Here is a 41798-nt window from a genome sequence, read left to right on the forward strand (position 1 = left end):
GCAATACGAGCAGAACTGGCAAAGGCAACAACCTTAGATACTCAACCCCGACGCCGGGTTAAGGGATACGTTTCTCGGGGGCAAGGTCAGTTCGACGCCCTGAACGGTTCCGAAGATGCAGCAGCACTGGCACACCGCTCACCGCTTTTCTCACAACCCCAGGAAAAAGATGTATTTATTTTCATACACAATTCGAACACCTCATCCCCCTAAATCCGAACCCCTCAGACAATACAACCGGACATATTGTCGCACCCAAAAAAATGGCTCGCGGTTGTGATGAATCGTTTCATCTGGCATAAAAGGCTGGCTTCGGGCTCGAAAATCTAGAAAACATAGATTAATGGGTCGACGATAGCTGCTCCAATGTCTGACCCCGCGCGTCAAATAATCAAGCCAGTTTTGCTCGCTGCCCGAAGCGGATGCCTGTGCTATCCAATCTGTCTTTCAACCTCATCGAGGCCATTCATACGGCGCGCCCAAACGTCGTGCAACAAAAAGGACCGGAAAATTGAGCGATCAATCAACTCCGAACACTCCACTCGTTAGATTCTGCGACAAAGTTGGTATTCCCTATCCCATGTTCTGGGGTTTTGTCGGCCTGTTGATCTTCATGATCGGCGATGGCGTAGAACTCGGATACCTCTCGCCCTTCCTCAGTGAACGCGGCATGCCCGGCGACGAAGTCGCCATGATCTTCACCCTCTATGGCGTCACGGTCGGTATTTCATCGTGGCTCGCCGGCGCGCTCTCCAATATCTGGGGCCCGAAACGGGTGATGTTCCTGGGATTGATCATCTGGAGCGTGTTCGAAGTGCTCTTCCTGGTCTACGGCCTGCAGGAATTGAGCTATTCCATGATTCTGCTGACCTATGGTTTGCGCGGTTTCGGTTATCCGCTCTTCGCCTACGGTTTCCTGGTCTGGATCGCGGCTTCCACGCCGTCCCGCAAGATGGGCATGGCCGTGGGCTGGTTCTGGGTGGCTTACGCCGCGGGGCTGCCAATGCTGGGCTCTCTGGTAGCGAGCATCGCTATTCCGCTGATTGGCGCATTGCTGACCTTCTGGCTGTCTTTCGCCCTGGTGGTCATCGGTGGTGTGATTGGTCTGGTCGGGATGCGCGAAGCTCATGGCATGCGGCGACTGGCACCGGAAGGCGAGCGTCCTCTGGTGTCGATGGCCAAGAACATCACCATCATGTGGACCCGTCCCAAAGTGTCGTTGGCCGGTATCGTCCGCGTCATCAATACCTCGTCGATGTTTGGCTTTCTGGTGGTCATGCCAGGGTTCTTCATGCAAACCGTTGGCTTCACCCTGGAAGAATGGCTGCGCCTGCTGACCATCGTTTTTGTGTTCAACATCATCGGCAACCTGGGCTCCAGCGTCATCAGCACCAAGATCGGTTATCGCAACACGATCCTGTGGTTTGGCGCAGTGGGCAGCACGATCAGCACGCCGCTGTTCTTCTTCATGCCACAGGCGTTTCCGAACGACTTCCTGATCGCCTCGATCTTCGGCGCCTTCTACGGCCTGACCCTGGCGTGCTTCGTGCCGCTGTCGGCGCTTGCCCCTGCTTTGGCACCGAACAACAAAGCGGCCGCCTTGTCGGTGTTGAGCCTGGGTGCAGGCGCGTCGACGTGGGTTGGCCCGGCTGTAGTTGCGATCTTCAATGAAAGTTACGGCATTGAAGGTGTGGTCTGGGCGTTCTCCGGGTTGTACGCACTGAGTGCCGTGCTGACCGTATTCCTGAAAGATCCGGAGCCGGTGCATGACCCGATTCTGATCAAGATCAAGCGTCGGATAAAAGTGTTCGCGCCGCGTCTGGATTATCGTTGGGCTCATGCTGAGGACCCGAAGCAAGGGCAAAGCTGATTCAGAGCCCCAAGCTTTGCAGGAAAGAGCCGCCGCAGAGTGCATATGCACTCTGCGGCGGCTTGGTTTTATTTGCGTGATTCACGCCTGGGCACTCTGTTGAAATCTTGATGTGTTTTGGACGGTGGACAGTCTACGAAGAACTTTTGAGTGCTAGCCGTATGGACCTGACATGCTGAAACGCACCTAGCTCGCACATATCTCAGCCCAGCATGCCCCTCATGCTCTGCTGCAACGAAGACTTGAGCGCCGTATCACCGGCTACAAGGCGATAAAGCTCTAGGTCCTGACGGCGGCGTATCAGCATCACTTCCTCGAAGATCTTCTCGAATGGCTACTGTCGCGATCCTGCTTGTACTGCTTCTGCCCGTGATAACGGGCGATCTGGCCGGTCCAGGGGTTCTTCAGCTCCAGCGTGGCGAAGGGCAGCCCGTTGATGAAAAGCACCAGGTCGATCTCTTCTAAGGTATTGCTCAGGGAGTAACGCACCTGGCGGGTGCTACTAAAGAGATTCGCCGCGAACTGGCGTTTGATCCGCTCCGAGCTGCTGGCCAACGGCGCGGGGTACATGAGGTTGAGGTGCACATCGTCGATGGCCAGGCCGCGCTTGAGTAGGTGCAGCACGCCGTATTTTTCGCCAGCCGGTCGAAGCGCTCCAGAATGCGCAGGTCCCAGTCCTCGTAGCGCTGCTTGAGGCGTTCCAGCTCATCGCTCTGGCTGGCCTCAAGGAACTGCCATAAACAGCGAGCATCTATGGCATAGCGGGCATTAAAGTCCTGGGCGCGGCCCAGTTGGTAAGCGTGATGGGTGCTGAAGGGCAATTCTGCCGCGCGGTCGCGGATCACATTCTGCTCTTCCAGGCAGGTGCCGGTCAGGTACTTTTCGATACTCGCTTCCAGCGCCTGCTCGTTGGTTTTGCTTACCATTCCAGCTTCCTTATCCCTTGTTCGCCTATTGGGGCCAGGCGAGCCCGGCGTGGCGCGCGAATGTCTAGAAATATCCAGCCAACGGGGTTTAGATATTCGTCGCTACTTACCTTTATTTCTACTAATTCATTGATTTATATAGGGTTAAAAGCTGGAGAAGGCTCGGTTGACGATGTGCAAAATGTCTAACACCCCGGCTAATTCGTCTAAAGCGCTCATGCAGCCAAATGAGCATTTTTTCCAAGGTCCTAATCTACAAAGTTTCAGGGTGCTGCCTGGCGGCGTTGGCCGCATCAGTCAAATGGCCGGCAAATTGAGCAGTGCAAGTGGGAGCGGCTAAAACCGCGCCTTTCCTTGGCCTGCCCGCTTGCAATGGCCGCTCCAGTCAAATGACCGTCAAATGAGTTCGGGCAATGCCTTCAAGCATCTTTTGTCATCGCCAGGCCATTTCCTGAATGTCTAAAAATGTCTAGAAATCAGCCTTTAGACATTTGCCACAGCTTACCCTTTGGCTCGATAACCCCTTGTTTTTTCAAGGATTGCAGCAGGTTCTTAATCTTGTGGGCCTTCTGTTGAATGTCTAAAACGTCCGGCAGTTTGTCTACGAGTAGCTTGTCGATGGCGGACCGTCTGGCCGATCCGGACTGTTGGATTAATTCGCAGATCAGACGCTTGTAATGCGTGTCATCGATGCCACGGTTAAGAATGTACTGAGCTAGATCGTCGCTGTGCCGCGCCACTTGAGCGGAGATATGGAAATTGGGCTTGCGCCCCTCGATCAGCCTCTGCGCCTTGAGATGGCGAACCTGTGCATCACTCAGTGATTTGTGCTTCTGCACCCTATCCAGCAGGATGATGTCGTCCAACGCCAGGTTGGGCAGCTCGGCGAGCTTGCGCGCATAGCTGATGTCCAGCACGCGCCCGGTGATGGTCACCTGCACGCGGTTTTGCTCCAGCTGATATTCCGGCAGGGGGAAGAAGCGATTCTTCTGGATCAGGAACATTTTGCGGATGCCGCTGCCGATGGTGTCGATCATGTTCAGGTTGACCATGGCATCGGTGAGGAAGCGGTTGCGATAGCGGCTTTCCGGCGCGTCGGCCTGGATCACCTGCTCGACCGATCCGGGAATAAAAGCGCCGGGGTTGCTGAAGCACAGCTGTCCGTCCTCGAACTCCACCACCGAGACCTTGCCGCCCAACTGGTAGTCCTGATGGGCGATGGCGTTGTTGAGCGCCTCACGGATGATAAAGGGGTCGTACTGATCGACCTCTTCGGGGAACAGCGAGCTATCCGACATATAGCGGTATTTCAGGTTGCGGATCTTGCGGTACACCTCGTCGGCACTAGCCAGCAGCGGGCAAGAAAAATGCTGGTAGTCACGCTCTGAGCCGTCACGATCCTTGAGAATCCAGCTAATGGTGGGCGAGGCCGGATTGAGCCAGTGCGCTGCCTCAGGCTTACCCAGCAGCAGGATGGCGGTACGCGTGATCTGCCCCTGAATGGTCAGCTTGGATTTGTTGAGAAAGGTTTCATCGCTCCAGGCCGGCAGTTCGGCAGCCATCTTGGGATGCTTGGTGGCAAATTCGCGGCGAGCCAAGGCGATGGCCTCCGTACTCAAATCAGCCAGACTTGCGCCGGGACAAATGCCCGCACTCCAATCCTGCGGACGATTCTGGCCACGGATGCGCTCGATTTCTTCAAGCGACAGCGGCCCGAGGGATTCACCGTCGCGGCCATAGTAGTGGCCTTCCCAGGTTACCGGCAGGCCTTGCGGCGCGGCAGGAATCTCGAACAGCAATACGCGACCATCAGGATGTAGAACGGTATGGATATCAATAAAGCTCAGGCGCTGGCTGACCTTATCGGCCACTTCCTTCTTCAGCGATTGCAGATCCTTGAAGGCCTCGCGGAACTGGCTGCCCACCACTTGTAGATTATCCCTCACACCAAACACCAGCCAGGCGCTGGGCACGCCTTTGAGATTGGCTTCGTTACTCAGGGCGGAGAAATATTTACCGAGCTTGCTGAAGTCATAGCCGTTTTTGGCCTCCTTAAACTCCACCACCTCGCTCTCGCCGCTACTGGCGAGTAAGCGGTGCAACTGTTGCTCGGCATCCATTGCAGATACTCCAAATCAAAGCGCTGAATAGCAGCGCTGCCAGGCCGGTTATACCGCACCCACTTGCAAGCTAAGGAGCGCATCTTAACCAATGCAGCCGCGCTTTTGGCAGAGAAGACAAGCAAAGGGGTGACCTTGCCTCTGCACAGCACACCGTCCTGGCCCCGACCATGCATTGCCACCTACAAGCGTGATGGTGCACCTATCAGGAATCGCGGCTCAGCTATCAGTAATGAGCAATGGCAGGCCTCTTGAGCCAAAGCCCCGGGAGGGCTTTACCGTCCAGCCCAATTACTTCAAAACACCTAAAACCCAACCCCCTCACCCCAACAACCCAGCAACCCCAACCATCCTCACCCCCCACTCCACTCGCTCCGGAATACCCTGAATCAACACCCCCCGATCCTCCCCCAACAGCGCTCTAAGCTGATGGGGAGCGAACACCAGATCAATGAATTGACGGGCCAGTGCGTCAGGGTCGGTGGGTTGGTCCGGGCCTGCCAATATCGCCGAACGCACTCTGGTGAAACCGCCTTCCCATCCGATCCGGTTGACCTCAGCCGCCAGCAGCGGGGTGCGGTTGGAGGTGGCGATCACCAGGCGCATCATGGCCAGGGTATCGGCTTGCAGCGCATGTTCGAGGATGCCGTGGCCCACGTGCCGCAGACGTCCTTCGAGTGGGAGTGCGGGAGTGGTTTCGGCGGGCACCAGCAAGGTGGCTACGTGGCGTCGGACCACGGCTTCGAACAGCGCTTCTTTGTTGGCGTAGCGGGCATAGAGGGTGGCTTTGCTGGCACCGGCGGCGCGGGCGATGTCTTCGCATGAGGTGCCTTCGAAACCACAGGCCAGAAAGCGCTGCAGCGCGGCGTCCAGCAATCGACGCTCGGCCTCGCCCGCTTGGTCTTGCCTGGGCCTGCCGCCTTTGGATTTGGTCTTGATCGCTGTCATGGCCGGCAACTTACAGCCCGCTTGTTTGTTCGTCAACTAAACGGTAACGTTCAGTTAAATGGAAGCAGGTAAACGCCGTTTCTACCTATTCATAACGACCAAGGAAGCGCTTTGTGAATGACGCGACTGCTTTACCCATTGTGGTTGCTGGCGCTACGGGAGATCTGGGCCAACGCGTCGTGCGCGCCTTGGCAGAGCGCAGTGCCCATGTCATAGCGCTGGTTAGACCGGGCACTGAACCGGCCAGGCTGAATGGCCTGCGCAACAGTTGCACGACGATCACGCCGGTTTCACTGGATGACGCTCAGGGCCTGCGCCGCGCTATTGCCGGTTCGGGTTGTGTGGTGTCAACACTCAACGGCCTGGAAGAGGTGATCATCGGGCAGCAGGGCAGGCTATTGGAGGCTACGGTGGCGGCTGGCATACCCAGGTTCATTCCCTCTGATTATTCGCTCGACTACACCCGTACCCGGCCTGGTGATAACCGCAACCTGGACCTTCGCCGACGCTTCCTCACCCAGCTCGATGCGGCCGACATCAACGTCACCTCGATCCTCAACGGTGGCTTTCTGGAGCTGCTCGAAGGCGACGCGCCGATCGTGCTGCCCGGACGGCGGGTGCTGCATTTCGGTGATGCACAACAGCCGCTGGACTTCACTGCCAAGGACGACGTAGCCGCCTTCACCGCCGATGCCGCGCTGGATCCCCACACGCCGCGCTTTCTGCGCATTGCCGGTAACAGCCTGTCGCCTGCGCAGATCGCCAGCCTCCTCACCGAGCTGACCGGGCAGCGCTACCGTACCCTGCGCCCCGGCAATATCGGCACGCTGTCCACCCTCATCGGCGTAGTGCGTGCGCTCACGCCTGCCAGTGACAAGCCGTTTCCGGCCTGGCAAGGCATGCAATACCTGCGCGACATGATGAGCGGGCGCGGCAAGCTGCTCAATCTGGATAACGACCGCTATGGTCAACGTGAATGGGCGTCCGTGCGTGACACGCTGGCCCGTACCCATGTGCAAGGGAGCAAACAGTGACCTACCTTATCGAACCTTTTCCCCTTCAAGTCCCCCATTCGCAACTCGACGATCTTGCCCAGCGTCTGGCGCAAACCCGCTGGCCTGACCCCGAGACCGTGTCCGACAATAGTCAGGGGCCACGGCTCGAGCGTCTGCGCGCGCTGGTCGAGCGCTGGCGTAATGGTTATGACTGGCGGGCCACCGAAGCCCAGCTCAATCAGTGGAACAGCAGCCGGGTCGAGATCGACGGCCTTGGTATTCACTTTCTGCACATCCGCTCACCTCACCCCGACGCCTTGCCCTTGCTGATGACCCACGGTTGGCCGGGCTCGATTCTTGAGTTCAGGAAGATGATCGGGCCACTCACCGACCCTGTCGCCCACGGTGGCGAGGCCAGCGATGCGTTCCATTTGGTGATCCCGGCGCTACCGGGCTTTGGTTTCAGTGATAAGCCGCGCTCTACAGGCTGGGGCGTGGGCAAAACGGCGGCGGCCTGGGCACAGTTGATGGACCGTTTGGGCTATGGCCAGCGCTGGGCCGCTCAGGGTGGGGATTGGGGCGCGGCCGTGACCACCGCCCTTGGGCACATGCGCCCGCCTGGCCTGATCGGCATTCACCTGAACATGGTGATGTACCAAGCCACCGAGGCGGAAATCGCCCAGGCCACCCCTGAAGAGCAGCGCATGTTAGCCGATGCGCAGCGCTACGACCGAGAGCTTTCCGGCTACATGAAAGTGCACAGCACCCGGCCGCAGTCAGTAGGCTTCGCCCTGTCGGATTCGCCCGTTGGCCTGGCGGCATGGGTGTATGCGCTGTTTCAGGATGCCTCCGACAGCGGCGGCGAGCCTGAGCGGGTTATCGAGCTCGATGCGCTGATCGACGACATCATGCTGTACTGGCTGCCCAATGCCGGGCCCAGCTCGATCCGTTTCTATTGGGAAGGGATGCGCGAAATGCACAAGCAAGGCCCGGCCCCCGCGATGCCTGTCCCTGCGGGCGTGAGCATGTTCCCGGGCGAGCTGCTGCGCTTGTCACGGCGCTGGGCGCAGGCGCGTTTCGACGATCTGCGGTTCTTCGCGGAAGCCGAGCACGGCGGCCACTTCGCAGCCATGGAAAACCCGGCAACGCTCACCGAGCATGTGCGTGAGACCTTCCGCCTGCTGCGTTAATACTTTTGCAGGCGTGTTGAACATCTCGGATGTTAAGCGCTCCGCTACAACATACGCTGTCGGGCGATGGAGTAAGCGCTGACATGCATCGTTACCAGCCGCCAAAAGGTTTAGCATTCAGCCCACCTTCGGATGTGAAGTTTTCTGCATGACGGCCTTCTACCTCAAGTTTCTCATCACCCCCGCGCTCATGCTGGCCATTTCATTGGCGGCCAGGCGCTGGGGTACCGGCGTGGCGGGGCTGCTTTCCGGCCTGCCGATGACCTCGGCGCTGGTCATGCTGTTTCTCAGCCTTGAGCAAGGCACCCAATTCGCCTCGATGGCGGTGCCCGGCGCATTGGCCGGGCTGGCGGCGATTCAGTCGACTTACCTGTTTTATTTCCTGATCACTCGACGCGTTTCAGCGTTGACGGGATGCGTCCTGGCGCTCGCGGTGTATGGCGCGACGGCCTTTCTGATGAACCTGTTGGGCTTACTGGCGCTGTCGATCATTTTCACGCTGCTGATGGTTGCGTTGATCATCGTTGCCACCTCGAAACAGACACCGCCGGACGTAGCTTCATACGTGGCACTGCCGCGCTGGGTCATCCCGATGCGCATGCTGACCGCCACTCTTCTGCTGCTGGCGATCACCGCAAGTGCCACCTGGCTCGGGCCGGTGGTCAGTGGACTGCTGGCGCCCATCCCGGTGATCGCCTGGCCACTTGCAGTGTTCGTCCACGTGCAAGGCGGGCGTTATGAACTGGCGGCGATAATCCGCGGCAATGCCATTGGCGCCGTCGGTGTGGTGAGTTTCTACCTGACCCTCCGGTACTCCATATTGCAATGGGGCGCGCTTCTGTCTATCGCGGCTGCCGTTTTGCTGGCTGTCGTGGTGACGGCTGGGTTGGCGCGGTTGTTGGCGAAGCGGTAGGGCTATAGTTGCTCCACTGAATTCGTGCATGCATCAGTGTGGTGTTTCAGAAGCACCACACCAGGCTCCTTACGATAAGTGGCTGCCTGCGTTAAAAACAGACTCGCGTGCGAGCCTGATCGGAATGCTCCTTTACAGCGCGTAGAGTCGAACGTGACTCCGACCCTGTTACTGAAGCCACGCTTACGGGGTGTTATAGGAAGCACATTACCGGTCAGCTAACGGGTCGCTCCTGAGTGAGCAAGGCCAGGCCCAGCACGATAAACGTGGTCCCGCTTATTCGATTAATGATTCGCTGGGACTTCGTGGACATGAGGCCTCCTGCAATTGCTCCGAGCCGATGTACTCCAAGCATCAAAGCGATGTCCCATGTGACCTGTAGAGCAACGAAGGTGGCCCCAAGAATCAGCAATTGGGCTTCCATGTGACCGAGCTCCGGATCAGCGAACTGAGGAACGAGCGAAACGTAAAACAGGATAGCCTTTGGATTCGCGGTTTCGACTATGAACCCTTGTAAAAGCGGTGTTGCTGACGTTTCTATTTTGCACGCGTGTTTGGGCTCGGGGCGGGTAAGGAATGTGCGAATCCCCAGCGCGACAAGGTATGTACACCCGATAAACTTCAGAGCAACGAATGCGGCCGGATAGGCTGCAAAGAGCTGGGCTACTCCGAACGCGAGCGCCATGGTGATGGTAAGCCCACCGAGCGCCATGCCAAGTGCGTTGCGCAAGATCACTTGTCGGGAGCTGCGCATTCCGACGGCGATTGCATAAGCAAAACTTGGCCCTGGAACGACAAGAACGATGAGGCTCGTGAGGATAAACGAAAGATACAGATGTACATTCATTGAGTAAGTTTTCGATGCGTCGACGGTTCGGCCCGCAGGATGCGGGCCGTATTTGCTTTTTTACTCAGGCATCGGCGTAGCGTTCGATGCCTTGGCGAAGCAGGTCGAGGGCGTTGTGGGTGACCGATTCCGGGTAGCCGGTGGGGATACGGATGTGCGCACCTTGGGCACCTGAATAATTGCTCGCCGTGGCCAGCACCAAGCCGTACTCGCCCAGCATTTGATCGGCGAAACCCTCGATGTCGTGTACTGGCAGGTTGACGAACACCTGGGTGCCCGCTGGCGGCAGCGATGCATACTTCGACAGGTGGCGGCCGAGGAACTCCCGGACAATGGCCCGGCTGTTGACCACTTGTTGGTGTAGTGGCGCGTTTCCCATCGAGATCAAGGACGCGGCCTTGGTTTGCGCAGGCGAGCAGACGGCGACACATTCAATCTCCAGCATCCCCGCCATTGCCTCGACATTGTCCGGCGAGGAGGTTACCCAGCCGATCCGCAAACCAGGCGAGCCATAGTTTTTCGACACTGAATTAACGGTGTAGAGTGACGAAAGATCGCTTGTGCAGGCGAATGGTGAGCGTATCTTCTGGTCGTCGAAGATGAAGGAGTCGTACACCATATCCAGCACCAGCGAGATGCCGCGCTCGGCCAGACTCGGCACCAGCTCCTCCATAAAGGCGTCTGAGTAAATCCCACCCAATGGATTATGTGGAAAGTTGAGGTACACCAGGTTGGTGTCTGCGCGGCATACAGCCAGGACCTCTTCGACGGTAGGGAAGGCAGCCCTCATCCGGTAGTAGATCAGGTCGTAGCCGGTGGCTTCCAGCAGGGCGGGGACGGCGCCGAATACCGGAGCCAGGCACACCGCTGAGCCAGCCTCGACGCTACGGCGCTTGATCTGCCGAAACACGAGTGACAAGCCGTGCATTCCGCCATTGGTGACGAGGAAATTCTCGCCTGACAAATCGAGCCCGTACAGCGCGTTATCGCGGTCGCAGAGGGTATTGATCAAGGGTGGGGCGCCATTGCAGTCAGCGTATTGAAAGATGTCGTTGCTGGCGGAAAACGGAGTCGGTGACGCTGCACCTGGCCACACCGGAACATTCTCCACGAAGTAGCAAGCCGAATCTCGCAGCTCCGAACGAGCGTATTTCAGGCGCTGCTGAAGCATACTCAGGCAACTATCGGGTCGCACGATTTGGTGGCGTTTGTTGTATGCCAAGGTCATGCCCTCCGCAGCAGATAGCCGATTTCCAGACCGGTCGAGTCAACCTGGTCAGACGTCGTCTCGCGGGTGATCAGGGACAAGCCAGCCTCGGCGAAAATATCCAGCCAATCAGCGTCCTGCACCAACAATTGATTGGTGAAGCAATGCAACAGATAGTAAGGGTTGTAATAAGCGAGCGCTAAGCCGTGGCGCATTGCGCCGGCATTGTCGAATTGGTTGTCGACTTCGATAATGATCAGGTTGATTGCGGGGAAACGGTGGACAATCTTTTTCAGGAAGTTGATCACTGCCGGTCGACCGGCCTGGCCAAGGATCTCATGCAGCACAAAACCCAGCACGATGAAATCGGGCTCGAAATTAAAATCCGAATCCAGGAATTCGACTGCCCCGCTGTGGCTGATGTGAACCCGATGCGACAGACCTTCTTTTTCGATCAGGTCTACAGCCTCCTCGAAGCCTCCGCGGTCCGGTTCGGCGCCCCAAGCCTGTATCTGCGGAAGGGCCTTGCAGAATTCGGCGAGGTATCGCCCGTTTCCGCAACCCAGGTCCAGCAGTTTTGTGCATGTACCGGGAGCTTTGGCCATCAAAGACCTGGTCAAGGGGATCGCGTCGAAGTGGCTGATACCACAGCTACCTACGCCGACCTTGGTTGCGTCGCGGGTGGCCCAGCCAGCGCCCTCCTGAAGGCGTTCGCCCATTTGTAGAAAAGTGGTGGCATAGCCGCCGACCAGCATCACATACCAGCCTTCGAAAGGTGCCAGCGCGTGCCCTTCTTTTGATAATGAGAAACCGTCTATTGTTTCCAGAAGAATCCCTTCGTTCTTCAGGTACCTGAATAAACCAAGTAGTTTCTCTTTATCCATCCCGAGCTCATGACAGGCCACATCCAGCGAGGCAACCGGGTGTTTAATCAGCAAGGAAAATAATTTTGTATCGAACAGGTGATAAATTGATATGGCCAGAACGAACTGCCGGATCGGTTCGATGCCCTTAATTAGGGTTGTCTCAAAGCCAGTGTTTTCGCGTTGGATAGCGTCAAGCAGAGTCATTGTTTGCAATGTCCATGGGGTGATTGATTAATCCGTTAATGTTTGTATCTTTGCACAAAATAAAAAAGAGTGTGAATAATTTTCTCAGAAAAATTCTGCTCTCCATCCTTGACGTTGCTGGCTTTTGTACGATAAGTATTGCTGCATGCAGCGTAGACTGCAGGCCAGCGTGGCCATGGCGGCAAAGCTTCCAGCCAGGTTTTCGTAGTGAATGCCGATGCCTTCAGGTATCTGTTCAATGATGTTTCGTTGTCGATACTTTGGCCGATCAAATAGCCGAAGCACGCCAGGTTTGCGGTTGTGCGCAATGGCGCGTAACGGTATCACAGGCGTCATTCGGTGACGGTCGAAGTAGTGACGTAAAGGCTCAGTATCATGACCCTTGTCAATCCGTAATCAGCGATCATGTTCATGTCGTCGTCCCTGTTTTTCGGGCCAAGTGGCAGCGCCTATATACCCAGGACTGCTTATTTCTCTCTCAGTTGATTTTTTTATACTGTGAAAGATTGAGCATATATCTCGGGATACAGTTATGAATTTTCTAGAGTGGCTTATGGCCGACGCAGCAGCATAAAACCCTTTTCGTAGAACGCCCTATTGGTAAGCAACCATCCACCTGAACATAATGTCTTGCCGCGAAGTCAAAAAATCACTTCAGCCATGCTTCTCAAGGTGCCTTATGAGTTTGATACCGGAACTGAACAGCGACGCAAACGTGCTGATATGCGGAGCCAGCCGAGGCATCGGTCTGGCACTGTGCGCGGCGTTGCTTGCTCGCGATGATGTGGCTCAGGTATGGGCGGTGGCGCGAAAAGCCAGCACCTCCACAGAACTGGCAACGCTTGCAGAGCGATATGGCCAACGCATCAAACGCGTCGACTGCGACGCGCGCAATGAACAATCCCTCGAAGCACTCGTGAGCGAGACGCTTGATGGATGCGATCATCTGCACCTCGTCATCAGTACGCTAGGCATCCTTCATCAGGACGGCGCAAAAGCAGAAAAGGGCCTGGCACAACTGACACTTGCGAGCCTGCAAGCGAGTTTCGCGACCAACACCTTTGCACCGATCCTGCTGCTCAAACACCTACTCCCGTTATTGCGCAAACAACCCTCTACTTTCGCTGCGCTCTCCGCGAGGGTTGGCTCTATTGGCGATAACCGCTTGGGTGGCTGGTACAGCTACAGAGCCAGCAAAGCAGCGCTCAACCAGTTGCTGCACACGGCCAGTATCGAATTGAAACGCCTCAACCCGGCCTCTACTGTCCTGGCAATACACCCAGGCACGACTGACACGGAGCTGTCTCAGCCATTCCAGGCGAACGTGCCTGAAGGCCAACTGTTCGAACCGGCTTTCTCGGCAAATCGCATCATTGAGGTGCTAGGCGCGCATGGCCCGACCGACAGCGGGACCTTTTGGGCTTGGGACGACAAGCCTATTGTCTGGTGACTTGTTTCACTGGTGAGGATGAGATTGCTGTAAGCCTGGGTCGGTTTGTCTGGCGGGCTGTTCCGGCCAGAAGTAGCCTGTCACTTTTCAAGTCCTCCTCGCCCTGCTTTCTGAACAACTGCCACAATCACAGCCATCAGCTCCTTTTTGGCGTCATCCGAAGAAATTTCTTCACGCGCTGCGGCGGCCGAAAGTGATTCAGCGCACCCTACAATTGCGTGCAGACTCGACAAACCCAGTTCCCCTGCTTTCAGGAATGGCGAGAACCACGTTCGGCACTTGATAAGGAACTTAGCCTCATATTCGCGTTTGATTTTCTCAAGCTCTGGTGTGCTGGATAGCACAGCAATAACACCCGCTATTTCATGGCCTTGAAGCAATACGCAGTCAACATAGGATGATGCTACGACGTTCGCTACGCCGTCGAGCGTGGCTTCACTGGCGGCTATCGCAATGTCCATGCGGGCTGTCTGGCGCTGATCAAAATCTTCGTACAAGGCCGCAAACAGTGCGGCTCTGGTAGGAAAATGGTCGTACACAACTGGCTTCGTAACCCCGGCTTGCTCGGCAAGTCGACCCAAGGTGAGCGCATCGGACCCCCTTTCCCCTACCAATCTCCACGCGACATCGAGCAACTGACGGAGGCGATCCTCTCTGATCATCCGCTGCCTTCTGGTGGGGTCTGCCTGATTTCGGTTAGACGTTGACATCTCTATATACCATTAGTAGATTGCGAGCATTACTTACCAAAAGTATATAGTCGGCAACCGCCCGCCTCAAGGCAACGGAAGGAATCGTAATGCACGTCCTCATCGTCACCGCTCATCCAGAGTCACAGTCGCTCACCCATTCTATCGCTGCGAGGGTGGCCAAAGGTATCGTACTAGGTGATTCTGCCTCAGTCGTAGAGGTCGCCAACCTCGCGCAAGAAGCATTCAATCCTTGCTTCACTGAGGCTGACCTGCAGGTACATCGCCACAAAGCCTCTCCCCCACTTGATGTTCAGCGAGAGCAAGCGCGTATAGAACGTGCCGATACCCTCATCCTGGTTTACCCAATTTACTGGTGGTCCATGCCTGCACTTCTCAAGGGTTGGATTGACCGAGTGTTCTCCAATGGTTGGGCCTTTGATTTCGATCCAGAGGGCTCTCTTACAAAGAAGCTCGGAAAGTTGTCAGTACATTTGATAGGCATAGGCGGCGCTGATCCGTTGACCTACGAACGCCACGGCTACGGCACTGCTATGAAAACGCAGATGGACCAAGGCATCTTTGGTTATTGTGGGGCTGAAGTGCATATTTCGAAGCTATTGCTGAATAGCGAAAACTCAGGTGCCGTTCATGCTCTGGAAATGGCCGAACAGTTGGGACGCATTATCAGCAGCGAAGCCTCACCTTCAACGGCAGATACTGAAAGTCTCTAATATCGAGAACATGCCGGTCCCAACCTCAAATAGCGCTACTTTGATGTCCGCTTCGGACCGAGAGCAATCCTTCGCCAGTGTTAGCTTTCGCCCCATTACAACCGCTCGCCGATGATTATCATTTGACCCCACACCCAGGTGGTCAGGCACATGGCTTCGAGTCTCGACGAGGCCTGACGGGGTCGGTACGCACTGGCGATACGCCAAGATCAAGACGTACGCCGAGTGTAAAAATTAAAGTCTGGGCTACCCGCAACCCGGCTACCCAATCAGATGCGTTTGAAGGCGATGGCACTGCATAGGACATAGACTCTCTCTAAAAGCTGTTGCACACGCCTTACGACGGAGGCTTCATTTATGGACAATAAACTGACATCCAGGATCGCGATCATTACAGGTGCGGCTCAAGGGATCGGCGCCGCGATTGCGCGACGGTTTTTACAGGAAGGCTGCTTTGTTTACGTCACTGATATAAACGACGTGCTCGGAAGAGAGACAGCAAGAGCATTGGGAGATCGTGCCTGTTATCTGCATCTTGATGTGCGCTGCGAAGAAGATTGGCAGCGAGTGACAGCGCATGTCGTAAAAGCGCACGGCCGCCTCGATGTACTGGTCAACAACGCGGGCATTACCGGGTTTGAGCAGGGCGCTGTCCAGCACGACCCAGAGCATGCGCGTCTGGAGGACTGGCAAGCCGTACATCACACCAATCTCGATGGTGTGTTTCTCGGGTGCAAGTACGCTATACGAGCCATGCGCCATACGGAAACGGGTTCCATTATCAATATTTCTTCACGCTCCGGGCTGGTCGGTATCCCTGGCGCTGCTGCGTACGCGTCGTCCAAGGCCGCCGTTCGCAATCACACCAAGACGGTGGCGCTTTACTGCGCCGAGCAAGGATTGAAAGTTCGATGCAACTCGATCCATCCGGCCGCCATCCTCACCCCTATATGGGAGCCCATGTTGGGTGCTGATGCAGGTCGTGAAGAGCGAATGGCTGCACTTGTTCGAGACACTCCACTCAGAAGATTTGGTATGCCTGAAGAAGTGGCGGCTGTGGCCCTGTTATTGGCCACCGATGAGGCTACGTACATTACCGGCAGCGAGTTCAACATTGATGGAGGTCTGTTGGCGGGTTCGGCAGCGACGCCAGTGGTATTGGATGACAGCGAAACCTGAAAACTGCCCGCACGAATAGCTGCAATGGGTCGAAAGCTGTCTTTGGTGACGGGCAGCTCTAGACCCAAGATAGCCCTCCGCTTGGAGCCGCTAAGGCTAAACAGCCGCCGCATAACGATGTGCATCAACCCCGCCGCTTATAACCCCTTCGTCGGATAAGGCCCACTGCTATCAACGAGACGGCATTACTGGCGTCATACCACACTCTCAGTGGATCAACAGCAGGTAAGGAGCACGGCATGACCCAGGCAGTCGACATCAAGGACGCCACCAATCCTACGGCGCTTGCGGACTTGCAAGTCGCGAGGGCCACTAGCCAGGCCAGCAGCAACCCGGTCGAACTCATCGTGCAGGGCACTCCTGGCAACGACTCCCTACGCGGTGGGCTGGCCAATGAACTGCTGATGGGCGGGGACGGTAACGACTATATAGTCAGCGGGGGTGGCAACGATGTGATGGTCCCCGGTGCCGGAGCCGACTCCTTGAGCGGCGGCGCCGGCAACGATGTATTCCGCTTCGAGCGCATCAGCGACAGCTATATCAATGGCGCAGGTGAGTCCACCGATTCCATCAGCTATTTTGACCCCGCCCACGATATTCTCGACGTGTCGGCCCTGGGCTATAGCCATTTAGGCAACGGCTATGGCGATACCCTGCACATTCGTAGCGAGCCTTTGCGCGGTATTTATTTTCTGGAAAGCTACGAGCGGGACCAGAACGGCCATCGTTTTGCCGTGCAGTTTCTGGCCAACAGCGGCGTTATTACCGATGCCAACCTGCAACCGCTGATCAACGGTACCTCGCAGAGCAACCTGCTGGTGGGCACCGACGGCAGCGAAACGCTCAAGGCCGGCGCTGGCCGCGACACCGTTGAAGCGGGTGCGGGCAATGACCGGCTATTCGGCGGCGCCGGCGGCGACACTCTGAGCGGCGGCGCGGGTGCCGACACCTTCGTGTATACCCGGCTCAGCGACAGCTACCGCAACGATGCCAGTGGCAGCTACAGCAGCCGCGACCTGATCACCGACTTCAGTGGCAACGGCCATGACATGATCGACGTGTCCGCGTTGGGCTTCACCGGGCTGGGTAACGGCTACAACGGTACGCTGAAGGCGGTTCTCAACCTCGCCGGCGATGCTACCGCGCTTAAATCATTAGAGGCCGATGCCAACGGTAACCGCTTCGAAATTCTGCTCAGTGGCAACCATGTCAATGAGCTCAACGCCAGCACTGTGCTGTTCGCCCCGCCCAGTGATGCGACGGTTGTGACCAGCCCGCAGCCGATCACCCCGGTGAATCTGGCAGGCGGTGATAAGTCCGAAAAGCTTTATGGTTACTGGGGCAACGATACCCTGGCCGGTGGCGCCGGAAACGACATCCTCGAGGGCAACGCCGGTGACGACGTGCTGACCGGTGGGTTGGGCGCGGACAAGCTCACCGGCGGCACAGGCAACGACCGTTTCGTGTTCACTAGCAGCGCCGACAGCCATGCCGGCAGCAGCGACCTGATCACTGATTTCATCTGGGGCGAGGACAAGCTCGACGTCGCTGCGCTCGGCGTGACCGGTTTTGGCAACGGCCGCGACGGCACCTTGAGCATGACCTACGATGAAAACACTGACCGTACCTACCTGCGCAGTCGCGAGCCAGGCGCCGATGGGCATGCTTTCCAGGTCACGCTAGTAGGGTTCGACTACACGCGAGAGCTCACCAACGCCGACCTGGTGGTTGCCGATACGGCAGACGTGGCGCTGGTTGGTCAAACCGCCGTCGACCTCGCGAGCTGACATCACTTGAACAGCTCGCCCCACCTTTACTTGCCTGCTTTCGTGTCAGACACGAAAGCCCACTGAAACTTGGAACAGGCGCTCCCATTTCGGCTGATGCAACAAGCCAACGTAAATGACTGACTGCAAAACACCTCAAAACGTTGCGCAGTCGGCAAAATTATAAATAAAGCTAACTAATTCTTGGCAATAAAACCCTTTTAACCCAGAATTTGCGGGCGTTCAATCGCTAGCTGATGGTCTGAAAGCTACTCGATATAAGGAAATAAAATGGCGATGGTCTTCTGTCGTGGCTGCGCAAAGGAAATACATGAAACGGCACTCAACTGCCCGCAATGTGGCGCCAGTCAGGTCTCGGCAACTCCCGCGAAACAGCTACAACAGACTGGCTCTCCGTGGATGGCTATCGTCTCTCTGGTGCTGGGCATCCTCTGCTCGCTGGCATTGTTCGACGATGGTGAATGGGATCTGGATACCGTCGTCGGGCTCGGCATGTGCTCGATAGCCGGACTGGTTCTGGGCGTCATCAGCATCAATAAAAAGTTGCCTGGCAACGGAATAGCGATAGCAGGCACTGTCTTGTCAGCGGTATCGCTGCTGATATTTTTTGGATTAATAGCTAACTGATTTAGGGAAGAATGAGATGGTATTTTGTCGTGGTTGTGCAAAGGAAATCAGTGATGACGCTGGTACGTGTCCGCACTGCGGGGCTCCGCAGCTGGTTATTTCGCCAGCCAGTGCGAGCACCGATAACCCGCCTGCGTGGAGCTGGTATACAGACGTTCTGAAAAAATATGCGGTGTTCACGGGCAGAGCACGCAGAAAAGAATACTGGATGTTTTTTCTGTTCAACATCTTGATCTCGATTGTCCTCGGCTTTATCGGCGGGCTGATAGGTGATGGCGGCATTATCGCTAACCTTTACTCCCTGGCCGTGCTGGTCCCAGGTGTCGCGGTGGGTGTTCGCAGGTTGCACGACACGGATCGCAGTGGCTGGTGGCTGCTGGTACCGATTGCCAACCTCGTGTTTCTGATTCAGGAAGGTCATCCAGGACCTAACCGTTTTGGGCCAAGTCCTAAATAAAGACGGTGTGAAGATGTGGTCGTCTGGCCACATCTTCACAGGCTTTTCGCTGCCGCGCAGCCCATAGACGGAGTCACTTTTATATGGACACCTCTGACGGAACGTTACAAGGCACATGTCATTGCGGCGCTGTACGATTTCAAGTTCGACTTACTGACGGATTCAAGACCGTCCGGCGCTGCAACTGCTCCTATTGCCGGATGCGCGGTGCGATCGCGGTTTCAGCAGCCCTGGAGGATATAGAGATCACTTCCGGCGAGGCGCTGCTCAAGCTCTATCAGTTCAACACCCTGCAAGCGAAGCATTATTTCTGCTCACAATGCGGGATATATACACATCATCAACGACGCTCCAACCCGGCTCAGTACGGAGTTAACGTGGCCTGCCTTGAAGGAATCAGTCCATTTGATTTTGAACTGGTTCCAGTCAACGAGGGGCGAATTCATCCTGCGGATAAAGCTGCTGGAAGCGGGTCGGACATCGCTGGATACCTACGCTACATCCCTACTACTACTACTTCCTGAGATGAGGTAAATCGCTCGAGCGATCTCAGTGACCGCGCTGATCGAACGCTACTGACGCGCGCCCGGAAAATCGCATTTTCTGAAAATAACCGGAAGCCCCGGGGAATCTGGCTTATCGTGTTACTACAGCGTATGGGAAGCCACTGCGCCGCTACGGAAAATAGGCTGAACTTGTAACGGGCACGATCTCTCTCAATAACTACGCACACCTGTTTATAAGGAAAATACCATGTCCAAACTCGCAGAATACCGTCAGCTGGAAAAGCATCTCGCCGAGCAACTCCAGGCACTGGAGACGATGAAAGGCGACCAGGGGCTCAAGAAGGAAATCGAGTTCGAAACCAAGCTGCGCAAGCTGCTTGAGCACTATGGCTTCAGCCTGAAGCACATCATCAATCTGCTGGACCCACAGACTTCGTCCCGTGGGCAGACCGTCGAGAAACCAGCGGGCAAACGCAAACCGCGCGAACTCAAGGTTTATAAGAATCCGAAAACCGGTGAAGTAATCGAGACCAAGGGTGGGAATCACAAGATTCTGAAGGAGTGGAAGGCGGAGCATGGTTCCGATGTTGTCGAGGGTTGGCTGAAGAAGTAAAGCCTTGCCTGTCGATTGATTCAGGGCGTCGACTCTTCACCGTTGGCGCTGTTGAACAGCCGACGCCGGGAACGATCCGCGGCGGCTGTTCGTCTGACCTGTATCGACTCACTGAAAAGGTACAGCGCAATGGACAAGACGATCACCGTGGACCAACTGGCTTCCACCGACCTTAGATCAGTCAACGAAATATGGCTCGGCGGTACTCATACCGAGCTATGTCTGTGGCGTGGCAAACAAGTCCCTACCCACGACATGCTCAGCGAGGGAACCCACGATCAGAACGCCCGGCGCCTGTGCCTGCAACTGGTCGACCCCGACGATAAGGCTGCATTAGCCAGCGTCGAGGCGCTGGTTCGTGACAGGCTGGAAAGGATGGGAAGCAAGGGCGAGTTTTATCCGGCTGAGAATGTGGACACTCACCAGTAATCATTCTGATTACACGCGATTCTGTAGGCCTTGGGGCTGTCTTGCCGGACTGTAGCTTTGTGACGCAGAGCGTCACGAACTGCGTGCCAACGCGGAGCATTGGCACGATGGTCATCTCAGCATCCCATTCAGGCCATGGCTGCGGAGCGCGCTATAAAACGCGCCCCTACCTTCGCTTTGCTCTAGTCCATACTCGAACGCGTGTGACCTCAAAAAACAACCCTTTCACGCCATCTGGCAACGCCGTATTTGAAGCCCCGGTACAGCCTCGCTTCATTGATGAGGCCGCATTCCCGATACCGCCGAACAGGTGTCGACCACAACGCTCCGGACCTCGCCAGATGGTCAATCCGCATTCAAAAAGAGTAACCCTATGAGACCCCAGACTTCCTTCATCTTCGACCTGGACGGCACGCTGACCGACAGTGTTTATCAAAACGTCGCCGCCTGGAAAGAAGCGCTGGATGCAGAAGACATCCCGCTTGCGATGTGGCGTATTCACCGCAAGATCGGCATGAGCGGCGGGCTGATGTTGAAATCGCTGTCGCGTGAAACCGGCGTGAACATCAGCGAAGCACAAGCCGAACGGCTCAGCGAGAAACATGCTCAGGCTTACGAGCGGCTGCAAGGACAGATCATCGCATTGCCCGGCGCTGTCGAGTTGCTGGAGACGCTCGACAAGGAAAACCTCAAGTGGTGCATTGCCACCAGCGGCGGGATCGATACGGCGACGATCAACCTCAAAGCGCTGAAACTGGACATCAACACGATCAACATCGTCACGCGCGATGATGTGAGCTACGGCAAGCCCGATCCGGATCTGTTCCTGGCGGCCGCAAAGAAGATAAACGCTCCGATCGACGAGTGCCTGGTGATCGGTGATGCGATCTGGGACATGCTGGCGGCGCGTCGCTGCAAGGCAACCGGCGTCGGCCTGCTGTCGGGCGGCTATGACATCGGCGAGCTTGAGCGTGCTGGCGCGTTGAGGGTGTATGAGGACCCGCTGGATCTGCTGAATCATCTGGACGAGATCGCTTCTCGGCCTTGAATCTACGGATTCATCGTTTCCGATCCATGTGAGCAGCTCAACGTACCTGCAGGAACACGTTTGAGCTGTTGCATCACCTCAGTGCGACGGTTGTACCTCCTCAGCCCGGCAGAGCGCCGCCGCCCTCATCCGAGACGCTGTCGGCGTCGTCCACTTCCGGCTCACCTTCATCGTAAGTCTCGTCGTGTTCCGTACGCTTCTTCAACTCGTCGCCTTTTTTCGGGCCGACGCCGGGTCTGTTCGCGTTCATGGCGAGGACCGGGTCTGCTTCGCGGTCGTACTGGCCGAGTTGCGGGCTGGCGGGGTCTTCTTTGGGCACGCTGTCTGTGAGTATGTGATCGGTTGTCATGTCAGCCACCTTTTTCGTCTGCCAAATAATGTGGACGTGGCATCGGGCCGAGGGTTCGATTCAATCGATGAGCGTGGCTGCGCTCAGCCGCCAAACGATGCGTATTGCAAGGGCAGGCCGGTGGTGAATTTGATCTGCTCCATGGCGAAGCTGGAGCTCACGTCGCTGATGCCGGGGATGCTGATCAATTGCTTGTACACCGCGTCGTACCCTGCAATGTCGGCTACGACGATGCGCAGCATGTAGTCGGTGTCACCTGCCATGCGGTAGCACTCGACCACTTCAGGCAGCTCGCCGACAGCAGCGTGAAACTGTTCGAGCCAGGCGGCGTTGTGCTGGTTGGTGCGGATGGCGGCGAAGACGCTGACTGACACGTTCAGCCTTTGCGGATTGAGCAGCGCGACCCGGCGGTCGATGATGCCGGCTTCTTCCAGCTTCTGGATACGCCGCCAGCACGCGGTACTGCCCAGGCCGATACGCTCGGCGATGTCCGCCACCGAACGGGTGCAGTCGGTTTGCAGGATGTCGAGGATTGCCCGGTCGAATTTGTCCATTAGCGGTTTCCTGCGTTAGTCGCTCTACATTGATCGTGCGGAACGATGGAGGTCTGACTGCGGTAACTATCGTGCCAATGCTCCGCGTTGGCATGCCTTTCGTGACGCTCTGCGTCACCCAGCGGTGCAGCACCTCGCACCCCGGATTGGACGCGGAGCGTCCAGAACTGCATTCCCACGCGGAGCGTGAGGAACGATAGGTGTCCGGCTCTGATTCCGCGCCTTACTCAGCATGACTATCGTGCCAATGCTCCGCGTTGGCATGCCTTTCGTGACGCTCTGCGTCACACGACTGTGCAGCACCTTGTACCCCCGGGGTTTGACGCGAAGCGTGCGGACATCGGGTGTCTGGCTGCGATTCTGCGTCTGATGCAGCATCCTAGAATTTTTAATCGTAAAAATCCAAGCTTAAGCGAATAATTTTTCGAATTGGCTGCTGATGTCCGTGTAAATATCAAAAAATTTTCGCGTGCGGATCAGTAATCTTTCAAGCAGTCGGTCTGGTGATGCCAGCCCTTGATTTTGACTCGATTACAAAGCGAATTGCCCATGACCACCTCTGCGCTCTATCTGGATTACGCCGCCACCACACCTGTCGACGAACAGGTCATCGAAGCCATGGTTGCCTGCATGGGGCGCGAAGGTCATTTCGGCAACCCGGCATCCAGCGGGCACGGTTATGGGCAGGTGGCGCGGCAGGCCGTTGAACAGGCACGCGCGCAGGTGGCCGATGCGGTGGGTGCGCCTGTCGACACCATTGTCTGGACCTCCGGCGCTACCGAGTCCAACAACCTGGCGATCAAAGGCATCGCTCATGATGCCAGCGCGCCACGCCGGCACATCATCACCAGCGTCCTGGAACACAAGGCCGTGCTCGACACCGTCAGCACGCTGGAGCGTCAGGGCTTTACCGTCACCTGGCTGAAACCGGACGCTCAGGGCCTGATCCAGCCTCACGCGGTACAGGCTGCCTTGCGCGAAGACACGCTGCTGGTGTCGCTGATGCTGGTGAACAATGAGCTGGGTACGCTGACCGATATCGCCAGCATTGGCGCCCTGGTGCGCGAGCACGGTGCGCTGTTTCATGTGGACGCTGCGCAGGGCGTCGGCAAGGTGAAGATCGATCTGGCGAGTCTGGCCGTCGACCTGATGTCGTTCTCGGCGCACAAGGCCTACGGCCCCAAGGGCATAGGCGCGCTGTACGTGGGCCCGCGTGCTCACTCGTTGTTGAAAGCGCAGATTCACGGCGGCGGACATGAAGGCGGCTTTCGTTCGGGCACATTGGCCACCCATCAGATCGTCGGCATGGGCACGGCCTTTGCGTTGGCGATCAGCCAGGCCGAAACTGAAAACCGTCGTATCGAAGGGCTGAGTCGTCACCTGCGCGAAGGCCTGTTGAGTCTGCCGGATGTGCAACTCAACGGCTGTCCGCAACAACGCATCCCGCACACCCTGAACCTGTGCATCACCCGCAGTGGCTTCACCAGCTCGCAGTTGTCCCACAGCCTGGCGTTGTCCTCGACGTCCGCGTGCAACTCGGCCAGCAATGCACCCTCGCATGTGCTGCTTGCTCTGGGCATGGACCCTGCCAAGGCCCTGGCCAGCGTGCGCGTCAGCCTCGGCCGCTACACCACGCAGGCAGATGTCGAGCGCGCCATCGAGGTGTTCAGCAAGGCGCTCAGCGCACCTGCTGCGTTCTGGTAATTGACGATACCTACAGGCCGCCCGAATCCAGGGCGGCTCTTTCCCGGCGCACCCGCGCCAATCTGCCGAGTTGATACCCGCCGGGGTCAGCGGCTGCGCCTTGCAGCCGCAAAAACTCGTGTCCAGATGAAAATGTACTCCTCCAGATACAAAAAGACACAAATTGGCACAGTTCTTTCAAGTGGAACGGTCGTGCCATAAACCAATGGTGCACGCTGCATTCATGGGGTGCTTACACGCACCAAAGTGCAGTTCACGGACGTCAGAGCGTCCACAAACAGTGCAGGGGAGCAGACCACAAGTCTTGCTGCCCGCCAGGAAAGGAATCTAGCTGTGCCCTATCAGTATTGCGTCAGACCACCGTTACGCTGGCAATCCACACCTTGGGCAGCACCTGCCTCAAGCGATGCCTGCACGGTCGCTTCACCCTTGTCCCGATCTGCGTGTTGTTATTCGACGGCCCTGCACGTCTGGACTTAAGACATTTTGCGTGTGCCTTGAAAGTTCTGATGATGAATCAGGACCTGGCGCGCCCGTGCGCGTAAGAAGTACATAGCGGGCTGTTTTTAATTAAAAGACGGTCGACCTATAAAGAGTGGCTGACACTTTGTTTTAAGTGGTTTCATTTTGCCATTATCTGCGAATGGCTTTTATTTCAATAACGATAACTGTCCACACAACCGCCGTACCTACACGGAGCATTATATTGATGAAGCGCTGATCAACTAACGCACCAACGTGATCCTCGTGACACAGTATTGGTGCATCAAGGAAAGTGACTTGCAGGTCATGATTTTCGAACGCGTCTGCTCAAGCAGAGGGTCATTGTTTGCCTGTTTTTTTGTTCGAAGTTTTATGCACGTGTGCAGGTTTGACGTCAATGAAACGGGGAATCGATAAAAAGTTATACGAATGCGACACCCGCTCTGCATCAACGGTTCCAGTCGAGGCGTTCTGGCACAGCGGTTGCAATGTAAGCAGTCAGGAACATCGCTGTACGTCCCCGTACATGACGATAAGAAGCAAGGATTTGCAATGCCAGTGCCCTGATTAAAGAAGTCTTTTGACCGTTTGAGTTCGCCGTGTGCGCACCCACCGCGTTGCCCTGCCCATCAACAATGTGCAGGTCTTCATCAATCGAACAGTGACCCATTGTTCGAGCGGATTTTTATTGCCCTTTAACTACCCGAGGGAGCGTTAATGAATGATGCGGTAATAATGAAGGCGGTCCCCTCTTCCTCGCCCGATGACACTTCGACGGCGTGGCAGGGTATTCCTTTCAGCGCCAATACGTCACGCCCGGGCGGCCTTAACAAGCCGCAAGTAATGGTGTTGATTGCTGCGTCGGTACTTATTCATGGTGTGATCTGGTGGTACATGCAAACGGCCCAGCCAGACGTGCCGGAAGTTGCGCCACAGGTTCCGGAAATGACCATTGAACTGACCAGCCCGACGCCACCCGCACCGGAACCGCCGCCGCCCGAGCCACCACCTCCGCCGCCTCCACCGCCTCCCCCCGAACCGGAACAACCGGTCGAGGACCCGGACGCGGTCGAACCGCCGCCCAAACCGGTGGAAAAACCCAAGGTCGAGAAGCCCAAGCCGGTCAAGAAAGTCGAGCCGGTGAAAAAGCCTACGCCGCCTGCGCCAACGCCTGCCGCCGCACCCAGCCCGCCCGCGCCGCCAACACCTGCGCCCGCGCCGCCGGCACCTGCTGCGCCACCGGCTCCGGTCAAGGAAAGCGCTGCGGTATCCGGGCTCGCCAGCCTGGGCAATCCACCGCCGGAATACCCGGGGCTGGCCTTGCGACGCAGTTGGGAAGGTCGCGTGATTCTGCGCATCAAGGTGCTGCCCAATGGCCGCGCCGGGGCTGTCGAGGTGACCAAATCCAGCGGCAAACCGGTACTGGACGAAGCGGCCGTGGAGGCTGTGCGCAACTGGAAGTTCATACCGGCCAAACGCGGTGACACGCCGATAGAAGGCTTCGCGACGCAGACCATCGACTTCAAGTTGCCGGAATGATCCGGCGCATGACAACCGACTATTCAATTATCAAAGCTGGTGAGGTTTAAACCATGAACGCATCGCTCTCTTCCATGATCGTCCCCGCCGTGCTCTGGGCACTGATTCTGTTTTCCGTATTGAGTTGGGCACTGTTGCTGATCAAGTCGGCGCAGTACGTCCGCCAGAAGTCCCAGAACAAGCAATTCACCAAAGCCTTCTGGAGCGCACCGGACCTGCTCACTGCGGCCGAGCACTCCGCGCAATACCCCGGGGCGCTGGCGCGTATTGCCAACAGCGGCTTCGAAGCCATGTCGGTCGATGAGTCGCCGCGTACCACGCAACAATTGGCGCACACCATCAACCGCTCGGACCGTCTGGAGCGCAACCTGCGCCAGCAGATACAGAAAGAGCGTCGCGCGCTGGAAAGTGGCCAGGCGATTCTCGCCAGTATCGGCAGCACCGCGCCCTTCATCGGCCTGTTCGGTACGGTCTGGGGGATCATGGAAGCGCTGCAAAGCATCGGCGTGACCGGCTCGGCCAGCCTCGAAGCGGTCGCCGGCCCCATCGGTCATGCGTTGGTCGCCACCGGTGTGGGTATCGCCGTCGCCGTGCCGGCAGTGCTGATCTACAACTTCTTCCTGCGCCGCCTCAAGCTCGCCGTGGCCGACATGGATGACTTCGCCCACGACTTCGACGCCCTCGCCCAGCGCAGCGCCTTTGCCGTTACACGCCAGCCCATCGCCAGCAAGAATGGTCATGCCGTTCGGGAGGCCAGCTAATGTCTTTCTCCACTCAGGACAGCGATGAAGTGCTCAGCGAAATGAACGTCACGCCGCTGGTCGACGTGATGCTCGTGCTGCTGGTGGTGTTCATCGTCACCACGCCGCTGATGACCAACGCGATCAAGGTCAACCTGCCCAAGACCGACGCGGTCGCCCCCGCCGAGAAGAAAAACCCGGTGGTGGTCAGCGTCGATCAGGACGGCAAGTTCTACCTCGCCAAATCGGAAATCGCCCCCGAACTGCTGGAAAAAAGCCTGCAGGACGAGAAAGCCAAGGACCCGGAAATCCGCGTCCAGTTGCAGGCCGATACCGCCGTGAATTATGGCCAGGTGGCCAAGGCCATGGCCTCCATCGAACGCTCCGGCATTACGAAAATATCCGTCATGACAGCGAAATGACGCTCGACTGACCGGGTGGCTTCGCCTCGCGAAGCCGTCTGACCCGACCCCCGTGAATACGGTTGTCCGTGGGCTGAAAAGCCCCTGGAGGGGAGCGGCTTGCTGGAAAAAGAAGAAGTGGAACTCCCGCTCGGCACAACCGCGTCGGGAACAGAGGGCTCACAAGGCCATTTCAATAATGTCTGGATCAAGTCGGAACTAACCATGCTGATGAATCTTCCCGGTTGCACCCTCAAACCACTGGCCCTCGCGGTCCGGCGTCATCCACGTGCCCTGCTCTGCGCATTGGCCATGGGCATGAGCGGTGCCCAGGCGGCAGACGCCGTCGATGCGGACACCAGCGGCTCGGCCGTGTCCACCGGTGCAGCGGTTGTGCCTGCCACGACCCAGCTGCAACGCGTCGAAGTGACCGGTTCGGCGATCCGCCGGGTCGATGCCGAAACCGCCGTGCCGATTACCATCCTGCGCGCCGATGACCTGAAGAAACAGGGCGTGACCACCACCCAGGAAATGGTCCAGCGCATCACCGGCAGCCAGTCGATCCAGAACAGTGCGGGCTCGATCGGCGCCAGCACCGGCGGCGCTTCGTTCGCCGACATGCGCGGCATCGGTGCGAACAAGACGCTGGTGCTGCTCAATGGTCGTCGTCTGGCCAACAACGCGATTTCCGGTGTAGGCACACCCAACGGCAGTGCCATCGACCTGAACATGATTCCGTTCGCCGCCATCGACCGCGTGGAAGTGCTGCGTGATGGTGCCTCGGCGCTGTACGGCACCGACGCCATTGGCGGCGTGATCAACTTCATCACCAAAAAATCCCTGACTGACGGCACCCTGACCCTCGGCGGCGAGACGCCGACTGCCAGTGGCGGCGGTGCGACCAAGGACATGAGTGCCAGCTGGGGCTTCGGTGATCTGGAAGAAGACCGCTTCAACGTCATGGGCGTGGTCAACTACAACAAGCAGCAGAATCTGGACGCCAACGATCGCTCGTTCACCCGGGATTACCAGCCGGGACGCGGGCTCAATCAGACTTCCGGTACGGCCTACCCGGCCAACTATTATCAGGGCGACAATTCCGCTAACCCGCTCGGCAGAAACTGCAGCGGTCCTAACCTGATTGCCAGCAACGGCATCTGCCGGTTCAGCACCCGCGAATACATCGACCTGATCCCGCAGACCGAGAAAACCTCATTCTTCGGCAAGGCCACCGGCAAGCTGGCCGACGATCACAACGTCAGCCTCGAATACTTCTGGGCCCGCAACAACAACCACACCGGCATCGGTCCGGCACCGTTGACCGGTCTGTCGCTGGACTCCTCATCGCCCTTCTACCCCGGCAACGGCATTACCCCGGCACCGACCGATTTCACCCTCGACCCGACGCAACCGGTCAGCACCGCATGGCGCGAAACGGCAGCGGGCGCACGAGGCTCAAGTGACCAGAACACCAGCCAGCGCTTTCTGCTGAATTTCGACGGGCTTGTGGGCGGCTGGGACTATAACGTCGGCGCTTCGTACAACCAGAACAAGGTGCTGTCCTCAGTGACCAGCGGTTTTGTCAGCGACTCGGCGATGCTGAACGGCCTTGCCAATGGCGTCCTCAACCCGTTCGGCCCGCAAACGGCACAAGGGCAGGCGCTGATCGATGCCAGCGAATACCACGGTCAGTACTCCAGCGCTGTGGGGCGTGTGGCCGGGCTGGATGCGCGCATCAGCCGGGAAATCGGCGACTGGTTCGGCGCGGGCCCGTCCGGTCTGGCGCTCGGCGGCGAATACCGCAAAGAGAAGATGCATCAGGACTTCGACCCCTTCGTCAACGACATCAGCAGCCTGGGTCTGGACGCAGCCGGCAGCGTAGAAGGCGACCGCAGTGTCAAAGCCGAATACGCCGAACTGAACGTTCCTGTACTGGACAGCCTGGAGCTGACCGCTGCTGTTCGTCACGATAAATACAGCGACTTCGGCAGCACCACCAACCCGAAATATTCGTTCCGCTACCAGCCGTTCAAGCAACTGGTGGTGCGTGGTGCCTACAGCGAAGGCTTCCGTGCGCCGTCGCTGTATGAACTCTATGCGCCGCGCAGCCTGAGCTACACCCAGGGCTACTACAACGACCCGGTACTCTGTGCCGGTGGCACCGTGCAACCCGGCGGTAACGCGGGTCGCGATTGCGCGCAGCAGTTCCTCAACAACAGTGGCGGCAACACCGAGCTGGCCCCGGAAAAAGCCCGCAACATGACCCTGGGCTTCGTCTATCAGCCGGTCAACAACCTGTCGATGGGCCTGGATTTCTGGTGGATTCATATCTCCAACCAGATTCAGTCGTTCCCCGAGTCGACCGTGTTCGATGACCCCAACACCTACGCCGACCGCTACGTGCGCGCTGCCGACGGTTCGATCGCCAACATCGTCACCGGCAACGCCAACCTGGGCATCGTCAAGACCAGCGGTGTCGACGTAACCCTCGACTATCGCTTCCCGAACACGCCTTACGGCCAGTTCGGTCTGGGCATGACCGGCACCTACGTCACCCGCTACGACTTCCAGAACATCATCGACGGCCCATACACCGACAAGGTCGGCGACTTCCAGGGCGACGGGGTGATTTCGCGCTGGAAACACGTGCTGACCGGTACCTGGGCACTGGGCGATACCCGCGCCTCCATCACCAACCGCTTCACCAGCGGCTACAACGACTACGACCGCACCACCAATGCGCGGGTCGCGTCGTATGCGCTGTGGGACATGTCGGTGGGTCATACCTTCGACAAGGTGCTGGATATCGATGCCGGAGTGCGCAATATGTTCGACCGCAACCCGCCGTTCTCCAACCAGGCCTACAACTTCCAGTCCGGCTACGACCCTCGTTACGCCGACCCGCTGGGCCGCACCCTGTTCGCCCGCGCGACTTACCACTTCTGAGTGTGACGACGTGGCCCATACACGCTCCGTGGGCCACGTCAGATTGCGAGCTCGCCCCCTCCGGCCCAGGTTTCATCCGCCTTCCCCGGCCGGGGGCTTTTTCGCAGCGTTCCGTCATTCAGTGCGTACGAGGAAAGCCCCACCATGTCGCGTCTTAACCGTTTTCTGCGGCGCCTGCTTCTGGGTGTTGCGCTGTGCAGTGGCTGGCAGACAGTGCTGGCGACGCCGACCCACGCCTTGACCGTCTATGGCGAGGCAGCGAAATACCCGGCCGGCTTCCAGCACTTCGATTACGTCAACCCGAACGCCCCCAAGGGTGGTTCGCTGACCCGGTCGGCGGAAGAAATCGGCCAGTTCAATTACCTCAATCCCTACGTCGATCAGGGCATCAATGTGCGCGAGGTCGAAAGCTGGGTGTACTCGCCACTGGCCTATCGCTCGCTGGATGAGCCGTACACGGTGTATGGCCTGATCGCGGAAAAGATGGAGATGGACCCCGACGGTCTGTGGATTCGTTTTTTCCTCAACCCCAAGGCGCGTTTCGAGGACGGCAAGCCCGTCACCGCCGAAGACGTGCGCTACACCTTCGAGCTGATGACCACCAAGGGCAGCTTCAGCTATCGACCGATGTTCGCCGACGTCAAAGAGGTGACCATCGAAGGCCCGCTGCAGATTCGCTTCGACTTCAAGAACAACCTCAACCGCATGCTGGCGCTGGACATTGCCAGCCTGCACATCCTCCCCGAACACTGGTGGAAGACCCGCGACTTCGCCAACGGCGGCGGTTTCGAGCCGCCGCTGGGCAACGGGCCGTACCGGGTCGCCAGGGTCGACGCCGGACGCAGCGTCACCTTCGAACGGGTCAAGGACTGGTGGGGCAAGGACCTGCCGGTCAGCCGTGGCCTGTACAACTTCGACACGCTCACCGTGAATTACTACGGCGACACCGAAATCGCTCGCCAGCTGCTGCAGGCCGGGACGTTCGACTACAACCGCGAGTTCTCCTCTTCCGGCTTCGTGGTCGGCTACAGCGGCCCGGCAATTGACGACGGGCGTCTGCAAAAGCGCATCCTCGCAACGCAGCGTCCGGTCGCCGCGCAGGGCTTTGTGTTCAATCTGGACAAGCCCATGTTCAAGGACCGCCGCGTCCGCGAGGCGCTGTCGTTGCTGTGGGATTTCGACTGGATCAATCGCCGGGTCATGCGCAATTTCTACGTGCGCGAACAAAGCTACTTCCCGAAAAGCGACATGGCCGCCACCGAGCTGCCGACCCCGGCCGAGCTGAAGATCCTCGAGCCCTTGCGCGGCCAGGTGCCGGACGAGGTGTTCAGCAAGGTCTATCAGCCACCGAAAACCGACGGCAGCGGTTACATCCGTGACAAGCAGTTGCAGGCCCTCAAGCTGCTGGCCGAGGCCGGCTGGCACCCGAAGGACAACAAGCTGGTCAACGCGGCGGGCGAGCCGATGGTGTTCAGTTTTCTCGATGGTCAGGGCGGCTTCGACCGGCTGATTCTGCCCTTCAAGCGCACCCTGGCGCAGATCGGCATCACGCTGGATTTCCTGCGCATCGATTCGGCGCAGTACATCAACCGGCTCAATGCGCGGGACTACGACATGATCGTGGTCAGCCTGCCGAAAAACGGCAATCCGATCATCTCCCCGGGCCGTGAGCTGTACAACCTGTACGGCTCGCAAAGCGCCACCGAAGTGGGCAGCTCCAACGCCATGGTGCTGCGCAATCCCGCGGTGGACACGCTGATTGACGGGCTGGTCAGCGCCAATACGCGCAACGACATGGTGCTCTACGCGCGGGCGCTGGATCGGGTCCTGCAATGGGGTTACTACATGATCCCCAACTACTACTCCAAGGGCACGCCGCTGGTGTTCGCCAACCGTTTCGGCATGCCCGACGTGGCACCGATCTATGACGTGGGCCTGGAAACCTGGTGGCAGATCAGCCCGACGCCGCTGACCAACGCTCAGGCCACTGCGCTGACCGGCAAGCCTGCCGCCGCCAAGGAGTACTGAGATGCTGGCTTATGTGATTCGACGCCTGCTGCTGATCATTCCCACGCTGCTGGCCATTCTGATCGTCAACTTCCTGATCGTGCAGGCCGCCCCCGGCGGCCCGGTCGAGCAGGCCATTGCGCGCATTCAGGGCTTCAGCCCCAACGGTGTGGGCGGCGGCGGGGGCGAAGTGGCTGCCTCCGGCACTGCGAGCCGCAGCACCCGCGGGCTGGACCCGGCGCTGATCGAGCAGATCAAGCAACACTACGGTTTCGACAAGCCGATGCACGAGCGGCTATGGCTGATGCTCAAGAACTACGCGCAACTGGACTTCGGCACCAGCTTCTTCCGCGGCGCGCCAGTCACCGAACTGATCGCGCAAAAGCTTCCGGTGTCGCTGTCCCTCGGGCTCTGGGCGACGCTGATCACGTACCTGATTTCCATCCCGCTGGGCATTCGCAAGGCGGTGCGGCATGGCAGCGCGTTCGATGTCTGGAGCAGCACGCTGGTGATCATCGGTTACGCCACGCCCGCGTTTCTGTTCGCCATCCTGCTGATCGTGGTGTTCGCCGGGGGCAGTTACCTGAGCTGGTTTCCGGCGCAGGGGCTGTTCTCGGACAACTTCGACAGCCTGAGCACCTGGGGCAAGGTGAAGGACTACCTGTGGCACTTGGTGCTGCCGGTCAGTTCGCTGGTGATCGGCGGGTTCGCCACGCTGACCATCCTCACCAAGAACAGCTTTCTCAACGAGATCAGCCGCCAGTACGTGGTCACGGCGCGCGCCAAGGGCCTGACCGAGCATCGCGTGCTGTACGGCCATGTGTTTCGCAACGCCATGTTGCTGGTCATCGCCGGTATTCCACAGGCCTTGATCGAAGTGTTTTTCGCCGGCTCGTTGCTGATCGAAACCATCTTCGGCCTCGATGGTTTGGGGCGTATGAGTTACGAAGCGGCGGTGTCGCGGGATTACCCGATTGTGTTCGGCACGCTGTTTCTGTTCACGCTGTTCGGCCTGCTGATCAAGCTGATCGGTGACCTGTGTTACACGCTGGTCGACCCACGCATCGACTTTTCCGCGAGGAGCGCCTGATGTTCGAGTTCTCTCCCCAGACCCGGCGCCGCTTCGACCTGTTCAAGGCCAACCGTCGCGGTTGGTGGTCGCTGTGGATCTTCATCGGCCTGCTGCTGGTGTGCCTGTGCGGCGAACTGATCGCCAACGACAAGCCGCTGCTGATCCGCTACGACGGGCAGTTGTATTACCCGGTGTTGCACACCTACATGGAAACCGATTTCGGCGGCGAGCTACCCTTCGAGCCGGACTATGCCAGCGACTACGTGCGCAAGCTGATCGCGGCGAAAAACGGCTGGATGCTGTTCGCGCCGATCCCGTTCAGCTACGACACCATCAACTACGACCTGGACGCGCCATCGCCTAGCCCGCCGGACCACATCAATTGGCTGGGCACCGACGAGCAGGCCCGTGATGTGCTGGCGCGTGTGCTGTTCGGCGCGCGGATTTCCATTCTGTTCGCGCTGCTGCTGACCGCGATCAGCACGGTGATCGGCGTGTGTGCCGGGGCGATTCAGGGTTACTACGGCGGCATGACCGACCTGATCGGCCAGCGCATTCAGGAGATCTGGTCGGGGCTGCCGGTGCTGTACCTGCTGATCATTCTGTCCGGCTTTGTGTCGCCGAGTTTCTGGTGGCTGCTGGGGATCATGGCGCTGTTCTCCTGGCTGTCGCTGGTGGACGTGGTGCGTGCCGAGTTCCTGCGCGGGCGCAACCTGGAATACGTCAAGGCCGCCCGCGCACTGGGCCTGACCGATGCCGCGCTGATGTGGCGGCACATCCTGCCCAACGCGATGACCAGCACCCTGACTTACCTGCCGTTCATCATCACCGGCGCCATCGCCACCCTCACTGCGCTGGATTTTCTCGGCTTCGGCATGCCGGCGGGCAGTGCGTCGCTGGGCGAGCTGATCGGCGAGGCCAAGCGCAATCTGCAAGCGCCCTGGCTGGGGCTGACGGCGTTCGTGGTGCTGGCCCTGATTCTTTCTCTGCTGGTGTTCATCGGCGAAGCCTGCCGCGACGCGTTCGATCCTCGGAGCTGACATGCACGACAACCTGATTGAAATTCGCGACCTGCGGGTCGCCTTCAACGGCCACGAAGTGGTGCATGGCGTCAGCCTCGACATCCGCCGTGGCGAGTGCCTGGCGCTGGTGGGCGAATCCGGCTCGGGCAAGTCGGTCACGGCGCATTCGATTCTGCGTCTGTTGCCGGCGAAAACCGTCAGCACCCAGGGCTCGATTCGTTACGACGGGCTGGATTTGGTGACTGCCAGCGACAAGCAGTTGCGCAGCCTGCGCGGCAACCGGGTGGCGATGATTTTTCAGGAGCCCATGAGTTCGCTGAACCCGCTGCACACGGTCGAAAAACAGATCGGCGAAATCCTCGTGACCCACAAGGGCCTCAAGGGCAAGGCTGCGCTGAGCCGCACCCTGGAGCTGCTGGAACTGGTCGGCATTCGTGATCCGCTGTCACGTCTCAAGGCGTATCCGCATCAACTGTCGGGCGGGCAACGGCAGCGCATCATGATTGCCATGGCGTTGGCCAACGAGCCGGATCTGCTGATCGCCGACGAGCCGACCACCGCACTGGATGTGACCGTGCAGGTGAAGATTCTGGAGTTGCTCAAGTCTCTGCAACAGCGGCTGAACATGTCGCTGCTGCTGATCAGCCACGACCTCAATCTGGTGCGGCGCATCGCCCAGCGGGTCTGCGTGATGCGTGAGGGCGAGATCGTCGAGCAGGCCGATTGCCAGACCCTGTTCGACAGCCCGCAACACCCGTACAGCCGTCTGCTGATCAATGCCGAGCCGGATGGTGAACCGGTGCCGTCCACGCACAGCAACACGCTGCTGTCGGTGCAGGACCTGAAGGTCTGGTTCCCGCTGGGCAAGGCCTGGTTCAAGCGTGAGCCGCAGTATGTGAAGGCGGTGGACGGGGTGAGTTTCGAGCTGCTCAAGGGCAAGACCCTGGGCATTGTCGGCGAGTCGGGTTCGGGTAAATCGACCCTGGGCCAGGCGATTTTGCGCCTGGTCGATTCAGAGGGCAGCATCCGCTTCGGCACCAAGGAACTGAGCCTGCACAGCCAGCACCTGATGCGCCCGTTGCGCCGCCAGTTGCAGGTGGTGTTTCAGGACCCGTTCGGCAGCCTCAGCCCGCGGATGACCGTGGAGCAGATCATTGCCGAGGGCCTGGTGACGCACAACATCGGTACGCCGAAAGAGCGTGAACAGACGGTGATCCGCGTGTTGCAGGAAGTCGGCCTGGACCCGGCCACCCGGCATCGTTACCCGCACGAGTTTTCCGGCGGTCAGCGCCAGCGTGTTTCCATCGCACGGGCGCTGGTGCTTGAGCCGGACCTGATCCTGCTCGACGAGCCGACCTCGGCGCTCGACCGGACCGTGCAAAAGCAGATCGTCGCCCTGCTGCGCGACCTGCAAATCCGGCATGGCCTGACGTACCTGTTCATCAGCCATGACCTGGCGGTGGTTCACGCCCTGGCCCATGACCTGATCGTGATCAAGGACGGCAAGGTGGTCGAGCAGGGCCCGTCCCGCGAGATCTTCGCCGCACCGCAGCAGGCCTACACTCAGGAACTGCTGCGTTCGTCGGGGCTGGTGTTTGCCTGAACGCGAAAACTACGCGTGAAAGCTCTTGCCCAGCGCTTCCAGGCGAATGGCCAGTGGCGACAGGCTCTGGCTGCTGGTCGCCAGCACACCGATATTGGCGGCGGTGTGTTCGGCAATGGTCTGCACCGAGCGCAACTGATCGGCAATTTCCCGGCTGACGGCGGACTGCTGTTCGGTCGTCGTGGCAATCAGGCCGTTGAGCTGAGTGATATGGCCGATGCCTTCGCCGACGGCGCGCAGGGATTGTGAAGCGCGCTGGCTGTCCTCGACACAACGCCCGACACCCTGCAGGCTGTCGCTCATGGCCGTAGCGGCCTGACGACTGCCTTTTTGCAAGTCTTCGATGATGGTCTGGATTTCCTTGGTCGAGGCTGCTGTGCGCTGCGCCAGGTTGCGTACCTCATCGGCCACCACCGCAAAGCCTCGGCCCTGCTCACCGGCGCGGGCGGCTTCGATTGCAGCGTTGAGGGCCAGCAGGTTGGTCTGCTCGGCAATGCTGCCGATCACGTCCAGCACCTTGCCGATCTGTTCTGACTGGTTGGCCAGAGCCTGCACGGTTTCATCGGTGGTCGTGATGCGCGCGGCAAGCTGGGTGATTTCGCTCTGCGCACGGTCGACACTGTCGCGCCCATGAGCGACCTGATCACTGGCGTCACCGGCCCGCTGCACGGCTTGCGCGACGTGGCTGGAGATATCGTTCATAGCATCGCCCATGCGCTGCATCGCGCCGGTCATGCGGGCGATTTCACTGAGCTGATGCTGTGCACCGGTTTCCAGCGTACCGCTGGCCTTGGCGAGGTCATGACCCAGCTCGCCAAGCCCGCGAGTGTCACGCACTACGCCATCGACCAGGCCGGTGATCTGCGCCAGGAACTGCTCGAAACGCTGCGCCAGAGAGACATGTTTGCCCGACTGCTGGCTGGACTGGTTATCGGTAGAGAACTGGTTGGTGGTGGCCAGCATGCGATCGAGCATGTCCTGATTCTCGACCGCCTCGGCCTGATTCTGCACCGCCAGGTACACCAGAATCGCGCTTTCAACCACCACATACACCGCATGCACAAGCACCATGCTCCAGCCGAAGCCGTGGTGCATGACGTACACCGGGAAGCCGGAATGCTGCAGGGCATGGAAACCGATGTGGTGGAGGGCGATGGTGACGGCAGCGACCAGAATCGGCAGCCAGTCGCGGTAGAAGGTCAGCACCGCGAGCAGGACAAAGATGCCGAAATGTATCTCGACCTGCCCGTGGGTCTGATTGATGTGCAGCGCGGTCATGACCATCAGGCCTACACCGAAACAGCAACGCATCAATCGGGTGCCGCCGATGGCCCGATACAGCCCGGTCAGCACCACCGCGGTGCCACCACCGACGACAACGGCCTGGGTGAAGGTGTCGAACCAGAACGCCAACCCGAGCGCGTAGATGAACAACAGCCAGATCAGACCCAGCATGATCCGGTCGGCCTTGCGGTAATGGTCAAGGAAACGAGGGGCTACGGGCATCGAACACATCCTTTTGAAATCCATGGCGACAGGGGCCCCTGCCGGTTTTCAAATCTGCACGAGCAAAAGCCCGGCCAAAGTGCCGTCCGGATAGTAGCGCTATGCCAGAATTTCAGACATACCTATTCTTTGCCGGCACTCAGGGCTACGTGTGCGGAGCGGCGCAGATCTGTGACGCGGAGCGTCACGCAAGGCGTTCCCACGCTGGAGCGTGAGGAACGATAGTCGTCAGGGAGATCGCGGAACCGGCGAACGCTATCGTGCCCATGCTCCGCGTGGGTATGCCGTTCTGGACGCTCTGCGTCCTCTCCGGGCTAGAGCTTCAGTGGCGCAACAGTTTGCGCAGCGGCACGCCGTCTTTCATGACCGGGGATTTGATGACGATGTAGCTGAAGTACTTGGAGATGCCGATGTTCTTGTCCAACAGCTCTTCGATCACTTCCTGATAATGCTGAATGCTGCGGGTCATGAAGCGCACCAGGTAATCGTAGCCGCCGCTGATCAGGTGGCATTCCAGCACTTCGTCGACGTGACGGATATTGGCTTCGAATTTGGCGAAGTCTTCGCGCTTGTGGTCGCTGAGGGAGATTTCCGTGAACACGGTGACCGATTCGGTGATCTTGGCCAGATTAAGGTGCGCCTTGTAGCTGGAAATGTAACCTGCCGACTCCAGGCGTTTGACGCGTTGCAGGCAAGGGCTCGCGGAAAGTCCGACGGCATCGGCCAGGCTGACGTTGGTCATGCGCCCGTCTTTCTGGAGTTCTACCAAAATATTGATATCAATCCGATCCAGTTTGACCAAGCCTTCCATTACCTACCTCATGTATTGCCATTCACGGTGCCTACCTTCTAGCAAAATCAGCGCCGTAAAGACAGCTGATGCTGAGCGACCAGATCAGCCATGCTGTTGATACAGATATCCGCCGTGCAGGGCTGGCTGTGCTGTTCCCGACCACGCCGGATCAGGCACAACCCACCGCTCGCCAGCGCCGAGGCCGGGGGGCGGGAGACAAACAGGGTTTCGCGCGGCTCCAGATCCATATCGGCAAGCCAGCCCGTGTCGTCCAGCGGGTGGGTGGTCAGTGACAGCAGGCTGTCGGGCTCCAGCCCCAGTCGCTCGCACAGCAGACCGCGATCCTGCAGGTCGCGGTCGGCGTACACCAGCAATCGATAGAACTTGCGCAGGTAGAGCATCGCACCGGGCGCATCTTCGAACAGCGTCCAGTTCGGGACGGAGCGGGCGAAGGTCATGCCCTCTTCCCAACTGGCCTTGATGCCCAGGCGTTCGGCCAGCTGGCGGTGCGCGAAGCACAGCAGGCCGCTGAAGCCCAGTTCGTCAAAGCGTGGGTACAAGGTGCGGACCACGTCATTGAATTCGATCAGCACCTGGTCTTTCGCCGGCGTGTTCAGGCTGTTGTCCAGCAACGGCTGCAACGCCGACCAGACTCCCGAATCACGGTCCACCAGCACTTCATCACAATCGATCAGCAGTGCGCGGTAATCAATAAGCCCCATGGCAGGCAACGTCTCCATTCAACAATGATTCCCGGCGCGGGTGATCGCAGCGTCTCGCGACAGCTGCGATCACGCTTGCGCTCAGCTGGACTTCAATACTCGTGCCAACGCCGCGTCGAGAATGCCCAGCGCTTCATCGATCTGCTGCTCGGTAGTCACCAACGGAGCCAGGAAGCGCAGGACGTTGCGGTACACGCCGCACTTGATCACCAGCAGGCCGCCAAGACGCGCCTGATCGATCACCTTCTGGTTGAGATCAGCGTCCGGACTGCGTGCCGCGTCATTCTTGACCATCTCCATGGCGAGCATGAAACCGGTGCCGCGCACGTCGCCAATGCAGGCGTAACGCTCCTTGAGCTTGAGCAGACCGGCGCGCAGGTGTTCGCCCAGCTGTTCGCCACGTGCCAGCAGGTTTTCCTGCTCATAGGTGTCGATCACTGCCAGTGCCGCGGCGCAGGACAGCGCATTACCGCCGTAGGTGCCGCCCAGGCCGCCCGGAAGCGGTGCGTCCATGATCTCGGCACGCCCGACCACGCCCGACAGCGGCATGCCGCCCGCGAGGCTCTTGGCCACGGTCACCAGATCAGGCTGGATGCCCGAATGCTCGAAACCGAACCATTTGCCGGTACGCCCGAAACCGGACTGGATTTCATCGGCAATCAGCACGATGCCGTGTTGTTCGGTCAGCGCACGCAGGGCCTTCATGAACTCGACTGGCGCAGTCAGGAAGCCGCCGTCGCCCTGCATCGGCTCGATCAAGATCGCCGCCACGCGCTCCGGGGCAACCTGGGTCGCCAGCAGTTCATGCAGCGCCGCCAGCGCGACTTCGCTGGTCACGCCGCGATACTCGTTCGGGTACGGGGTGTGGAACACCTCAGGCGCCATGGGGCCGAAATTCTGTTTGTACGGCTGGGCCATGCCGGTCAGCGTGGTGCCAAGCAGTGTACGGCCATGAAAGCCGCCACGGAACGAGATGATTGCCGGGCGATTGGTGTGGGCGCGGGCGATTTTCACCGCGTTTTCGACCGCTTCGGCGCCGGAAGTGAAAAGCACCGCCTTGTGATCGATGCCGCTCTGCCCCGCAATGAGATGGCTCAGGCGTTTGGCCAGATCCAGATAGGGCTGATAGGACGCCACCTGAAAGCAGGCGTGGGTGACTTTGGTCAGTTGCGCCTGAATCGCCGCGACCACGTTCGGGTGGTTATGGCCGATGTTCAACACGCCGATACCGCCGACGAAATCCAGATAGCGTTTGCCATCGACGTCCCACAGCTCAGAACCCTGCGCGCGGTCGATGACCAGCGGGTGAGCCGTGACAATCCCGCGCGGCACGAACTGATCGCGCTGGCGGAGCAGATGAGGGGTTTCGTCGACTTTGCTGTTCATGGTTATACCTGTCGTGGGCCAGGCAGCCGGCGGGGTGGCTGCGATGCTGTTCAGGTTAAGCGTTCAGCGAAATGATCTACGCCGAACTTGCCCCCTCAGATGTCCATATCGACTGTTTTTCGCCTTGCAAACGGCAGATTCCTTCATGCCCGCACATCACCATGCAATCTGCCGGATAGCCGCGCTTTTCGGACATTGGAGCGGCCAGGAAGCAGGCGTTTCGACAGATCATGCTTTGCATTTGCGGCATGATGGGGCTCCCCTTTCATGCTCAGGAAACGCCCATGCCCGCCCTGCTCTACAAAGCCGATCCCGCACGTGCCGAACGCTGGCGCGTCCTGTTTGCCGAGCACGCGCCGGACATCGAGTGGCGGGTATGGCCGGACATCGGCGACCCGGCCGACATCCACTATCTGGGCGCCTGGCTGGCGCCCGATGATCTGCAGGAACTGCTGCCCAACCTGAAAGTGCTGTTTGCCCTGTCGGCAGGTGTGGACCAGCTGGACCTGAGCCGTATTCCGAAATCGATGCCGGTGGTGCGTCTGCTGGACCCCGGCATCAGTCACGCGATGTGTGAGTACGCAACCTTTGCCGTGCTGAGCCTGCACCGGGAAATGCTGCGTTATCGGCAGCAGCAAGTTGAAGGCGTCTGGAAAGCTCACCCGCTGATACCGGCGAACCAACGCCGAGTCGGCGTGATGGGGCTGGGGTTGCAGGCGCAGCATATTCTGTCGAGCCTCAAACCGTTCGGTTTCGAGCTGTCGGGCTGGGCGCGCAGCGAGCATCGAATCGACGCTGTGCAGTGCTATGCCGGAGAAGAGCAACTGGACGCATTTCTGGGGCAGTGCGACATTTTGCTGTGTGTGCTGCCGCTGACCGGCCAGACCGAAGGCATCCTCAATCGTCGGCTTTTCGAACAATTGCCCAAGGGCGCCGCGCTGATCAATATGGGCCGTGGCGGGCATCTGCTGGAAGCGGAGCTGATTGAAGCGCTGGACAGCGGTCAACTCAGCGCTGCAGTGCTGGATGTGCTGCAGCAGGAACCGGCAGCAGCCGACCATCCGTTCTGGACACACCCGAAGATCCTGCTGACCCCGCATGTGGCGGCCATGACCCAGCCGGAAAGCGCCTTTCCTGGCCTGCTCGATAACATCCGCCGTTTTGAGCGTGGTGAAGCGATGCAAGGACAGGTGGATCGCGGCCAGGGTTATTAACTGACGATCGCCCCCACGCTCGCACCCCGCGTCATACACAAGTCTGCTTTTGATTCTGGCCTGAGGCCGTAGGAGCGAACCGGGCGACGCTTCGCTTGTTCGCGAAAGCTGCCTCAACTGCCACGCCTGGCAATCGACCTCAACGGCATGGT

General features: G+C 58.8%; 37 protein-coding genes and 2 pseudogenes. 25 read left to right on the forward strand and 14 right to left on the reverse strand.

What is annotated here, in order from left to right; translation table 11 throughout:
• Both KBY08_RS25140 and KBY08_RS25145 read left to right on the forward strand, forming a co-directional pair.
• Positions 1-213 (forward strand): annotated as a pseudogene (locus KBY08_RS25140) (hypothetical protein); the annotation flags it as partial.
• A 298-nt stretch (positions 214-511) separates the two neighbouring features.
• The gene (locus tag KBY08_RS25145) at positions 512-1870 is read left to right on the forward strand and encodes an MFS transporter (RefSeq protein ID WP_011266195.1); all 1359 of its coding nucleotides are present in this window, start codon (positions 512-514) and stop codon (positions 1868-1870) included.
• A gap of 306 nt (positions 1871-2176) precedes the next feature.
• On the opposite strand, the gene KBY08_RS25150 is transcribed toward KBY08_RS25145, so the two are convergent.
• The 3 genes from KBY08_RS25150 to KBY08_RS25160 form a co-directional block, all read right to left on the reverse strand.
• The gene (locus tag KBY08_RS25150; protein WP_024661157.1) at positions 2177-2494 is read right to left on the reverse strand and encodes a type I restriction endonuclease; all 318 of its coding nucleotides are present in this window, start codon (positions 2492-2494) and stop codon (positions 2177-2179) included.
• 778 nt (positions 2495-3272) lie between these two features.
• Positions 3273-4916 carry an RNA-binding domain-containing protein gene (locus KBY08_RS25155; protein ID WP_111522358.1) on the reverse strand — a complete coding sequence of 548 codons (1644 nt, stop codon included), beginning with the start codon at positions 4914-4916 and terminating at the stop codon, positions 3273-3275.
• A 321-nt stretch (positions 4917-5237) separates the two neighbouring features.
• The gene (locus tag KBY08_RS25160) at positions 5238-5864 is read right to left on the reverse strand and encodes a TetR/AcrR family transcriptional regulator (protein ID WP_110392757.1); all 627 of its coding nucleotides are present in this window, start codon (positions 5862-5864) and stop codon (positions 5238-5240) included.
• A gap of 113 nt (positions 5865-5977) precedes the next feature.
• On the opposite strand from KBY08_RS25160, the gene KBY08_RS25165 reads away from it, so the two are divergent.
• The 3 genes from KBY08_RS25165 (at position 5978) to KBY08_RS25175 (ending at position 8962) form a co-directional block, all read left to right on the forward strand.
• Positions 5978-6898: an NmrA family NAD(P)-binding protein gene (locus KBY08_RS25165; protein WP_111522357.1), complete on the forward strand. Its 921-nt coding sequence runs from the start codon at positions 5978-5980 to the stop codon at positions 6896-6898.
• Positions 6895-8049 carry an epoxide hydrolase family protein gene (locus tag KBY08_RS25170; protein WP_111522356.1) on the forward strand — a complete coding sequence of 385 codons (1155 nt, stop codon included), beginning with the start codon at positions 6895-6897 and terminating at the stop codon, positions 8047-8049. Before KBY08_RS25165 ends, KBY08_RS25170 begins: the two co-directional genes overlap by 4 nt.
• A 148-nt stretch (positions 8050-8197) precedes the next feature.
• Positions 8198-8962: a hypothetical protein gene (locus KBY08_RS25175; RefSeq protein WP_111522355.1), complete on the forward strand. Its 765-nt coding sequence runs from the start codon at positions 8198-8200 to the stop codon at positions 8960-8962.
• Positions 8963-9176: 214 nt separating this feature from the next.
• Here KBY08_RS25175 and KBY08_RS25180 read toward each other — a convergent pair whose 3' ends face one another.
• The 4 genes and pseudogenes from KBY08_RS25180 to KBY08_RS25195 all read right to left on the reverse strand — a co-directional run.
• The gene (locus KBY08_RS25180; RefSeq protein ID WP_003401644.1) at positions 9177-9809 is read right to left on the reverse strand and encodes a LysE family translocator; all 633 of its coding nucleotides are present in this window, start codon (positions 9807-9809) and stop codon (positions 9177-9179) included.
• Positions 9810-9873: 64 nt separating this feature from the next.
• Entirely contained in the window at positions 9874-11037 is a 1164-nt protein-coding gene (locus KBY08_RS25185) for a beta-methylarginine biosynthesis bifunctional aminotransferase (RefSeq protein ID WP_024640770.1), read from the reverse strand.
• The gene (locus tag KBY08_RS25190) at positions 11034-12086 is read right to left on the reverse strand and encodes a 2-ketoarginine methyltransferase (protein WP_011266204.1); all 1053 of its coding nucleotides are present in this window, start codon (positions 12084-12086) and stop codon (positions 11034-11036) included. The genes KBY08_RS25185 and KBY08_RS25190 overlap by 4 nt, the downstream gene beginning before the upstream one ends.
• Before the next feature lie 84 nt (positions 12087-12170).
• Positions 12171-12482 (reverse strand): annotated as a pseudogene (locus KBY08_RS25195) (hypothetical protein); the annotation flags it as partial.
• Positions 12483-12765: 283 nt separating this feature from the next.
• Between KBY08_RS25195 and KBY08_RS25200 the strand changes: the two are divergent.
• Positions 12766-13536, forward strand: coding sequence for an SDR family NAD(P)-dependent oxidoreductase (locus tag KBY08_RS25200; RefSeq protein WP_058398375.1), 771 nt, complete (start codon positions 12766-12768; stop codon positions 13534-13536).
• 80 nt (positions 13537-13616) lie between these two features.
• Here KBY08_RS25200 and KBY08_RS25205 read toward each other — a convergent pair whose 3' ends face one another.
• Complete coding sequence (locus KBY08_RS25205; protein ID WP_225651295.1) at positions 13617-14198, reverse strand: TetR/AcrR family transcriptional regulator; 582 nt, start codon at positions 14196-14198, stop codon at positions 13617-13619.
• Positions 14199-14335: 137 nt separating this feature from the next.
• Between KBY08_RS25205 and KBY08_RS25210 the strand changes: the two genes are divergently transcribed.
• The 9 genes from KBY08_RS25210 to KBY08_RS25250 all read left to right on the forward strand — a co-directional run bounded on the left by KBY08_RS25210 (position 14336) and on the right by KBY08_RS25250 (position 21605).
• A complete protein-coding gene (locus tag KBY08_RS25210) occupies positions 14336-14959 on the forward strand; it encodes an NAD(P)H-dependent oxidoreductase (protein WP_024661166.1) in 624 nt (207 codons plus the stop codon).
• Positions 14960-15316: 357 nt separating this feature from the next.
• Positions 15317-16138 carry an SDR family oxidoreductase gene (locus KBY08_RS25215; protein ID WP_011266208.1) on the forward strand — a complete coding sequence of 274 codons (822 nt, stop codon included), beginning with the start codon at positions 15317-15319 and terminating at the stop codon, positions 16136-16138.
• A 239-nt stretch (positions 16139-16377) separates the two neighbouring features.
• On the forward strand, positions 16378-17925 hold the full coding sequence (locus tag KBY08_RS25220; RefSeq protein WP_111522353.1) for a M10 family metallopeptidase C-terminal domain-containing protein: 1548 nt from the start codon (positions 16378-16380) through the stop codon (positions 17923-17925).
• 270 nt (positions 17926-18195) lie between these two features.
• Positions 18196-18552, forward strand: a complete 357-nt coding sequence (locus tag KBY08_RS25225) for a DUF4190 domain-containing protein (protein WP_003318145.1) — start codon at positions 18196-18198, stop codon at positions 18550-18552.
• 16 nt (positions 18553-18568) lie between these two features.
• A complete protein-coding gene (locus tag KBY08_RS25230; RefSeq protein WP_011266210.1) occupies positions 18569-19009 on the forward strand; it encodes a DUF805 domain-containing protein in 441 nt (146 codons plus the stop codon).
• Positions 19010-19092: 83 nt separating this feature from the next.
• Positions 19093-19533: a GFA family protein gene (locus tag KBY08_RS25235; RefSeq protein ID WP_080377202.1), complete on the forward strand. Its 441-nt coding sequence runs from the start codon at positions 19093-19095 to the stop codon at positions 19531-19533.
• Positions 19534-19762: 229 nt separating this feature from the next.
• Complete coding sequence (locus KBY08_RS25240; protein ID WP_003401678.1) at positions 19763-20128, forward strand: histone-like nucleoid-structuring protein, MvaT/MvaU family; 366 nt, start codon at positions 19763-19765, stop codon at positions 20126-20128.
• Positions 20129-20257: 129 nt separating this feature from the next.
• Positions 20258-20557, forward strand: a complete 300-nt coding sequence (locus KBY08_RS25245) for a hypothetical protein (RefSeq protein WP_003401679.1) — start codon at positions 20258-20260, stop codon at positions 20555-20557.
• 373 nt (positions 20558-20930) lie between these two features.
• Positions 20931-21605 carry an HAD family hydrolase gene (locus KBY08_RS25250; RefSeq protein WP_024652641.1) on the forward strand — a complete coding sequence of 225 codons (675 nt, stop codon included), beginning with the start codon at positions 20931-20933 and terminating at the stop codon, positions 21603-21605.
• 100 nt (positions 21606-21705) lie between these two features.
• On the opposite strand, the gene KBY08_RS25255 is transcribed toward KBY08_RS25250, so the two are convergent.
• The gene (locus KBY08_RS25255; protein WP_011266213.1) at positions 21706-21954 is read right to left on the reverse strand and encodes a hypothetical protein; all 249 of its coding nucleotides are present in this window, start codon (positions 21952-21954) and stop codon (positions 21706-21708) included.
• 83 nt (positions 21955-22037) lie between these two features.
• On the reverse strand, positions 22038-22508 hold the full coding sequence (locus KBY08_RS25260; protein ID WP_002555835.1) for an Lrp/AsnC family transcriptional regulator: 471 nt from the start codon (positions 22506-22508) through the stop codon (positions 22038-22040).
• 549 nt (positions 22509-23057) lie between these two features.
• Here KBY08_RS25260 and KBY08_RS25265 point away from each other — a divergent pair.
• From KBY08_RS25265 to KBY08_RS25305, 9 genes are all read left to right on the forward strand, one after another.
• Positions 23058-24212 (forward strand): cysteine desulfurase family protein, encoded by a 1155-nt coding sequence (locus tag KBY08_RS25265; protein WP_058822493.1) that lies wholly within the window; start codon positions 23058-23060, stop codon positions 24210-24212.
• A 1200-nt stretch (positions 24213-25412) separates the two neighbouring features.
• On the forward strand, positions 25413-26234 hold the full coding sequence (locus KBY08_RS25270) for an energy transducer TonB (protein ID WP_111522351.1): 822 nt from the start codon (positions 25413-25415) through the stop codon (positions 26232-26234).
• Positions 26235-26308: 74 nt separating this feature from the next.
• Complete coding sequence (locus tag KBY08_RS25275; RefSeq protein WP_032607544.1) at positions 26309-26995, forward strand: MotA/TolQ/ExbB proton channel family protein; 687 nt, start codon at positions 26309-26311, stop codon at positions 26993-26995.
• Positions 26995-27396: an ExbD/TolR family protein gene (locus KBY08_RS25280; RefSeq protein ID WP_002555939.1), complete on the forward strand. Its 402-nt coding sequence runs from the start codon at positions 26995-26997 to the stop codon at positions 27394-27396. Before KBY08_RS25275 ends, KBY08_RS25280 begins: the two co-directional genes overlap by 1 nt.
• Positions 27397-27495: 99 nt before the next feature.
• Positions 27496-30321 (forward strand): TonB-dependent receptor, encoded by a 2826-nt coding sequence (locus KBY08_RS25285; RefSeq protein WP_225651296.1) that lies wholly within the window; start codon positions 27496-27498, stop codon positions 30319-30321.
• 144 nt (positions 30322-30465) lie between these two features.
• On the forward strand, positions 30466-32349 hold the full coding sequence (locus KBY08_RS25290; protein WP_111522350.1) for an extracellular solute-binding protein: 1884 nt from the start codon (positions 30466-30468) through the stop codon (positions 32347-32349).
• Between the two features lies 1 nt (position 32350).
• The gene (locus KBY08_RS25295) at positions 32351-33418 is read left to right on the forward strand and encodes a microcin C ABC transporter permease YejB (RefSeq protein WP_003413943.1); all 1068 of its coding nucleotides are present in this window, start codon (positions 32351-32353) and stop codon (positions 33416-33418) included.
• On the forward strand, positions 33418-34440 hold the full coding sequence (locus KBY08_RS25300) for an ABC transporter permease (protein WP_003437297.1): 1023 nt from the start codon (positions 33418-33420) through the stop codon (positions 34438-34440). Before KBY08_RS25295 ends, KBY08_RS25300 begins: the two co-directional genes overlap by 1 nt.
• A gap of 1 nt (position 34441) precedes the next feature.
• Positions 34442-36025, forward strand: a complete 1584-nt coding sequence (locus KBY08_RS25305; protein WP_024641302.1) for an ABC transporter ATP-binding protein — start codon at positions 34442-34444, stop codon at positions 36023-36025.
• 9 nt (positions 36026-36034) lie between these two features.
• Here the strand turns inward: KBY08_RS25305 and KBY08_RS25310 are convergent, their stop codons facing one another.
• The 4 genes from KBY08_RS25310 to gabT all read right to left on the reverse strand — a co-directional run bounded on the left by KBY08_RS25310 (position 36035) and on the right by gabT (position 40432).
• Positions 36035-37531, reverse strand: a complete 1497-nt coding sequence (locus KBY08_RS25310) for a methyl-accepting chemotaxis protein (protein WP_024652635.1) — start codon at positions 37529-37531, stop codon at positions 36035-36037.
• Between the two features lie 322 nt (positions 37532-37853).
• The gene (locus tag KBY08_RS25315; RefSeq protein WP_002555947.1) at positions 37854-38342 is read right to left on the reverse strand and encodes an Lrp/AsnC family transcriptional regulator; all 489 of its coding nucleotides are present in this window, start codon (positions 38340-38342) and stop codon (positions 37854-37856) included.
• A 47-nt stretch (positions 38343-38389) separates the two neighbouring features.
• Complete coding sequence (locus KBY08_RS25320) at positions 38390-39046, reverse strand: HAD family hydrolase (protein WP_032607659.1); 657 nt, start codon at positions 39044-39046, stop codon at positions 38390-38392.
• A gap of 81 nt (positions 39047-39127) precedes the next feature.
• Positions 39128-40432, reverse strand: coding sequence for a 4-aminobutyrate--2-oxoglutarate transaminase (gene gabT, locus KBY08_RS25325; protein WP_103359420.1), 1305 nt, complete (start codon positions 40430-40432; stop codon positions 39128-39130).
• 284 nt (positions 40433-40716) lie between these two features.
• On the opposite strand from gabT, the gene KBY08_RS25330 reads away from it, so the two are divergent.
• Positions 40717-41646 carry a 2-hydroxyacid dehydrogenase gene (locus KBY08_RS25330; RefSeq protein WP_103359421.1) on the forward strand — a complete coding sequence of 310 codons (930 nt, stop codon included), beginning with the start codon at positions 40717-40719 and terminating at the stop codon, positions 41644-41646.
• Positions 41647-41798 lie beyond the last annotated feature (152 nt).

This window comes from Pseudomonas sp. P135, assembly GCF_020312125.1.
GTDB lineage: Bacteria > Pseudomonadota > Gammaproteobacteria > Pseudomonadales > Pseudomonadaceae > Aquipseudomonas > Aquipseudomonas fragariae.

Bases quoted from the DNA above. Each gene is read 5' to 3' on its own strand.
- KBY08_RS25300 (WP_003437297.1), top strand. From the start codon at position 33,418: ATGTTCGAGTTCTCTCCCCAGACCCGGCGCCGCTTCGACCTGTTCAAG.
- KBY08_RS25330 (WP_103359421.1), top strand. From the start codon at position 40,717: ATGCCCGCCCTGCTCTACAAAGCCGATCCCGCACGTGCCGAACGCTGG.
- KBY08_RS25275 (WP_032607544.1), top strand. From the start codon at position 26,309: ATGATCGTCCCCGCCGTGCTCTGGGCACTGATTCTGTTTTCCGTATTG.
- KBY08_RS25270 (WP_111522351.1), top strand. From the start codon at position 25,413: ATGAATGATGCGGTAATAATGAAGGCGGTCCCCTCTTCCTCGCCCGAT.
- KBY08_RS25245 (WP_003401679.1), top strand. From the start codon at position 20,258: ATGGACAAGACGATCACCGTGGACCAACTGGCTTCCACCGACCTTAGA.
- KBY08_RS25310 (WP_024652635.1), bottom strand. From the start codon at position 37,531: ATGCCCGTAGCCCCTCGTTTCCTTGACCATTACCGCAAGGCCGACCGG.
- gabT (WP_103359420.1), bottom strand. From the start codon at position 40,432: ATGAACAGCAAAGTCGACGAAACCCCTCATCTGCTCCGCCAGCGCGAT.
- KBY08_RS25205 (WP_225651295.1), bottom strand. From the start codon at position 14,198: ATGATCAGAGAGGATCGCCTCCGTCAGTTGCTCGATGTCGCGTGGAGA.
- KBY08_RS25280 (WP_002555939.1), top strand. From the start codon at position 26,995: ATGTCTTTCTCCACTCAGGACAGCGATGAAGTGCTCAGCGAAATGAAC.
- KBY08_RS25235 (WP_080377202.1), top strand. From the start codon at position 19,093: ATGGACACCTCTGACGGAACGTTACAAGGCACATGTCATTGCGGCGCT.
- KBY08_RS25160 (WP_110392757.1), bottom strand. From the start codon at position 5,864: ATGACAGCGATCAAGACCAAATCCAAAGGCGGCAGGCCCAGGCAAGAC.
- KBY08_RS25295 (WP_003413943.1), top strand. From the start codon at position 32,351: ATGCTGGCTTATGTGATTCGACGCCTGCTGCTGATCATTCCCACGCTG.
- KBY08_RS25210 (WP_024661166.1), top strand. From the start codon at position 14,336: ATGCACGTCCTCATCGTCACCGCTCATCCAGAGTCACAGTCGCTCACC.
- KBY08_RS25255 (WP_011266213.1), bottom strand. From the start codon at position 21,954: ATGACAACCGATCACATACTCACAGACAGCGTGCCCAAAGAAGACCCC.
- KBY08_RS25290 (WP_111522350.1), top strand. From the start codon at position 30,466: ATGTCGCGTCTTAACCGTTTTCTGCGGCGCCTGCTTCTGGGTGTTGCG.
- KBY08_RS25155 (WP_111522358.1), bottom strand. From the start codon at position 4,916: ATGGATGCCGAGCAACAGTTGCACCGCTTACTCGCCAGTAGCGGCGAG.
- KBY08_RS25190 (WP_011266204.1), bottom strand. From the start codon at position 12,086: ATGACTCTGCTTGACGCTATCCAACGCGAAAACACTGGCTTTGAGACA.
- KBY08_RS25265 (WP_058822493.1), top strand. From the start codon at position 23,058: ATGACCACCTCTGCGCTCTATCTGGATTACGCCGCCACCACACCTGTC.
- KBY08_RS25315 (WP_002555947.1), bottom strand. From the start codon at position 38,342: ATGGAAGGCTTGGTCAAACTGGATCGGATTGATATCAATATTTTGGTA.
- KBY08_RS25240 (WP_003401678.1), top strand. From the start codon at position 19,763: ATGTCCAAACTCGCAGAATACCGTCAGCTGGAAAAGCATCTCGCCGAG.
- KBY08_RS25305 (WP_024641302.1), top strand. From the start codon at position 34,442: ATGCACGACAACCTGATTGAAATTCGCGACCTGCGGGTCGCCTTCAAC.
- KBY08_RS25230 (WP_011266210.1), top strand. From the start codon at position 18,569: ATGGTATTTTGTCGTGGTTGTGCAAAGGAAATCAGTGATGACGCTGGT.
- KBY08_RS25180 (WP_003401644.1), bottom strand. From the start codon at position 9,809: ATGAATGTACATCTGTATCTTTCGTTTATCCTCACGAGCCTCATCGTT.
- KBY08_RS25175 (WP_111522355.1), top strand. From the start codon at position 8,198: ATGACGGCCTTCTACCTCAAGTTTCTCATCACCCCCGCGCTCATGCTG.
- KBY08_RS25220 (WP_111522353.1), top strand. From the start codon at position 16,378: ATGACCCAGGCAGTCGACATCAAGGACGCCACCAATCCTACGGCGCTT.
- KBY08_RS25250 (WP_024652641.1), top strand. From the start codon at position 20,931: ATGAGACCCCAGACTTCCTTCATCTTCGACCTGGACGGCACGCTGACC.
- KBY08_RS25215 (WP_011266208.1), top strand. From the start codon at position 15,317: ATGGACAATAAACTGACATCCAGGATCGCGATCATTACAGGTGCGGCT.
- KBY08_RS25200 (WP_058398375.1), top strand. From the start codon at position 12,766: ATGAGTTTGATACCGGAACTGAACAGCGACGCAAACGTGCTGATATGC.
- KBY08_RS25320 (WP_032607659.1), bottom strand. From the start codon at position 39,046: ATGGGGCTTATTGATTACCGCGCACTGCTGATCGATTGTGATGAAGTG.
- KBY08_RS25260 (WP_002555835.1), bottom strand. From the start codon at position 22,508: ATGGACAAATTCGACCGGGCAATCCTCGACATCCTGCAAACCGACTGC.
- KBY08_RS25225 (WP_003318145.1), top strand. From the start codon at position 18,196: ATGGCGATGGTCTTCTGTCGTGGCTGCGCAAAGGAAATACATGAAACG.
- KBY08_RS25185 (WP_024640770.1), bottom strand. From the start codon at position 11,037: ATGACCTTGGCATACAACAAACGCCACCAAATCGTGCGACCCGATAGT.